Annotated in this window: 53 protein-coding genes; 34 read left to right on the forward strand and 19 right to left on the reverse strand. The window is 65.7% G+C overall.

Translation table 11 applies throughout. The annotated features are described in order from the left end of the window. Positions 1–428: 428 nt before the first annotated feature. From BT183_RS07425 to BT183_RS07450, 6 genes are all read right to left on the reverse strand, one after another. Positions 429–1,832, reverse strand: coding sequence for a DEAD/DEAH box helicase (locus BT183_RS07425; protein ID WP_425290544.1), 1,404 nt, complete (start codon positions 1,830–1,832; stop codon positions 429–431). A 313-nt stretch (positions 1,833–2,145) separates the two neighbouring features. Continuing rightward, positions 2,146–2,952 (reverse strand): molybdopterin-dependent oxidoreductase, encoded by an 807-nt coding sequence (locus tag BT183_RS07430; protein WP_072340422.1) that lies wholly within the window; start codon positions 2,950–2,952, stop codon positions 2,146–2,148. Continuing rightward, complete coding sequence (locus tag BT183_RS07435; protein ID WP_072340424.1) at positions 2,949–3,806, reverse strand: cytochrome b/b6 domain-containing protein; 858 nt, start codon at positions 3,804–3,806, stop codon at positions 2,949–2,951. Before BT183_RS07435 ends, BT183_RS07430 begins: the two co-directional genes overlap by 4 nt. A 73-nt stretch (positions 3,807–3,879) precedes the next feature. Continuing rightward, on the reverse strand, positions 3,880–4,533 hold the full coding sequence (locus BT183_RS07440; protein ID WP_072340427.1) for a ThuA domain-containing protein: 654 nt from the start codon (positions 4,531–4,533) through the stop codon (positions 3,880–3,882). 162 nt (positions 4,534–4,695) lie between these two features. Further along, complete coding sequence (locus BT183_RS07445) at positions 4,696–5,331, reverse strand: class I SAM-dependent methyltransferase (RefSeq protein WP_072340429.1); 636 nt, start codon at positions 5,329–5,331, stop codon at positions 4,696–4,698. 18 nt (positions 5,332–5,349) lie between these two features. Then, positions 5,350–5,715: a GtrA family protein gene (locus BT183_RS07450; protein ID WP_072340432.1), complete on the reverse strand. Its 366-nt coding sequence runs from the start codon at positions 5,713–5,715 to the stop codon at positions 5,350–5,352. A gap of 304 nt (positions 5,716–6,019) precedes the next feature. Between BT183_RS07450 and BT183_RS07455 the strand changes: the two genes are divergently transcribed. Beyond that, on the forward strand, positions 6,020–8,014 hold the full coding sequence (locus BT183_RS07455) for a bifunctional metallophosphatase/5'-nucleotidase (RefSeq protein ID WP_084603312.1): 1,995 nt from the start codon (positions 6,020–6,022) through the stop codon (positions 8,012–8,014). Between the two features lie 126 nt (positions 8,015–8,140). On the opposite strand, the gene BT183_RS07460 is transcribed toward BT183_RS07455, so the two are convergent. Beyond that, positions 8,141–8,392 (reverse strand): GlsB/YeaQ/YmgE family stress response membrane protein, encoded by a 252-nt coding sequence (locus BT183_RS07460; protein WP_072340438.1) that lies wholly within the window; start codon positions 8,390–8,392, stop codon positions 8,141–8,143. 243 nt (positions 8,393–8,635) lie between these two features. Here BT183_RS07460 and BT183_RS07465 point away from each other — a divergent pair, with 243 nt between their 5' ends. From BT183_RS07465 to sseA, 5 genes are all read left to right on the forward strand, one after another. Further along, complete coding sequence (locus BT183_RS07465; protein ID WP_143145698.1) at positions 8,636–9,697, forward strand: extracellular solute-binding protein; 1,062 nt, start codon at positions 8,636–8,638, stop codon at positions 9,695–9,697. 84 nt (positions 9,698–9,781) lie between these two features. Continuing rightward, positions 9,782–10,888, forward strand: coding sequence for an ABC transporter ATP-binding protein (locus tag BT183_RS07470; protein ID WP_072340441.1), 1,107 nt, complete (start codon positions 9,782–9,784; stop codon positions 10,886–10,888). Further along, positions 10,885–11,751: an ABC transporter permease gene (locus BT183_RS07475; protein ID WP_072340444.1), complete on the forward strand. Its 867-nt coding sequence runs from the start codon at positions 10,885–10,887 to the stop codon at positions 11,749–11,751. Before BT183_RS07470 ends, BT183_RS07475 begins: the two co-directional genes overlap by 4 nt. A gap of 3 nt (positions 11,752–11,754) precedes the next feature. Continuing rightward, the gene (locus tag BT183_RS07480; protein ID WP_072340447.1) at positions 11,755–12,612 is read left to right on the forward strand and encodes an ABC transporter permease; all 858 of its coding nucleotides are present in this window, start codon (positions 11,755–11,757) and stop codon (positions 12,610–12,612) included. Further along, positions 12,609–13,454 (forward strand): 3-mercaptopyruvate sulfurtransferase, encoded by an 846-nt coding sequence (gene sseA / locus BT183_RS07485; RefSeq protein WP_072340449.1) that lies wholly within the window; start codon positions 12,609–12,611, stop codon positions 13,452–13,454. Before BT183_RS07480 ends, sseA begins: the two co-directional genes overlap by 4 nt. A 66-nt stretch (positions 13,455–13,520) precedes the next feature. Here the strand turns inward: sseA and mmsB are convergent, their stop codons facing one another. The 3 genes from mmsB to chvE all read right to left on the reverse strand — a co-directional run bounded on the left by mmsB (position 13,521) and on the right by chvE (position 17,454). Further along, entirely contained in the window at positions 13,521–14,747 is a 1,227-nt protein-coding gene (gene mmsB / locus BT183_RS07490; protein ID WP_072340452.1) for a multiple monosaccharide ABC transporter permease, read from the reverse strand. After that, positions 14,744–16,276, reverse strand: coding sequence for a multiple monosaccharide ABC transporter ATP-binding protein (mmsA, locus tag BT183_RS07495; protein WP_072340455.1), 1,533 nt, complete (start codon positions 16,274–16,276; stop codon positions 14,744–14,746). The genes mmsB and mmsA overlap by 4 nt, the downstream gene beginning before the upstream one ends. A gap of 107 nt (positions 16,277–16,383) precedes the next feature. Continuing rightward, on the reverse strand, positions 16,384–17,454 hold the full coding sequence (gene chvE, locus BT183_RS07500) for a multiple monosaccharide ABC transporter substrate-binding protein (RefSeq protein WP_072340458.1): 1,071 nt from the start codon (positions 17,452–17,454) through the stop codon (positions 16,384–16,386). Positions 17,455–17,930: 476 nt separating this feature from the next. Here chvE and BT183_RS07505 point away from each other — a divergent pair, with 476 nt between their 5' ends. The 11 genes from BT183_RS07505 (at position 17,931) to BT183_RS07550 (ending at position 30,434) form a co-directional block, all read left to right on the forward strand. Continuing rightward, positions 17,931–18,728 carry a FadR/GntR family transcriptional regulator gene (locus tag BT183_RS07505; RefSeq protein WP_177282420.1) on the forward strand — a complete coding sequence of 266 codons (798 nt, stop codon included), beginning with the start codon at positions 17,931–17,933 and terminating at the stop codon, positions 18,726–18,728. A gap of 99 nt (positions 18,729–18,827) precedes the next feature. Then, positions 18,828–21,131: a pilus assembly protein TadG-related protein gene (locus tag BT183_RS07510; protein ID WP_072340463.1), complete on the forward strand. Its 2,304-nt coding sequence runs from the start codon at positions 18,828–18,830 to the stop codon at positions 21,129–21,131. Next, entirely contained in the window at positions 21,128–21,691 is a 564-nt protein-coding gene (locus BT183_RS07515) for a TadE/TadG family type IV pilus assembly protein (protein WP_072340465.1), read from the forward strand. The genes BT183_RS07510 and BT183_RS07515 overlap by 4 nt, the downstream gene beginning before the upstream one ends. After that, entirely contained in the window at positions 21,688–22,143 is a 456-nt protein-coding gene (locus tag BT183_RS07520) for a TadE/TadG family type IV pilus assembly protein (RefSeq protein WP_072340468.1), read from the forward strand. Before BT183_RS07515 ends, BT183_RS07520 begins: the two co-directional genes overlap by 4 nt. A gap of 123 nt (positions 22,144–22,266) precedes the next feature. Next, on the forward strand, positions 22,267–25,617 hold the full coding sequence (locus tag BT183_RS07525; protein WP_072340471.1) for a transglutaminase family protein: 3,351 nt from the start codon (positions 22,267–22,269) through the stop codon (positions 25,615–25,617). A gap of 3 nt (positions 25,618–25,620) precedes the next feature. Beyond that, complete coding sequence (locus BT183_RS07530) at positions 25,621–28,032, forward strand: circularly permuted type 2 ATP-grasp protein (protein ID WP_072340474.1); 2,412 nt, start codon at positions 25,621–25,623, stop codon at positions 28,030–28,032. Positions 28,033–28,043: 11 nt separating this feature from the next. Beyond that, entirely contained in the window at positions 28,044–28,922 is an 879-nt protein-coding gene (locus BT183_RS07535) for a transglutaminase family protein (protein WP_072340477.1), read from the forward strand. 147 nt (positions 28,923–29,069) lie between these two features. Then, positions 29,070–29,240: a hypothetical protein gene (locus BT183_RS20740; protein WP_177282422.1), complete on the forward strand. Its 171-nt coding sequence runs from the start codon at positions 29,070–29,072 to the stop codon at positions 29,238–29,240. A gap of 32 nt (positions 29,241–29,272) precedes the next feature. After that, entirely contained in the window at positions 29,273–29,431 is a 159-nt protein-coding gene (locus tag BT183_RS07540; RefSeq protein WP_072340479.1) for a DUF3309 family protein, read from the forward strand. A gap of 191 nt (positions 29,432–29,622) precedes the next feature. Further along, the gene (locus tag BT183_RS07545) at positions 29,623–29,985 is read left to right on the forward strand and encodes an ElaB/YgaM/YqjD family protein (protein ID WP_072340482.1); all 363 of its coding nucleotides are present in this window, start codon (positions 29,623–29,625) and stop codon (positions 29,983–29,985) included. 5 nt (positions 29,986–29,990) lie between these two features. Then, positions 29,991–30,434: a hypothetical protein gene (locus BT183_RS07550; protein WP_072340485.1), complete on the forward strand. Its 444-nt coding sequence runs from the start codon at positions 29,991–29,993 to the stop codon at positions 30,432–30,434. Between the two features lie 101 nt (positions 30,435–30,535). On the opposite strand, the gene BT183_RS07555 is transcribed toward BT183_RS07550, so the two are convergent. The 6 genes from BT183_RS07555 to BT183_RS07580 all read right to left on the reverse strand — a co-directional run bounded on the left by BT183_RS07555 (position 30,536) and on the right by BT183_RS07580 (position 36,406). Further along, positions 30,536–32,032: a sensor histidine kinase gene (locus tag BT183_RS07555; protein ID WP_072341727.1), complete on the reverse strand. Its 1,497-nt coding sequence runs from the start codon at positions 32,030–32,032 to the stop codon at positions 30,536–30,538. Between the two features lie 177 nt (positions 32,033–32,209). Continuing rightward, positions 32,210–33,130 carry a diacylglycerol/lipid kinase family protein gene (locus BT183_RS07560; protein ID WP_072340488.1) on the reverse strand — a complete coding sequence of 307 codons (921 nt, stop codon included), beginning with the start codon at positions 33,128–33,130 and terminating at the stop codon, positions 32,210–32,212. Between the two features lie 159 nt (positions 33,131–33,289). Continuing rightward, the gene (locus BT183_RS07565) at positions 33,290–34,690 is read right to left on the reverse strand and encodes a sensor histidine kinase (protein WP_072340490.1); all 1,401 of its coding nucleotides are present in this window, start codon (positions 34,688–34,690) and stop codon (positions 33,290–33,292) included. A gap of 105 nt (positions 34,691–34,795) precedes the next feature. Beyond that, complete coding sequence (locus BT183_RS07570; protein ID WP_143145699.1) at positions 34,796–35,551, reverse strand: Crp/Fnr family transcriptional regulator; 756 nt, start codon at positions 35,549–35,551, stop codon at positions 34,796–34,798. 102 nt (positions 35,552–35,653) lie between these two features. After that, on the reverse strand, positions 35,654–36,205 hold the full coding sequence (locus BT183_RS07575) for an RNA polymerase sigma factor (protein ID WP_072340496.1): 552 nt from the start codon (positions 36,203–36,205) through the stop codon (positions 35,654–35,656). A 3-nt stretch (positions 36,206–36,208) separates the two neighbouring features. Beyond that, entirely contained in the window at positions 36,209–36,406 is a 198-nt protein-coding gene (locus BT183_RS07580; protein ID WP_084603316.1) for a NepR family anti-sigma factor, read from the reverse strand. A gap of 267 nt (positions 36,407–36,673) precedes the next feature. Between BT183_RS07580 and BT183_RS07585 the strand changes: the two genes are divergently transcribed. The 8 genes from BT183_RS07585 to BT183_RS07620 all read left to right on the forward strand — a co-directional run bounded on the left by BT183_RS07585 (position 36,674) and on the right by BT183_RS07620 (position 43,694). Beyond that, positions 36,674–37,468 (forward strand): response regulator, encoded by a 795-nt coding sequence (locus BT183_RS07585; RefSeq protein ID WP_072340502.1) that lies wholly within the window; start codon positions 36,674–36,676, stop codon positions 37,466–37,468. 129 nt (positions 37,469–37,597) lie between these two features. Continuing rightward, complete coding sequence (locus tag BT183_RS07590; protein WP_072340505.1) at positions 37,598–37,762, forward strand: DUF1328 domain-containing protein; 165 nt, start codon at positions 37,598–37,600, stop codon at positions 37,760–37,762. A gap of 91 nt (positions 37,763–37,853) precedes the next feature. Continuing rightward, positions 37,854–38,852, forward strand: coding sequence for a sensor histidine kinase (locus BT183_RS07595; protein WP_072340508.1), 999 nt, complete (start codon positions 37,854–37,856; stop codon positions 38,850–38,852). 393 nt (positions 38,853–39,245) lie between these two features. Beyond that, complete coding sequence (locus tag BT183_RS07600; protein ID WP_072341730.1) at positions 39,246–40,040, forward strand: ABC transporter ATP-binding protein; 795 nt, start codon at positions 39,246–39,248, stop codon at positions 40,038–40,040. Between the two features lie 103 nt (positions 40,041–40,143). Continuing rightward, on the forward strand, positions 40,144–40,896 hold the full coding sequence (locus BT183_RS07605) for a transporter substrate-binding domain-containing protein (RefSeq protein WP_072340511.1): 753 nt from the start codon (positions 40,144–40,146) through the stop codon (positions 40,894–40,896). 54 nt (positions 40,897–40,950) lie between these two features. Then, on the forward strand, positions 40,951–41,802 hold the full coding sequence (locus tag BT183_RS07610) for an ABC transporter permease subunit (RefSeq protein ID WP_084603317.1): 852 nt from the start codon (positions 40,951–40,953) through the stop codon (positions 41,800–41,802). Further along, positions 41,799–42,545 carry an ABC transporter permease gene (locus BT183_RS07615; protein WP_072340514.1) on the forward strand — a complete coding sequence of 249 codons (747 nt, stop codon included), beginning with the start codon at positions 41,799–41,801 and terminating at the stop codon, positions 42,543–42,545. The genes BT183_RS07610 and BT183_RS07615 overlap by 4 nt, the downstream gene beginning before the upstream one ends. 6 nt (positions 42,546–42,551) lie before the next feature. Then, on the forward strand, positions 42,552–43,694 hold the full coding sequence (locus BT183_RS07620) for a succinylglutamate desuccinylase/aspartoacylase family protein (protein ID WP_072340516.1): 1,143 nt from the start codon (positions 42,552–42,554) through the stop codon (positions 43,692–43,694). Here BT183_RS07620 and BT183_RS07625 read toward each other — a convergent pair. Together BT183_RS07625 and BT183_RS07630 are read right to left on the reverse strand one after the other, a co-directional pair. Continuing rightward, positions 43,691–44,620: an electron transfer flavoprotein subunit alpha/FixB family protein gene (locus tag BT183_RS07625; RefSeq protein ID WP_072340519.1), complete on the reverse strand. Its 930-nt coding sequence runs from the start codon at positions 44,618–44,620 to the stop codon at positions 43,691–43,693. The genes BT183_RS07620 and BT183_RS07625 overlap by 4 nt on opposite strands. A gap of 2 nt (positions 44,621–44,622) precedes the next feature. Further along, positions 44,623–45,372 carry an electron transfer flavoprotein subunit beta/FixA family protein gene (locus BT183_RS07630; protein WP_072340521.1) on the reverse strand — a complete coding sequence of 250 codons (750 nt, stop codon included), beginning with the start codon at positions 45,370–45,372 and terminating at the stop codon, positions 44,623–44,625. Between the two features lie 275 nt (positions 45,373–45,647). Between BT183_RS07630 and BT183_RS07635 the strand changes: the two genes are divergently transcribed. The 6 genes from BT183_RS07635 (at position 45,648) to denD (ending at position 50,995) form a co-directional block, all read left to right on the forward strand. Continuing rightward, positions 45,648–46,052 carry an acyl-CoA thioesterase gene (locus tag BT183_RS07635; protein ID WP_072341735.1) on the forward strand — a complete coding sequence of 135 codons (405 nt, stop codon included), beginning with the start codon at positions 45,648–45,650 and terminating at the stop codon, positions 46,050–46,052. 1 nt (position 46,053) lies between these two features. Continuing rightward, a complete protein-coding gene (locus BT183_RS07640) occupies positions 46,054–46,683 on the forward strand; it encodes a trimeric intracellular cation channel family protein (protein WP_072340523.1) in 630 nt (209 codons plus the stop codon). Then, complete coding sequence (locus BT183_RS07645) at positions 46,680–47,057, forward strand: DUF4326 domain-containing protein (protein WP_072340525.1); 378 nt, start codon at positions 46,680–46,682, stop codon at positions 47,055–47,057. The genes BT183_RS07640 and BT183_RS07645 overlap by 4 nt, the downstream gene beginning before the upstream one ends. Before the next feature lie 55 nt (positions 47,058–47,112). Then, the gene (gene uxuA, locus BT183_RS07650; protein WP_072340528.1) at positions 47,113–48,327 is read left to right on the forward strand and encodes a mannonate dehydratase; all 1,215 of its coding nucleotides are present in this window, start codon (positions 47,113–47,115) and stop codon (positions 48,325–48,327) included. 217 nt (positions 48,328–48,544) lie between these two features. Then, the gene (locus tag BT183_RS07655) at positions 48,545–49,936 is read left to right on the forward strand and encodes an L-serine ammonia-lyase (protein WP_072340530.1); all 1,392 of its coding nucleotides are present in this window, start codon (positions 48,545–48,547) and stop codon (positions 49,934–49,936) included. 75 nt (positions 49,937–50,011) lie between these two features. Then, a complete protein-coding gene (denD, locus tag BT183_RS07660; protein ID WP_072340533.1) occupies positions 50,012–50,995 on the forward strand; it encodes a D-erythronate dehydrogenase in 984 nt (327 codons plus the stop codon). A gap of 51 nt (positions 50,996–51,046) precedes the next feature. On the opposite strand, the gene BT183_RS07665 is transcribed toward denD, so the two are convergent. After that, complete coding sequence (locus BT183_RS07665) at positions 51,047–52,063, reverse strand: alpha-hydroxy acid oxidase (protein WP_072340536.1); 1,017 nt, start codon at positions 52,061–52,063, stop codon at positions 51,047–51,049. 275 nt (positions 52,064–52,338) lie between these two features. On the opposite strand from BT183_RS07665, the gene BT183_RS07670 reads away from it, so the two are divergent. The 3 genes from BT183_RS07670 (at position 52,339) to BT183_RS07680 (ending at position 57,142) form a co-directional block, all read left to right on the forward strand. Continuing rightward, positions 52,339–53,385, forward strand: coding sequence for a tripartite tricarboxylate transporter substrate-binding protein (locus BT183_RS07670; protein ID WP_072340539.1), 1,047 nt, complete (start codon positions 52,339–52,341; stop codon positions 53,383–53,385). Between the two features lie 145 nt (positions 53,386–53,530). Further along, entirely contained in the window at positions 53,531–55,252 is a 1,722-nt protein-coding gene (locus BT183_RS07675; RefSeq protein ID WP_072340541.1) for a thiamine pyrophosphate-requiring protein, read from the forward strand. Positions 55,253–55,363: 111 nt separating this feature from the next. Beyond that, complete coding sequence (locus BT183_RS07680) at positions 55,364–57,142, forward strand: thiamine pyrophosphate-binding protein (protein ID WP_072340544.1); 1,779 nt, start codon at positions 55,364–55,366, stop codon at positions 57,140–57,142. Positions 57,143–57,155: the final 13 nt, after the last annotated feature.

A 57,155-nucleotide genomic window follows, 5' to 3' on the forward strand; every position in this document is an offset into this window, starting at 1 on the left:
GCACGAGCACGATGCTGGCAGCCGCAAAGGTCAGGACCGACATGGCCAAGGCGAAGAGAACGAAGAGCTGAATCTGGGTCACTGAAGACGATCCGGTCGGCGGCTCCTGGGCCGCAGGATAAGCTAAAGGCAGGGTGCGTACCGCAGCCCTGCCTTCTTGTTGCGCCTCAGACGGCGCTACTGACCATGATCGTTTCACCCACCGGCACCGGCATGTAGGACGCGGCGACGGCGAGCGTTGCGAGCGAAGCGATAAAGAGCGCGACGAGCGAGAGCTTGAGCATTTGAGCGACCCCAGAAGACACGGCCAGATGGCCATCGATTTCGTTGTCGCCTTAATGCCCTAGCCCTGTTGAACGTTCCCGGAATTCATCGTTCAGCCACCGTTCAGCCACGCAATCGGCGGAGGTTTGGCGAGGCCCCTACCCTTAAGCGTTAACCGAGCGCCTGCTGCCGGCAGTCCGGGCCCGCGGAGCATCGCCGCCCTCGCGGCGATCCGGGGTCCAGGCGCGCTTGGCCGGCTTCTGGGTCGCGCGGGCAATTTCGGCAGGACCGCGTGCATCCCCCGAAGCGGACGAAGACTTGCGCGGCGCACCGCTGCGCTGGCCCGGCCGGGCAGCGGCCGGTCCGCGATCACCGCGTCCACGATGGGCAGGCTTGGCGGCCCTTGCAGGCTCGGGCTGGCCGGCATTGCCATTGGCCAAAGCGAGATCGCCCGAAAGCGGCAGCTTCTGGCGGATGAGCTTTTCGACATCGCGCAGCTTGGAATATTCCGTTCCGCAGCAGAGCGTTATCGCGATGCCCGAGGCGCCATTGCGGCCGGTGCGGCCGATGCGGTGCACGTAGTTCTCGGCATCGTCGGGCAGCTCGTAATTGATCACATGGGTGATGCCCGGCACGTCGATGCCGCGCGCCGCGATGTCGGTGGCCACGAGGATGCGGACGCGGCCGGCGGCAAAGCCCTTGAGCGCCGCCTGCCGGGCGTTCTGGCTCTTGTTGCCGTGGATGGCTGCAGCCTCATGCCCATCGATCGCGAGGTTCTTGGCGACGCGGTCGGCCCCGTGCTTGGTGCGCGAGAACAGGATGACCCGCCCGAGTGCCGGATCGGCGAGCAGCTCGTTGAGCACCTCGCGCTTCTGCTTGGTGCCGGCCATGATCACCTTCTGCTCGATGGTGACGGCAGTGGTGGCGGGCGGCGCGGCTTCGACGCGCACCGGATCCTTGAGCAGGCTGCGGGTCAGTTCCGCGACTTCGGGCGCCATGGTTGCCGAAAACAGCGCGGTCTGGCGACGCGGCCCGATGGCCGCCGCGATCTCGCGTACCGGCTTGATGAAGCCCATGTCGAGCATGCGGTCGGCTTCGTCGAGGACCAGCCAACGCGTCTGGTCGAGGCGCAGCTTGCGGTCATCGACGAGATCCTTGAGCCGGCCCGGCGTCGCAATCACAATATCGACGCCGCGCGCCGCCTTCTGCACCTGCGAATGGCGCGAGACGCCACCGAGCACGAGGAGCGTCGTGAGCTTCATGCCGGCGCCAAGCATGCGCAGCACTTCGTCGATCTGCACGGCGAGTTCGCGGGTGGGTGCGAGGATCAGCGCGCGGGTGGTCATCGGCGCCGGGCGTCCGCCCAGCTTGCTGATACCAGCGAGGATGGGCAGGCCGAAGGCCGCCGTCTTGCCCGAGCCGGTCTGGGCGATGCCCAGAATGTCACGCCCCGCCATCTGCGGCTCGATTGCCTGCGCCTGGATCGGGGTCGGTGTGGTGAACCCGGCGGTCGCGAGGGTCGCGAGCACATGGTCGGGGAGGCCGAGTTCGGAAAAACTTTGAATCACGAGTGTCTTCTTGATCTTGAGCCCATGTCTCCAGGAACGATGGGCAAGCGCTGCACGCCAAGCGGGCTGCGCAGGGGAAAAGGACAGCGAGCAGTGCGGGGATCGCCTGCGCGGGTTGCGTTACACCCGGAGCGTAACCTGCATCCGGGCGACTTCGCCGCTCACCGCCTTGGCCGATAAGAAGAGAAGTCCGTCATCTGTTGTGGCGCCTGCGCAAACAGCGCGCGCCGATGACACGCCCCATATGGGCCCAATGGCGCGATCTGGCAAGCCCTGATCGGCAATCGGTCTGCATGGGGCCCATGCACGCGCCTCAGATGCCGCCATACCAGTCATAGCCATTGTCTTCCCAATACCCGCCCTTGCCGCCCTGGATGGCGGCAAAGCTCTCCACCAGTTCGATGGTGTGGACATATTTGGGCTGCTTGTAGCCGAGCGCCCGCTCGATGCGGACGCGCAGCGGCGCGCCGTTCGAAACCGGCAGCACCTGATCGTTGAGCCCATAGGCGAGGATCGTCTGGGGATGGCGCGCGTCGACGAGGTCGCAGCTCTCGTAATAAGGCTGCGGCTGGGCCAGGCCCGCCGGCATCCGGTCGTAGCAGTGAAAGACAACGAAGCGCGCCTCTGGCCGCACCCCTGCCGCATCGAGCACCGGCGCAAGCCTCGTGCCGGTCCATTTGGCGATGCAGCTCCAACCCTCGACGCAATCATGCCGGGTGATCTGGCTCTGCGCCGGCATGTTGCGCAACTCCGCCAGCGAATAGGCCTGCGGCCGCTCGACGAGCCCGGTGATGGAAAGGCGGTAATTGGCGAAGTCACCCGCCTTGAGCGCCAGATAATCGTCGGCCGTGGGGTCCACCGAGCCGTTCGGCCGCTGGCCCTGCCGGATTTCGCTGGGGCTGTATTCGCGCGCCAGGGCGTTCTGGCCGAGCAGCATGCGCTGCACCCGATAGGTCAGATCGTTGGCCCGTTCGAGCACATCGCGGACCGGGTGGTCGCGCTGGCCTAGAAAGTCGAACTGGTCGCAGCCGCTGAGCACCAGCGAAGCGGCCGTCGCACCACCCAGCCCGATGAGCCGCCGCCGCGTGAGGTTGAGCCCGGACTTTGGAGTATCGCTCATGGCTTGTCTCCTTCGGCGCGCTCTGTGCCGGGGCTGGTGCGATACCAGCCGGTGATCATCGAGCGCATCTCGTTGATCGGCCCGGCGAGCAGCACCATCGCCACATGCACGACAAAGAACAGGGTCAGCCCCACCATGGCGGCGAAATGGATCGTCCGCGCGGTCTGCCGGCCGCCGAAGATCTCGATCAGCCAGGGCCAGGCCGCGTTCATGCCCGGAGACATCGAGAGCCCCGTGAGGATGATGAGCGGAAACAGCACGAACAGCACGAGGCCGTAGCTCAGCTTCTGGAGCGGCGAATAAGAGCGGCCATGGTTGAACCGGAAGCGGAGATGGCTGGCGATGTCGCGCGGCAGCCCGCGCCAGTCGCGCCGCCCCATCACCAGATCGCGCAGCGCATGGCGATTGATGAGGCTCGCGACCAGCCAGATGAGGAGGGTGCCAACGAAGATCCAAGCAAAGAAGAAATGCACCACCCGGCCGGTTGCCAAATCCTGAAAGGAGGGGATCGTCGCCCACGATGGAAAGGCGCGGTATTGCGGTGCGCTTTCGGAGCCGCTGAGGCCCAGCACGCCTGTGGTTTCGAGGTTTTGCCCAAACACCACCGTGCGCCCCTGCGGACCATCAGGGGTGTTGACCGCCCCGATGCGCAGCACGGCATTGTCGTATTCGAACCCCGATTCATGCCCGATATAGAGCACCGGATGGGCATTGAAGATCTGCAGGCCGGTCAGCAGCAGGAAAAACAGGCAAATGACCCACACCCAATGGGTGAGGCGGGTCATGAGCTTTTGCCGATAGACCAGCGGGCCCCTGCCTGCCGCAGCGGTATTGAGCGGCGCCTGGATCGTCATGCCGTGCTCCTCTTCCTGCCGGTGAGGACGGCATGCCGCGGGGCGAAGTTTCAAATCAAATCGGCGACACCGATCAGCTGGCTTCCGGACGTGCCGCCCAGTTCACGCCCCGGCGCAGCAGCGTCGCCATTTCGGGCACGTCGAATTCTGAGATCGAATGGCCAAGGGTAGAATGGAAGACGCGGCCAGTGCCATAGGCCTTTTTCCAGGCCACCGGCATTACCACGCCTTCGACCCAGGGCGCGTGTTCGCCCGAAAACGTTGTGGTCGCAAGCACCTCGATCGCCGGATCGACATGCATGTAATATTGCTCGGAGACGTAGTTGAAGCTCTTGAGCCCGGCAACGATCGAGTCGTCGGACTTGACGATATCGACAGTGTAGGAAATCGAATTGCCCGGATGGGCGACATATTGCCCGCCGGTGATGAAATTATAGAGCGGCGATTCGCGGAACGCATCCGTCATGCCGCCATGATGGCCGGCAAGCCCGGTGCCGCCCTTGATCGCCTCGCTCAGGCCATTGACCTGCGCCTCGGAGATCGAGGCCATGGTGTAGATCGGCACGATGAGATCGAGGCTGCCCAGTTCGCTGTCCTCGAAGGCGGCGAGATCGGTCTCCATGCGCACCGAGAACCCGTCCTCATGCAGCCACCGACGATAGAGCGCCGCGCATTCCTCGGGGTCATGGCCGCCCCAGCCGCCCCAGATGATCATCGCCCTGCGCATCGCCGCACTCCTTGTTCGCGACCGGGGCAATATGCAAACGCCAGATGGCGCTCATCGCGCCACTGCTCCGCCCGCCCTCGGCGGCGCAGAGCTTATCGCAAACCGCCGCGTCTGCCAGCCCCGGAGGTTGAGCGGCCAAAACCTGCCCGATTGCCGGCGGATTTACGCCGCTTTCAGGCCCGCGGCGAGGGGCGTGGCCAAGGCTACGAAGTGCAGGTTCCGGTCGCAGATCCAGCGAATCGGCGGCACGTAGATGTCGAGCTTTTCCACCTGCGATTCGAGCCGGAGCCGCGCGCGGGCAAACGCCGCCTGCCATTCGCTGCGCGACAGAAAGGTGTAGGGCATCGGCACGCCATCGCCGAAATTGCCGAACCAGTCCATGGCGACGAGAACCTCGCGGGCGAGAAACCCTTCGCGCAGATGGTCCTTGATGACCACGCCCCGTCGCGCCACCCGCCCGGCCTCGGCCAGCACAAGGGCGGGATCCTTGGTGTGATGCAGCACATCGACGATGGTGACGAAATCAAAGCTCTTGTCGGGGAAAGGCAGCGTCGCCCCGTCATAAAGGGTGACGGGGATCTGCGTTGTGGGCCGCGGCACGACGTCGACACCCTCGACGGCCAGATCGGTACGCCTCTTCATCAGGGCCATTGCCATCTGGCCATCCCCTGCCCCCAGATCGAGCACGCGGCCGGGGCCGGGAATGGCGCGGGCGATATGGTCGGACAGCACGCGCACCCGGCGGTTGTGGAACGGGTCGTGCATGCGGGTCAAAATCGTGTCCGTGGCCTCGGGCATGATCGGTCTTTCTCGGGGCTATCGATGAGCGGCAAAAGCCCACAGCTTGAGCAGGATGAAACTGATGGCGGAGGTCAGCACCACCACCGCGATGGCGGCGGCAGGATTGGGCAGGGCCAGAACCTCATAGGCCAGCGCGGAGAAAAGCGCTGCGAGGGCCAGGCCGAGCGCCTGCACCGCTGCATAGCGCGGAAGCGCCCGCCCATGCGCCACATCGGAGCGGAAGGAAAAGCGCCGGTGCGCCAGATAGGTCGGGACGATGAAAAGCGCGTAGCACGCCGTGCTGACCACCGGCGCGGGCAGCCCGGAACAGAGGACAACGGCAAGGCTCGACACCAGCACATAGCCCAGCGCCGCCGCGCCGCCGACGCCTGCAAAGCGCATGAGGCTCGCAAGGGTGGCCCGGAGGCCTTTGCGGATAGGTAGCGCTGCGTTCAAGCTGTCACCGATACTCATGTCCGCTTGTCTCTTGCAGCCGAGCCGATACCACACCGCGATGCAAAAAGGGTGAACACTCTGCGGCTGCGCGGGTTCGGACTGCCCTTTTCCATCTGCGCGATCTGATGTTTACTCCATGGCACCAGCTTTGCGGCCAGAAATGGCCGGGCTCCGCGTGGGCTGTAATCTCAGCGTTGCGAAGCGGTGACAAGAGAGCCCGGTCACGGGTCTCAAATGAAAGGACAGGGACATGAAAAAACTGTTGTGGAGCGCCTCGGCACTGGCATTGTCTGCCGGCCTGGCGGGCCCCGCCTATGCCCAATTCGCCGTAACCATCCTGCACATCAACGACCTGCACTCGCGCATCGAGCCGATCACCTCTTCGGATTCCATCTGCTCTGTCGAGGATGACGCAGCCGGCAAGTGCTTCGGCGGCATCGCGCGCGTCAAGGCGGCCATCGATGCCCGCCGCGAAGCGCTGACCGCCGAAGGCAAGAATGTCCTCGTGCTCGATGCCGGTGACCAGTACCAGGGCTCCCTGTTCTACACCACCTACAAGGGCGCCGAAGTCGTCGAGTTCATGAATGCCATCGGTTTCGATGCCATGGCCGTGGGCAACCACGAATTCGATGACGGCCCCGAAGGCCTTGCCGTGCTGCTCGATGGCGCCGAATTCCCGGTGATTTCGGGCAATACCTATGTCGAGGACGAGCCGGTGCTCGCCGGCAAGCTGCCGGGCGTCGTGGTGCTCGATGTCGGTGGCGAGCAGGTCGCCATCGTCTCGGTCCTTGCCGAAGACACCGCCGAGACCGCGTCGCCGGGCGAGAACGTCACCTTCCTCGATGCCGAGGACTACCTCAAGGGCGTCGTCCAGGGCCTTGAAGAGGCCGGGATCGACAAGGTCATCGCGCTGACCCATGTGGGCTATACCCGCGACCAGGAGATCGCCGCCGAAGTCGCCGGCATCGACGTCATCGTGGGCGGGCATTCCCACACCCTGCTCTCGAGCACCGACGAGAAGGCCGCCGGTCCCTATCCGACCCTCGTCGCCAATCCCGATGGCACGGATGTTCCGATCGTCCAGGCCTATGCCTATTCGAAATATGTCGGCGAGATCGAGATCATCTTCGACGACGAAGGCAAGGTGACTTCTGCCACCGGTGCCCCGATCCTGCTCGATGCCTCCATCACCCCCGACGAAACCCTCGTGGCCCGCGTCGCCGAGATGGCCGGCCCGATGGAGGAGCTCAAGGCCCAGGTGCTCGGCACCGCCACCGCCGCCATCGATGGCAGCCGTGAAAACTGCCGCGCCCGCGAATGCGAGCTGGGCAACCTCGCCGCCGATGCGCTTCTCGACCGCGTCGATGACCAGGGCGTGCAGATCGCCTTCCAGAATGGTGGCGGTATCCGCGCCTCGTTCGACGCCGGCGAGATCACCATGGGCGATGCGCTCACCGTGTTCCCGTTCTCCAACACGCTCGCCACCTTCCAGCTCTCGGGCGCCGGCGTGCGCGCTGCCCTCGAGAACGGCCTTTCGGACATCGAGAATGGCGCGGGCCGCTTCCCGCAGGTTGCTGGCCTCAAATACACCTTCGACAAGTCGCAGCCCTCGGGCTCGCGCCTCGTGGGTGACGTCGAAGTCAATGTCGACGGGGAATGGACCGTGCTCGAAGACGATGCCGTCTATGGCGTCGTGACCAACAACTACATGCGCACCGGCGGCGACGGCTATGCCATGTTCGCGACCGACGCGATCAACCCCTACGACTTCGGGCCGCCGCTCGAGCAGGTTCTTGCCGACTACATCGCCGCCCAGGGCGGCTCGGTCAGCCCCTATCTCGACGGCCGCATCACCGATGCTTCGCCGGCCGAAGCACCGGCTGCCGAATCCGCTCCGGCCAATGCCACTGCACCCGCAGCTCCGGCCAATGCGACCGCCCCTGCGGCCCCTGCCAATGCGGTAGAAGCTCCGGCCAACACGACGGCCCCGGCTGCTCCCGCGACGCCTGCGGCTCCTGCCGCACCGATGACGCCCGCCGCCCCGGCCAACACCATGGCACCGGCTCCCGCCGCGCCGATGGCTGCGCCTGCCGCGCCCTCCAATGCCATGGCTCCGGCACCGGCAGCCCCGATGGCTCCGACCAACACCATGGCCCCGGCCACGCCGGCCGCTCCCGCGGCTCCGATGGCGCCGGCCGCTCCCATGGCGCCCGCCAACGCGATGGCTCCGGCCAACGCGCAGTAAGGGCCAGACCCTCACCCCCGAGCTGCCTTGCATCAGCAAGGCCTCAAGGGGTGAGGGTGCAGCCTCCGGACTTGAAAACAAAAAGGGCGCCTCGCGGCGCCCTTTCCTCATTTCGCCCCGCCTCGTTCAACGGCGCTTGGCCAACTGGCCCCAGATCAGCAGGATGATGATGGCGCCCACGATTGCGCCGATGAAGCCGGCCCCGTCATTGGGGCCATACCAGCCGATGGCCTGCCCGATGACGGTGGCCAGAACGGCGCCCACCACGCCCAGCACGGTGGTGAGGATGAAGCCTTGCGGCTTGTTGTCTCCCGGGGTGATCAGCTTGGCGATGACGCCCGCGATGAACCCGATGATGATGCTCCAGAGAATTCCCATGACGCTCGCACTCCTTTTGCGCAGAGCTCAAAATGAGCCAGCCGCGGAAGGGTTGCACGCGCGTGCAGGCACGGCGTTTTGCTCATCCCGCTTCCGCTCCGCAGCAGGCTGTAATATTGCTGTCATGGCAGCGTCCTAGCGGGTGGCGCCGTCGGGGAATGCATGCCCGCCTTCGGGCATCCCCGGAAGATGACGGGAGCCTTCCGGCTTCCGCACAAAACCGCGCAAACGGGAGGTTTGCCTATGAAGAGCAGGACATTCGCGCTGGCCCTGGCCACGGCGCTCGTTGCACTCGTTCCGCAGGCGCAGGCCGACACGCTGCGCCTCCTCACCTGGGGCGGCTATGCGCCCCAGAACGTCATCGACCTGTTCAAGGCCGAGACCGGCCATGACGTCGAGGTCACCCTCTCCAACAATGAAGAGATGATCTCCAAGCTGCGCGCCACCGGCGGCTCGGGCTTCGATCTCGCCCAGCCCAGCCAGGACCGCATCCTCGGGCCGCAGCTGGAATTCGGCATCTACAAGCCGCTCGATCTCGAAAAGATCGATGCCAGCCTCTTCATCCCCTCGATGCTCGAGGCGACCAAGGTCAACACCACCGTCGATGGCCAGATCTACGGCATCCCGCATATCTGGGGCACCGATGGCCTCGTGGTGAACACCGCGGCTGCGCCCGATGTCGATGACTATATCGATCTCTGCGACCCCGCCTATGCCGGCAAGGTCTCCTACCGCCTCCGCCGCCCCACGCTGATCGCCTTCGCCTTCTCCATGGGGCTCGATCCCTTCGCGGCCTATGGCGACACGGCGGCCTATGAAGGCATCCTCTCGCAGGTCGAAGCCAAGCTGCGCGAGTGCAAGGCCAATGTGAAGACCTATTGGGGCGGTGGCGACGAAATCACCGGCCTCATCCGCTCGGGCGAAGTGGTGGCGGCCATGGCCTGGGATACCGGTGGCTGGGCGCTCAATGCCGAGAACCCCGACATCCGCTTCATCGCTCCCGCCTCGGGCGCTATGGGCTGGATCGACACCTTCGTCATCCCCTCGGGCGGGGAAGCCGACGAGGCGGCCTATGCCTGGATCAACTTCGTCATGCGGCCCGAAATCGCCGCCATGATCACCGCCTCGGCCGGAAATTTCACGGCGAGCCAGGGGGCGGACGAGCTGGTCGACGAAGCGCTGAAGGCCCGCTACCAGGCCAGCTTCCCGGCCGAAGCGGTCGACAACATCAACTGGTATCCGCCCGTGCCCGCCGGCCTCGAATCGCTCGAAGGCGCGGTGCTCGATCGCGTCAACGCCAGCTGATCGGCGTCCTGCCATCATGCCCGTCCCGGATCGCCCGGGGCGGGCCACGAGACCCACTGCCCCTTTTCACGGGATGATCTCTTCGTGACAGCTGCGCCCCCCGATCTCGAATGCCGTGCCGTGACCAAGGCCTTTGCCGATTTCGTCGCGGTGCGCGGGGTGGATTTCAGCGTGCCGGCCGGCAGCTTCTTTTCCATCCTCGGACCTTCGGGCTGCGGCAAGACCACGCTTCTGCGCATGATCGCGGGCTTTGCCGATCCCAGTTCGGGCGAAATCCTCATCAAGGGCCGATCGATGCGCGAGGTGCCGCCCAACCGGCGCCCGGTCAACATGGTGTTCCAGCACCTGGCGCTCTTTCCGATGATGAGCGTGGGCGAGAACGTGGCCTTCGGGCTGCGGCGCCGCAAGGTCATGCCCGCCGAGATCACGCGGCGCGTCGAGGACGTGCTCGCGCGTGTCGGGCTTGCCGGCATGTCGGGCCGGCGTATCGAGCAGCTCTCGGGCGGGCAGAAGCAGCGCGTCGCCATCGCCCGCTGCATGGTGCTCGAGCCCGATGTGCTGCTGCTCGACGAGCCGCTGGGCGCACTTGATCTCAAGCTGCGCGAGCACATGAAGGTCGAGCTCAAGAAGCTCCAGAGCGAATTCCGCACCACCTTCGTCTACATCACCCATGACCAGTCCGAGGCGCTGGTGATGTCCGATACCGTCGCGGTGATGAACCACGGGGTGTTCGAGCAGGTCGGCAGCCCGCGCGACCTCTATTTCCAGCCCGCGACCGCCTTCGTCGCGGGATTCGTCGGGGATGCCAATCGCTGGCAGGGCCGCGTCGAAGCCCTGAGCGGCAACGCCGTCTCGATCCGCACCGAGGATGGGTTGGTACTGCGGGCCCACGCCGCCGATGGTGCGCTCGCCGCCAGCGACGCGGTGGCGGTCTTCGTGCGCCCGGAGGCCATAACGCTCTCGCGCGAACCGGCCGCCATGCTCGGGCTCGATACAGGCATCGCCGCCACCATCACCGGCATCCTCTTTAACGGCGCCAACTCGCGTGCCCTCGTCAAGGTCGCCGGACAGCGCGAGTTCGAGGTCGCCATCCCGCAGACCGGCGCCTTTGCCGGTCTGTCGGTCGGCGATGTCGTGCATCTGGGCTGGCGCGCCGATCAGGCCCGCGCCTATCGGGCGCCCCGGCCATGACGGCATCGCCCGCGATCCGTCGCATCACGCTGGCGCTGCTTTTGGCACCGTTGATGCTTTGGCTCGGGCTGCTCGTCGTCATCCCGCATATCGACATGCTGCTGCTCTCGTTCACCGAGAAGACCGGCGTGCGCCAGTACCAGCCGGGTCTTGCCAATTACCGCACCTTCTTTGTCGAGCCGGTCTATTGGACGATCTTCCTGCGCACGGCGCTGATGTCGATCCTCGCCACGCTCCTCACTCTCGTGATCGGCTTTCCGGTGGCCTATTTCATCGCCAAGCTGGCGCGGGGGCGATCCAAGGCGTTCCTCTTTCTCCTCTGCCTCGTGCCCTTCTGGGTCAGCGAACTTGTCCGCACCTTCGGCTGGATGATCCTGCTGCGCGAGACTGGCCTCGTGTCAGGGGCGCTGCAGGCGCTGGGCCTCGTCTCGGGTCCGGTCGAACTGCTTTACAACGATGCCGCCATCATGGTCGGGCTCGTCTACACCTCGATGCTTTTCATGGTGGTGCCGCTGATCACGGCGCTCGACAGCCTCGACGACAGCTTCATCGAAGCCGGCTACGACCTTGGCGGGTCGGGCTGGTCCATCCTGCGCGAGATCGTCATCCCGCATGCCATGCCCGGCATCGTCTCGGGGTCGATCGTCGTCTTCATGCTGTCACTGGGCAATTATCTCACCCCGGTGCTGCTGGGCGGCAAGGACAGCCTGTGGTTCACCGGGGCGATCTACACGCAGTTCATTACCCGCTTCAACTGGGAACAGGGCGCCGCCTTCGGCATGCTGCTGCTCGTGCTCTCCTCGCTCATCGTGTGGCTCGGCCTCAAGCTCTCGGGACAGACGCTGTCCAGAACGGTGGGCTGAGCCATGCTGCCCCATATTCCCACCAGCCCCTGGCTTCGCACCCTTTATGCGGCCTATATCGGCGCCTTCTTCCTCTATCTCGCCTTGCCGCTGGCGGTCGTCTCGGCTTTTGCGTTCAACGACAGCAACTTTCCCGCCCTGCCCTGGCAGGGCTTCACGCTCGACTGGTTCATCGGCAATGCGGCCCCGCGCATCGGAGTGTTCAACGATGGCGCCATTCTCAAGGCCATCGGCACATCGGCGCTGGTCTCGGTCTGGGTCGCGGGGCTTGCGGTGCTGGTAGCCACAACCAACGCTTTTCTCTTCGAGCGCTATGCGTTTCCGCTCAAGAGTGTGCTCTATGTGGTGATGCTGCTGCCGCTGGTGGTGCCGGGCATCATCCTGGGCATTTCGATCCTCGTCTTTTCCTCGCGCATCGCCAATTTCGCGCAAGGCGAGTTGGGCCTCAGGATCAACGCCCTGCGCCCCGGCCTGCCGCTGGTGGTGCTGGGGCAGTTCTCGTTCATCGCCACCATGGCGACGCTCGTGATTTCGGCGCGCCTGCGCAAATTCGATCGCTCGCTCGAGGAAGCCGCGCTCAATCTGGGCGCGACACCCTGGCAGGCCATCCGCCACGTCACCTTGCCCTACCTCATGCCCGCGATGGTGGCCGCCGGCCTCGTTTCGATCCTGATGAGCTTCGAGAACTTCAACACCACGCTGATGCTGGTGGGTTCGGATGCGCCGCTGACCGTCACCATGTTCGATCGCCTCAAGCAGGGTTCCACCCCGGTGCTCAACGCCGTGTCGCTGCTCTTGATGGCGGCATCCTCCTTGCTCGCCCTGCTCGTCATTTTGTTCCAGCGCGGAGCCCGCCGATGACCGACCTGCCCTTCGTTTCCACACAGTGGCTCGCCGAAAGGCTGGGCGATCCGAACCTCGTGGTCGTCGATGCGTCGTGGCACCTGCCCACCGCCCGTCGAGACCCAAGCGCGGAATATCGGGCGAACCACATCCCCGGCGCCGTGTTCTTCGATCTCGATGCCATCGCCGATAGCAGCACCGGCCTGCCCCATATGCTGCTGCGCGACGAGACCGCATTCGACGCCAGGGTGGGCAAAGGTCTCGGCATCGCGGACACCATGACCATTGTTGTTTACGACAGCGTCGGCATCTTCAGCGCCGCCCGCGCCTTATGGACCTTCGCCATCATGGGGGCGAGGGATGTGCGTGTGCTTGCCGGCGGGCTGCCGAAATGGCAGGCCGAAGGCCGGCCAACCGAAGCCGGCGAGGTCTCCCGTCCACCAGCACACTTCGCTGTCAACTTCGGGCCGGAAATGCTTGCGGGATTTGACGACGTGCTGGTCGCCAGTCGCAAGGGGTCCCGGCAGATTGTCGATGCCCGGGCCGGCGAACGCTTCCGCGGCGAGGTCGATGAACCGCGCCCGGGTCTCCGCCGTGGCCATATCCCCGGCAGCCGCAGCGTGCCGGTCGGGCTCCTGACGCGCGATGGCGAGATGAAGCCGGCCGAAGAGCTGCGCACGATCTTTGCCGAAGCCGGGCTCGATCTGTCGCGCCCCATCATCACCAGTTGCGGGTCGGGCGTTACGGCCGCCACCCTTGCCATGGCGCTGGGCCGCGCCGGCGCCACAGATGTCGCCCTTTATGACGGATCATGGGCCGAATGGGGCGCCCGCCCCGACGCGCCGGTCGAAACCGGCTGAGCGCTTGGACGGAAAAGAAAAGGGGCAGCGCAAGCGACCCCTTTGAGCTCCAGTTGAACAGGCGGCTCAGGCCGCCTTGTTCTTGTTGTAGACGTCGAACACCACGGCGGCGAGCAGAACCAGGCCCTTGATCACCTGCTGCCAATCGATATTGACGCCCATGATCGACATGCCGTTGTTCATCACGCCCATGATGAAGGCGCCGATCACTGCGCCCGCCACCTGCCCGGCGCCGCCGGCCATCGACGCGCCGCCGATGAACACGGCTGCAATCACGTCGAGCTCGAAGCCCTGCCCGGCCTTGGGCGTCGCCGTGTTGAGGCGCGCCGCAAAGATCAGCCCGGCCAGCGCCGCAAGCACGCCCATATTGGTGAAGACGTAGAAGGTCAGCCGCTCGGTCTTGATGCCCGAAAGCTTGGCCGCCTTGGCATTGCCGCCCATGGCATAGACACGCCGGCCGATGGTGGTCTTCTTGGTCACGAACACAAAGAGCGCGATCAGGATCGCCATCACCACGAGCACATTGGGCAGGCCGCGATAGGAGGCGAGCATGAAGGTGAAAAACAGCACCAGCGCCGCGATCAACCCCATCTTGGTGGCAAAGAACGCGAAGGGCTCGGCCTCGTAGCCAAAGGATTCCCGCCGCGCCCGGCCGCGCAGCGACGCATAGAGGGCGCCGACGACGATGACGATGCCGATCGCCATGGTGGTGGTGTGAAGCGTGGTGCCCGCGATGGTCAGCGGCCCGATCACGTCGGGAATGAAGCCTGCCGAGAGCAACTGGAATTCGGCCGGGAACGGCCCCACCGATCGCCCGCCAAGCACCCAGAGCGCAAGCCCCTTGAACACGAGCATGCCCGCCAGCGTCACGATGAAGGACGGGATCTTGTGATAGGCGATCCAGTAGCCCTGGGCCGCCCCGATCAGCCCGCCAAGCGCAAGGCAGGCGATGCCGGCAAGGATCGGGTTCCAGCCCATCTGCACCATCAGCACGGCGGCGACGGCGCCGACGAAGCCCGAAACCGAGCCTACCGACAGATCGATATGGCCCGCCACGATCACCAGCAGCATGCCCAAGGCCATGATGATGATGTAGCTGTTCTGCAGGATCAGGTTGGTGAGGTTGACCGGCTTGAACAGTACGCCATTGGTGGTGAACTGGAAGAACACCATGATGGCGATGAGGGCCAGCACCAGGCCATATTCCCGGAGGTTGGCCTGCCAGCTGAAGCCCGACCCTGAACTGGAGCCTTTTGCGGGACTTGAGCCTGCGGAAACGGTTTCGGTTGTCATGAGGCGAGTCCCTCCGCTCTGACGATGGCGCGCATGATCTTTTCCTGGCTGGCATCCTTGCCCGCCATCTCCCCCACGATCTGCCCCTCGTTCATCACGTAGATCCGGTCGCAGATGCCGAGCAGTTCGGGCATTTCCGAGGAGATGACGAGGATGCCCTTGCCCTGGTTCGCAAGCGCATGAATGATCGTGTAGATTTCATATTTGGCCCCCACGTCGATGCCGCGGGTCGGCTCGTCGAGGATGAGGACATCCGGGTCGGCGAAGAGCCATTTGCTCAGCACCACCTTCTGCTGGTTGCCGCCCGAAAGATTGCCCGTCACCTGGTAGACGCTCGAGGAGCGAATATTGGTCTTGCTGCGGTAATCATTGGCGACCTTCAGTTCCTTGAGGTCGTCGATTACCATGGCGCTCGACACGCCCTTGAGGTTGGCGAGCGTGGTGTTGTGCTTAATGTGGTCGATGAGGTTGAGCCCGTAGACCTTGCGGTCCTCGGTGGCATAGGCGATGCCCTGATCCACCGCACGGCCCACGGTCGAGACATCGACCGGCTTGCCATGGAGGCGCACTTCGCCCGAGATGTTCTGGCCCCAGGAGCGGCCGAAAAGGCTCATGGCGAACTCGGTGCGCCCGGCGCCCATCAGGCCGGCGATGCCGACCACCTCGCCCTTGCGCACGTTGAGGCTGATGCCCTTGATGACCTTGCGTTCGCGGTGCTGGGGGTGGAACACCGTCCAGTTCTTGACCTCGAAGATCACTTCGCCGATCTGCGGGGTCCGCTTGGGATAGCGATCCTCCATCTGCCGGCCCACCATCGAGGCGATGATGCGGTCTTCGCTGATCTGATCCTTGTCGATGGTCTCGATGGTCTGGCCGTCGCGCAGGACGGTGATCCGGTCGGCAACCTTGCCGACCTCGTTGAGCTTGTGCGAGATCAGGATCGAGGCGACGCCCTGGCGCTTGAGCTCCAGCAGCAGCTCGAGCAGATGGTCGCTGTCCTTTTCGGCAAGGCTCGCGGTCGGCTCGTCGAGGATCAGCAGCTTCACATGCTTGGCGAGCGCCTTGGCGATCTCGATCAGCTGCTGCTTGCCGACGCCCAGATTGGTGATGAGCGTGCGCGGATCTTCCTTGAGCCCGACCTTGGCGAGCAGTTCGCGTGTACGCCGCTCGTTGTCGTCCCAGTCGATGATCCCGAACCGGGCATTCTCGTTGCCGAGGAACATGTTTTCGGTGATCGAGAGGAGCGGGATCAGCGCCAGCTCCTGGTGGATGATGACGATGCCGCGCTTCTCGCTGTCATCGATGCCCTTGAAGCGGCACGGCTCGCCTTCGAAGACGATCTCGCCCTCGTAGCTGCCATGCGGATAGACGCCCGAGAGCACTTTCATCAGGGTGGATTTGCCGGCGCCGTTCTCCCCCACGATGGCGTGGATTTCGCCGGCGCGCACGTCGAGATTGACGTTCTGCAGCGCCTTGACGCCGGGGAAGGTCTTGGTGATGCCGCGCATCTCCAGGATGGTCTGGTTCATCGGCTCGATCCCCCTGCCCTCCGGTCGTCCGGACGGCAGATGCTGGTTGGGAAAGTGCGGGGGACGGGCCCCGCCATTGGCGGGACCCGCACTCCTGCTGCAGGAGCTTACTGGATTTCTTCGGGCTTGAGATAGCCGGAGTCGATCACCAGTTCCTGATAGTTGGACACGTCCACTTCATAGGGCGTGAGCAGGATCGAGGGCACGACCTTGACGCCATTGTTGTAGGTCGTGGTGTCGAGGCCTTCCGGCGTTCCGCCCGAAAGCACGGTGTTGACCAGTTCGGCGGTCACCTTGGCGAGTTCGCGGGTGTCCTTATAGACGGTCGAGTACTGTTCGCCCGCTACGATCGCCTTGACCGAGGGGGCTTCGGCGTCCTGGCCGGTGATGACGGGCCAGGCCTGGTCGGCAGCGCCGTAGCCCACACCGCGCAGCGAGGAGATGATGCCGCGCGAGAGGCCGTCATAGGGAGCCAGCACGCCATCGACGCGGCTGCCGTCCGAGTAGTTGGCCGACAGGATGTTGTCCATGCGCGACTGGGCGACGGCACCGTCCCAGCGCAGGGTGCCGACCGTGTCCATACCCATCTGGCCGGACTTGATGACGATCTCGCCGGCATCGATCATGGGCTGGAGCACAGACATGGCGCCATCATAGAAGAAGAAGGCGTTGTTATCGTCCGGCGAACCGCCAAAGAGCTCGACATTCCACGGCTTGGTATCGGGGAAGCGCTCCTTGAGGCCCTTCACCAGCGAATTGGCCTGGAGCACGCCCACCTGGAAGTTGTCGAAGGTGGTGTAGTAGTCGACATTGGCGCTGTCGCGGATCAGGCGGTCATAGGCGAACACCTTGATGCCCTGGTCGGCAGCCTGCTGCAGCACGGCGCTGAGCGTGGTGCCATCGACCGACGCGATCACGAGGGCCTTGACGCCCTTGGTGACCATGTTCTCGACCTGCGCGAGCTGGTTGGGAATATCGTCTTCGGCATATTGCAGGTCGGTGGTGTAGCCCATCCCCTGCAGAGCAGTGGTCAGCTCGTTGCCGTCCGAGATCCAGCGCAGCGAGGACTGGGTCGGCATGGCGACGCCGATCAGCCCCTTGTCCTGCGCATAGGCAGGCGCGGCGAGTGCCGCGACGCTCACCGAAGCGGCGAGCAAAAACGTTTTGAATAGGGTCATTGAAGTCCTCCCGTAAAGACCTGCTTTGCTGATGGAAGGGTGGGCCCGCCCTCTTCCGGGGCGGCCGTCTGTGCCGAAAGGATGGTTGGTTCAGGCCGTTCGCAGGCGGCCGCTCATGCTGGCTGTGCCCGACATGCGCGACTGTCCCGCGGCGCTGCCTTGCGGCGAACGATGCGTTCTGCTGGCCATGATATCCTCCCGGATCGGCTGCCTGGCGGCAGCCATGCGCCCTCCAGCGCATAAGAAGAAGGCTAGAGTAGTCAGATATATTTGTAAAGCCGGCCATTGGGCGGCATCACCAATCGTTATCGAGCCATTGCTTTTCGTCTGCTTGTCTGACGAGGACGCGCCAATTTGCGGGGCACAGCTGCCGGAACCGGGCCGTTGGCGCTATGAGTCAGGCATCGGGAGAGAGGACCGGACAGGGGCAAGCCGCACCAAAGTCGGAAAACCTGTCTGATATGTTTGAGGCGAGCGTGACCAACGATACCAGCGATGCTACGCGCCCCGGCGCGTCCGGCACGGCCGCCGCCAGTGTCGCAGACGCGCTGTCGGCGATGATTCTCGACGAGTTGCGCCCCGGCGAGCGTCTGCCGGCCGAGGCTGACCTGGCGCAGCGCTTTTCGGTCAGCCGCCTGACCGTACGCGAAGCGGTCAAGATGCTGGCCGGCCGCGGCATGCTCGATCTGGGTCGCGGCCGCCGCGCCGTCGTGCGCCAGCCGGACGGATCGGCGTTCACCGATTTTCTCACCGCCCTGCTGCGCAACGATCCGCGCGGGCTTTTCGACCTGATCGAATTGCGCATCGGGCTCGAAGTGCAGTCGGCCACCCTCGCCGCCCGCAGGTGCAGCCGCGCCGGCATCGTGGCGCTCGAAGGCGCCCTGCGCGGCATGCGCGAAATTCACGAGGCAGAACGCGACGGCCTCGATCCCGCCGAAGCCGAGCGCCGCTTCAACGCCTATGATCTGGGCTTCCACGAAGCACTGGCGGCCGCCGGCGGCAATCGCGTGCTGAGCTATCTCTTCGAGGCTATGGCCCAGCCCCTGCTCCACAGCTTCCATCTCAGCCGGCGCGGACAGGATGTGCGCGGCCATAGTCCCGCAGATGTGATCGCAGCCCATGAGGCGGTGTTGCAGGCCGTGCGCGAGGGCAATCCGCGCGCCGCAGCCGAGGCTATGCGGGCCCATCTCGAGGAAACCGAGCAGGATATCCGCACCGCGCTTGAGGCGAGGCTGCCCGTGCAGCGGCCGCGCAGCGAAGCCGGCGAGGCTTGACGCCGCAGATCGATTGGGTTGACTCGGACCGACAGACGGAATCTTAAGCGTTCCGGCTCACTGTCAGAGCTTGTTGAACACGGATGGGCCCGTCCGGTGATGCGTTTTTCTTCTGCGCGCGCAATCTGCGCCCTCGTCAGCCGTTTCGGTACCGACCGCTCCGGCAGCGTTGCGCTTGTCGCCGCCATCGTGCTGCCGGCCCTTCTCGGCGCCGCCGCGCTGGTGGGGGAATATGGCAACGCGCTTCTGCACAAGGCCGAAAACCAGCGGGTTGCCGACCTCGCATCCTATGCCGGTGCGCTGGCCTATATCGAGAACTCTTCGGAAGAAGAGATGCTTGAGGCCGCCCGGCGCATAGCGTCGCTCAACGGGGTGGATCCGGCCGCCGTTTCGGCCGTTCTCGTGGGCTCGCCGCGCACCGAGGGCGCCAATGCCGTGCGTGTCGAGATCAACACCTCCCATCCGCTGATCCTCGCGCAGGTTCTGGGCACCGGCCCCGAAGTGGGGGCAGCGGCCGGCGCCTTCACGGAACTGGGCACCGCCTCGACACCGGGCGAAGAGGAAGAAGAAGCCGGCGCCGGTGGCTGTATCGTTGCGCTCGCCGCCGGGGGCAGCGGCATCACGCTGTCGGGCGGCACCTCGATCACCGCCAATGACTGCGTCGTCTCCTCCAACAATTCCCTCGCCGTGCCCTGCGGCACCACCATCAGGGCGCTGCAGGTCACCTATAATGGCGCTTCGCCCAATGTCGGTTGCGGCGGCATCCAGAAGCCCGATGGCTCGGCCGGCGACATCAAGAAGGGCGAAACCGCGGATCCGCTGGCCGGCAACGCCACGATTGCCGCAGCGGTTGGTCGCATGTCCTCGGTTTCGGCGCTGACGGCTCCGGCCGCGCCCGCCGCACCCAGCTTCGCCACCACGCCCTCGGGCGGCAAGGCCATCGACTTCGCCTACAACGACAATTCCACCAAGGCACAGGCCATCGCGCTGGGCTGCACGGCGGCGAAATCGGGCAACACCTGGACGCTGACCTGCCCCAATGGCGGGACCTATAATTTCTCCAACGTCACGACCGGCGGCGGCATCAACCTCAATTTCGCCACCAGCGGCAGCGGCACCTCGACCTACAACATCTCCGGCGCCGTCTCGGTGGCCGGCGGCCAGACCTGGACCTTCGGGCCGGGCACCTACAATTTCGGCGGCGCCTTCACGAACAATTCCACCGTGACCTTCCAGGGCGGGACGCTGAACTTCCTCGGCAACTTCACCCATTCGGGATCATCGACCACATTGCCGGCCGGCGCGCTCAAGGTGGGCGGCAATTTCGGGCTCACAAGCTACGGGACGGCCACGATCAATTCGAGCTCGATCCATGTGGGCGGGCTCATGTCGGTGACCGGGAGTGTCAGCGCGAGCGTGGCGGCAACGTCGCTGACCCTGCGCCAGGGCCTTCTGACCGACGGCTCGGCCGCGCTGTCGGTTCCCAACGCCACGAGCGTGCAGGTGGGGGCCACATCCGCCTCTTGCAACTGGGATGCCGGCACGGTCAGCATCTGCCAGAAGGGCACGACGATCACCTTCGGCGCGTCGGCCAATTTCCAGCTGACCGCCGGCGTCTATCTGTCGGGCGGCGTCACGCTCAACATGGGGGCCGCCGATGGCAACAGCTATCGGTTCGGGGCGGCAAGCCTTGGCGCTGCCATCAAGATCGGCGGCGGCTCGAAGCTGCTGATGGGCGACGCCACCACGGGCGTCTTCCAGATGGCGGGCAATATCGATGGCGGCGGCGGCGGCTCCTGCCTCGTCATCGGCGCAGCGACCGACCACGACATCAAGGGCAATTTCACCGCCGCAGGCGCCATCTGGCTGGGCAACGGCACCTACACCGTCACCGGCTATTTCTGGATGGGCGCCAGCAATGGCGGCAGCGCCACCTGCAAGGGGCAGACCATCAGCGTGCGCGGCGATGCCGTCACCCTCGTGATCGATGGGGCGGGCGTGCCGACGACGGGCACCTGCGCCAACCAGTCCTTCTGCGTCGGCGCCGGCTACAGCAACATCATCCTCTCGGCACCCTCGACCGGCAGCTTCACCGATCTCGTCATCGTCGGGCCGCAGTCGACCAGCAACTCCTCGGGCGCCACGTTCAAGGAAGGGGCCTCCGGGGGCAAGTTCTCGGGCGCGTTCTACTACCCCAACGGGCCGATCCAGATGACCGGCGGCGCCGGCGCGTCGGGCGGAGCCACCTGCATGCAGATGATCGCCACGTGGATTTCGCTGTCGGGCGGCACGTCCGCCGCGTCCGAATGCCGGGTGGGCGGCGATCTCGGCGGTGGGGGCTCGGGCACCGGGACAGGCGGCAGCGAGCCGGTAGTCGTCCTCAGGCCGCGGCTCATCCAATGATCAGGCCAAGACTGCGCCGCGGGTTTCGTCGCGACGCATCGGGGGTCTCGGCGGTCGAGTTCGCGCTCGTGCTGCCGGTGCTTGCCCTGATCCTCGTGGGCGTGCTCGAGCTCGGCACGATCCTCTACCAGCGCTTCGAGCTCGATGGTGCCATGGCGGCCGGCGCCAACTATGCCCTGGTCAATGCCGCCGATGTCAGCTCGGAAAACGGCGCCAATCTTGCCACCCGCATCGCCGCGGTCATCAACGCGCGGGCCGGCGCGATGTGGGCGGACAGCGACGTCGACGTCAACAATGGCGCCCGCCTCGTGGTCGAGACCGGGCTGCCCGCCCCGAGCGGCACCATCGCCAATGCCGATGCCTGCTACTGCCCCACCGGCACGGCGCAGAACCTGACCTGGGGGGCGGCGCAGACCTGCGGCAGCCCCTGTGCGAGCGGGGGGATGGCAGGCAAGTTCGTGCGCATTTCGCTCAGCCGCAACTATACGCCGCTCTTTGCCGGCTACGGCATCGTCGATGACGGCACCATCTCGGTCGCGACCATGGTGCAGACCCAATGATGCGTCTGCGCCGGCTTGCAGCCGACCAGCGCGGCGCCAGCGCCGTCGAATTCGCCCTTGTGGCCGTGCCGCTGCTGATGCTGATTTTCGGCACAATCGAATATGGCCGCCTGATGTGGACGCGCCAGGCCCTGCAGGAAAGCGCCATTGCCGGGGCGCGCTGCGTGGCCCTGCGGTCGCTGAGCTGCACGCTCGACGGCGACTTCGACCTCGCCTCGGCCCGTGCCTTCATCCGCCAGACCGCGCAGGGCTGGCTCGTGGCGCTGGACGACACTGACATCACCGTCTCCGACAACGTCACCTGCGGCGGGGTCGACGGCTTCGTCAATGTCCGCATCGCCCACGAATTCCTGACCCCGGTGCCCGCCGCGCTTGTCGGGCTTGCCGAAGGCACGGCCCTCTCATCGAGCGCCTGCTTCCCCAACCAGTCCGCTCCGGCCGGCGGCGCGTGACCAGGCGATAGGGCCAGAAGCGATTGCCAGGACGGCCCGGCATTTGCTGGCTTAGGGCAAAACCGCACGCTAAGGTCAATTGCGGGAAAGCCTTTCGTGCGTCGTTGAACCTTGCGAGCGCCCATGTCGATCAAAGCCGCCGTCTACCACCTGACGCATTATCGCTATGACCGTCCGGTCATCCTGCAACCCCAGATCATCCGCCTGCGCCCTGCCCCGCATTCGCGCACGCCCGTGCTCAGCCATAGCCTGCGCGTCTCGCCCGAAAAGCACTTCGTCAATTACCAACAGGACCCTTACGGCAATTTCCTTGCCCGCTTCGTCTTCCCCGAGCCGGTGCGCGAGCTCAAGATCGAAGTCGACCTCATCGCCGACATGTCGGTCTACAACCCCTTCGACTTCTTCGTCGAAGAAAGCGCCGAGACCTGGCCCTTCGAGTATTCCGAGGATCTGCGCGAGGACCTATCGATCTATCGCCAGGCCGAGCCGGCCGGCCCGCAGCTTTCGGCTTTTCTTGCGCAAATCGACCGCAGCCCGAAAAACACCGTCACCTTCGTGACCGGCCTCAACGCGTCGCTCCAGCAGCGCATCGGTTATATCGTTCGCATGGAGCCGGGTGTGTACACGCCCGAAGAGACGCTGGGGCGCGGCCAGGGCAGTTGCCGGGATTCGAGCTGGCTGCTGGTGCAGGCGCTGCGCCATCTCGGCTTTGCCGCGCGCTTCGTTTCGGGCTATCTGATCCAGCTCAAGCCCGACCTTCAGGCGCTGGACGGCCCGGTCGGCACCGACAGGGATTTCACCGACCTGCATGCCTGGTGCGAGGTCTACCTGCCCGGCGCCGGGTGGATCGGGCTCGATCCCACCTCGGGCCTCTTGACCGGGGAAAGCCATGTGCCCTTGGCGGCAACCCCGCATTACCGCAATGCCGCGCCGATCGCCGGCTTTGCCAGCTACGCCGAAGTCGATTTCGCCTTCGACATGAAGGTCACCCGCGTCGCCGAGCATCCGCGCATCACCAAGCCCTTTTCGGACGAGAGCTGGGCCAGGCTCGATGCCTTGGGCAAGGCCGTCGATGCCGGGCTTGAAGCCGCCGACATGCGGCTCACCATGGGCGGCGAGCCGACCTTCGTGTCCATCGACGATTTCGAAAGCCCCGAATGGAACGCCGATGCGGTGGGCCCGGCCAAGCGCGCCCTCGCCGACAGCCTGATCCGCCGCCTGCGCGACCGGTTCGCCCCCGGCGGGCTCATCCATTACGGCCAGGGCAAGTGGTATCCGGGCGAGACCCTGCCGCGCTGGACCTTCTCGCTTTACTGGCGCGCCGACGGCAAGCCGCTCTGGCGCAAGGCCGACCTCATCGCCGAGGAAGATGCCGATACCGGCGCCACGCCGGCGGATGCCGAAAAGCTGCTCTTTGCCATCGCCCGCCAGCTCGGCGTGGGCGGGGACACCATCGATGCCGCCTATGAGGACCCGGCCGACTGGCTGGTCAAGGAGGCGCGGCTGCCCGACAATGTCGACCCCTCCGATCCCCGTCTTGCCGATCCCGAGGCCCGGGCCCGCATGGCGCGGGTCTTCGATCGCGGGCTCGATACGCCCACCGGCTATGTGCTGCCCATCCAGCGCTGGAATGCCGAAGCCCGGCCCGGCCATCGCTGGATGAGCGAGAAATGGAAGACCCGGCGCGGCAAGCTTTTCCTTGCCGCCGGCGATTCGCCAGCCGGCTACCGCCTGCCGCTGGCCTCGCTCAAGCACCTGCCCCCCAATGCCTATCCGCATGTGGTGCCGGTCGATCCCTTCGTGCCCACCGCGCCCCTGCCCGAGATCGAGGCGATCCTCGCCCAGCCCGTCGAGGTCCGCGTGGGCCGTGCCCAGCCGCAGGCGAGCTTTACCGCTGACGGCACCGAGGCGCAGACCATCAACGAGCAGGTGCTCGAGGAAATCGACGGATCGGTGCGCACCGCCATCACCAGTGAAGTGCGCGACGGCCATCTCTGCGTCTTCCTGCCCCCCGTCGCGGCGCTCGAGGACTATGTCGAACTCGTTGCCGCCGCTGAGGCCGCCGCCACCGAGATCGGCCTGCCCATCCAGCTCGAAGGCTATGCGCCGCCGCACGATCCGCGCCTCAATGTCATCCGCGTGGCGCCAGACCCGGGCGTGATCGAGGTCAACATTCACCCGGCCTCGCGCTGGGAGGATTGCGTGGCCACCACCACCGCGGTCTATGAGGAGGCGCGCCAGTCGCGGCTCGGGGCCGACAAGTTCATGATCGATGGCCGCCACACCGGAACGGGCGGCGGCAATCATGTGGTGGTGGGCGGGGCAAAGCCTGCCGATAGTCCGTTCCTGCGCCGGCCCGACCTGCTCAAATCCCTCGTGCTGCACTGGCAGCGCCATCCCTCGCTGTCTTACCTATTCTCGGGCCTCTTCATCGGGCCGACAAGCCAGGCGCCGCGCATCGACGAGGCCCGGCACGACAGCCTGTACGAACTCGAGATCGCGCTGGCGCAAGTGCCCCATCCCGACAAGGGCGAGGCACCCGTGCCGTGGCTGGTCGACCGGCTGTTCCGCAACCTGCTCGTCGATGTCACCGGCAACACGCACCGGTCCGAGATCTGCATCGACAAGCTCTTTTCCCCCGATGGCCCGACCGGCCGGCTTGGGCTGGTTGAATTCCGCGGCTTCGAGATGCCGCCCGATGCCCGCATGAACCTTGCCCAGCAATTGCTGGTGCGCGCGCTGCTGCTGCGCTTCTGGAATGACCCGCTCGATGGCGGCTTCACCCGCTGGGGCACCACCCTGCATGATCGCTTCATGCTGCCCCATTTCGTCTGGCGCGATTTCCTCGACGTGCTGGGCGATCTTTCCGCCCATGGCTTTGCCTTCGAGCCCGAATGGTTCGCGGCCCAGCTCGAATTCCGCTTTCCTTTTTGCGGCGAAATCGCGGGGCCCGATTTCCGGCTCGAACTGCGCCAGGCGCTCGAGCCCTGGAACGTCATGGGCGAACAGGGCGCTATCGGGGGCACGGTGCGGTTCGTCGATTCCTCGGTCGAGCGGCTGCAGGTCCGTCTCGAAGCGGCCGATCCCTCGCGCTACGCCATCGCCTGCAACCGGCGGCCCGTGCCCCTGCGGCCAACCGGCGACGCTGGCAGCGCGGTGGCGGGCGTCCGCTTCAAGGCCTGGCAACCGGCCTCGGGCATGCATCCGAAACTGCCGGTCAACGCACCGCTGGTGTTCGATGTCTATGATCGCTGGACGGGCCGGGCCGTCGGGGGCTGCACCTATCACGTCGCCCATCCGGGCGGGCGCAATTACGAAACCTTCCCCGTCAATGGCAACGAAGCCGAAGCGCGCCGCCTCGCCCGCTTCATCGCATCGGGCCATTCGCCCGGCGACTATCGCCTCATCCCCGAAATCCCGTCGGAGGAGTTTCCGCTGACGCTTGACCTGAGGCGGCCACCACGCCACGCATGAGCCATGGAAAAGCGGAATCAGCGCAGGACGCCGCGGCCCGTCGCGGGCCCGAGCCTCATCACCGGCTATCAGCTGCTCGAGGGCGTGCCCGATGAGATGATCGACCCGGCCGGCAACATAAGGCCGGGCTGGTCCACCCTCATGACGGCGTTCGACCGGTTGGGCCCGGCCGAGCTGCCGCAGCGCTTCGAGCGCGCCGAGCAGTATCTGCGCGATGCCGGCGTGTTTTATCGCAAATATGACGGCGCCGAGACCAATGAGCGGGCCTGGCCTCTCGCGCATGTGCCGCTCCTGATCGACGAGAGCGAGTGGATGCTGATCAGCCATGGGCTGACCCAGCGCGTCGAACTGCTCGAAAAGATCCTCGCCGACATCTATGGCGAGGGCAAGCTCGTCTCGCAGGGCCTGCTGCCGCCCGAGCTCATTGCGCGCAACAGCGAATTCCTGCGCCCTATGGTCGGCATCAAGCCGGTCAGCGGGCATTTCTTGCATTTCTGCGCATTCGAGCTTGGGCGCGGTCCCAATGGCGGCTGGTGGGTGCTGGGCGATCGCACCCAGGCCCCGTCCGGGGCTGGTTTCGCGCTCGAGAACCGCGTCGCCACCACCCGCGCCCTGCCCGACATCTACGGGCAGATGAATGTGCACCGACTCGCCGGCTTCTTCCGCGCCTTCCGCGACACCCTCAATGCTCAGGCGCGCGGGCGCGATGGGCGCGTCGGCATCCTCACGCCCGGCCAGCACAACGAGACCTATTTCGAGCACGCCTATATCGCGCGCTATCTGGGCTTCATGCTGCTCGAAGGCGAGGATCTGGTGGTGGAGGATGGTCAGGTGATGGTGCGCACCGTCTCCGGGCTCATGCCGCTGGGCGTGCTCTGGCGCCGGCTCGACGGTGCCTTCGCCGATCCCCTCGAGCTGCGCAGCGACAGCCGCATCGGCACGCCCGGCCTCACCGAGGCCCTGCGTCAGGGCAGCCTTTCGATGGTCAACGCGCTGGGTTCGGGAATTCTCGAAACGCGGGCGCTGGCCGCCTTTCTGCCCCGCCTCTCTCGAGCCCTTCTCGGGGAACCGCTCGAATTGCCGGCCATCGCAACCTGGTGGTGCGGGCAGGAGAAGGAGCGCGAGCACGTCATCGCCCATCTCGACCGGATGATGATCGGGCCGGCCCTGTCCTCCACCCTCGCGATCGACGATCCACAGGGTACGCGGCTGGGCTCAACCTTCGATCCGGCCCAGCGCGAGGCGGTCATCGCCGCCATCCGCGACAAGGGCGGCGATTTCGTCGGGCAGGAACCGGTGCGGCTCTCCACCGCGCCGGTCTATGTCGCGGGCAGGCTCGAACCCCGCCCCATCACCCTGCGCGTCTACGCCGCCCGCACCGAGGCGGGCTGGACCATCATGCCGGGGGGCTTCGCCCGCGTCGGCTACGGCCTCGACACCGCCGCCATCGCCATGCAGCGGGGCGGACAGGCCGCCGACGTCTGGGTGGTCTCGAGCCGGCCGGTCGAGCAGGTGACGCTCCTGCCCCAGGATGGCGAAAAGCTCGTCCGCACCCCGGCGGGCGCGCTGCCGAGCCGCGCCGCCGACAATCTCATCTGGCTCGGGCGCTATGCCGAGCGGGTCGAGGCCACCATCCGCATCCTGCGTGCCTATAACGCCCGCTACGCGGAAGTCTCCAACACGGCCCTGCCGATCCTTGCCGATACGCGCACCTATCTGCGTCCGCTCGGGGTGGATGCCAAGCAGGCGCTTCCCGTGGGGCTGCTGTCGGCTATCGACAGCGCCGTGCGTTCGGCCAGCCAGATCCGCGACCGTTTCTCGCCCGACGGCTGGCTGGCGCTCAACGATCTGCAAAAGACCGCCCATGCCTTCGCCACCCGGGTCAAATCAGGCGACGATGCCACGCGCGCCATGACGGTGCTGCTGCGCAAGCTCGCGGGCTTTTCCGGCCTCGTGCACGAAAACATGTACCGGTTTGCCGGCTGGCGCTTCCTCGAGATCGGGCGCCGCCTCGAACGCGGCGTGCAACTGGCCCGCATCACCGCATGGATGACGCGCCCCGGCGCGCCCGACGGCGCGCTCGACATGCTGCTCGAGATCGGCGACAGCGTCATGACCCATCGGCGCCGCTATTCGGTCAGCGCCGGGCGGCTGAGCTATCTCGACCTTCTGGTGCTCGACCCGCTCAATCCGCGCTCGGTGATCTTCCAGGTCGCCGACCTCAAAGCCCAACTCGAAACCCTGCCCGGCGGCATCGAGGATGGCATTCTCTCGCCGGCGACCAAGGCTGCGCTGGAGCTGCATACCGAGCTCGTCATCGCCACCGCCGAAGACATGGATGGACCGCGCCTCAAGCGCCTTTCCGGCGATTTCTCGCGGCTCGCCGGGCTCATCGCCGATGCCTATTTCGTCTGAGGTGCCTTGCGATGCTCTATGACGTGCGCCTCACCCTCCACTACAATTATGCCGCTAGCGTGCATGGCGACCGGCACCATGTGCGCGTGCTGCCCGCCTCCCTGCCCGGCATCCAGCGCGTCATCGCCGCCTCGCTCTCCTTCGATCCTGAACCGGCCGAAACCGGCGCCTTCGTCGATTTTTTCGGCAATGCCGTCTCGACCATCTGCTACCGCTCGCGCCACGGGCATCTGGACGTGCGCCTCGCGGCCCGCATCAATGTCGAGGAACGGGTGGCGGACGCCGACCTTTCCCCGCCCATCCAGGCGCTGCGGGAAGAGATCGCCCGCCTCTGGTCGCTCTCAGGCGATTCGCCGCATCATTTCCTCTCGCCATCCCCGCGCGTGGCGATCGCGCCCGATGTCACGGCCTATGCCCGCCAAAGCCTTTTGCGCACCAATTCGGTGCAGGCGGCCTGCATGGATCTTTGCCTCACCATTCATCGCGACTTCGCCTATGACAAGCACGCGACGCGGGTGGATACGCTCAGCGGCGAGGCCTTTGCGCTGAGGCGTGGCGTCTGCCAGGATTTCAGCCATGTGATGATCGCCGGCCTGCGCGGCCTCGGCATCCCGGCCGGCTATGTCAGCGGCTTCCTGCGCACCATTCCGCCTAAGGGCCGCCCGCGCCTCGAAGGCGCCGACGCCATGCATGCCTGGGTGCGCGCCTGGTGCGGCAAGGCGGTGGGCTGGGTGGAGTTCGACCCCACCAACGCGATGATGGCCGGGCCCGACCACATCGTCATCGGCTATGGCCGCGACTATGCCGACATCTCTCCCATCGTGGGCGTGCTGCGCACCAGCGGTGGGCACGACACCACGCAGTCGGTGGATGTGGTGCGCGTCGAATAATTGTAATTTCGGCTGCCGGGACGCCGGAACCAAAAAGCCGATGCCTCCGTTACTTGGCCATGCGCAATGATGCGCAGTTGATCGCAGACGACAGGGCGCATGAGGGCGTCGTCGCACACTGCGGTCCAAGGCCAGGAGTATGACGCGATGACCACCATCGATATCGCCAAGCTCGAAGCTGCCGGCCGTTCGGCCATGGCATGGACCCCGGATGAGGCTGACGCCCGCACCAATTATCGCGCCGTGCTGGGCGCCATGATCCCCGCTATGGGGATCATCGCGACCGCCGCGGCCATGCTCGCCGCCATCGCCGCGTGATCGAGAGCGTCAACCCTTAGGAGCGTCACGCCATGACCCTCGGTACCATCCTTATCATCATCCTCATTCTGCTGCTGATCGGCGCCCTGCCCTCCTGGGGCTACTCACGGTCCTGGGGCGCTGGCCCCTCGGGCATCCTGGGCGTCGTTCTCGTCGTGGTGCTGATCCTTGTCCTGATGGGACGAATCTAGCCCCGACCGCACCAGCCCCCGCGGGCTGAGGTCGCCCCCCTCGGTCCGCCCCCGCGCTCCGGCCCGCTCCCCCAGCGGCCGGAGCGCTCTTTTTTGCGCAAGTCCATCGGCGCTGGCAGATCCGCGCCGCTGAGCTGGGGAACTTTTCGCGCCGCCATACGTTGAAGGCGCAAATTACCAGGAGCGTCAAAATGGCTGATACAGAAGATGTCGTGGCGGATGCCGCGAGCAAGGCCCGCAACGCCGCGCGTCGCACCGTCGACCGTGCGCGCGAGGAAAAGCTCGAGGAGCAGGTTTCCCGCCTGCAGGATGACCTGAAGCGCATTGCCGATACGCTCACCCGCATGGGCGAAAGCAAGGTCGAGCAGGCTCATGGCGCTGCCCGTCGCGAGGTGCGTCACCTCGTGGCCAATGGCCAGCAGGCTCTCGACAGCGTGCAGGACGAATTCAGCCAGGTCGAGCGCCAACTCAAGGACACCATCCGCCAGAAGCCGCTGACGGCCGTCGCCGGGGCGTTGGCTGTGGGCTTCGTGCTCGCTCTGCTCACCCGGTAAGGGCGATGAAGCTTCTCCTGCCACTCGCCTCGCTGCTCGGGCTCGAGGTCGAACATCTGGCGGAGCGATGGAAAGCGCAGGCGATCGTGCTCGGCACGATCGCCTTCTTTGCGTTGATCGCTTTCGTGTTCATTCTCGTCGCGCTTCACGCGGCGCTTCTGCGCGAGATCGGCCCGGAGTTCGCGCCGCTCGCGATAGCCGGCGGTGCGCTGCTCATCGCCTTCATCGTCTGGGCTATCGCCGCGTTGCGACAGCGCAAGGTTGTGCGCTCCGAAGCCAGCAAGCGCCAGGCCTCCGAGACCCGCGCGCTCGTTACCACCGCGGCCTTGACCGCGGCTCCCATGCTGCTGAAAAACCCGCTGGTGCGCCGGTTTGGCCTGCCTCTGGCGGGGGCGGCCACGGTCGCCTTCCTTCTCCTGCGATCGCGAAACGACGGCGAACTCGATTAGGCTGCGATATCTGCAACCGCCCTCGTTTCGGCGGCAAAAGCCCGGGCGGGTTCGTCTTCCCCAAGACAACGAACCCGCTCGGGCCGTCTTGCTGATGCAGGTCAGACGGGGTCAAGCGGCAGCGCTATCCTTGCCTCGACGCCGTCGCTGGGAAAGCCGAGCGTCACGGCGCTCCCGATGACCTTGTCGAGGCTACGCTCGATAAGCCGCGTGCCCAATCCGCGGTGATCGGGATCGCCGACCATCGGGCCACCCCTCTCCTTCCAGTCGAGCACCAGCAACCCTTGCGCGTCGCGGGCCCAGCGCAGCGTCACCCTGCCGGACGCAACCGAGAGGGCTCCGAAGCGGCGTGCGTTGGAGGTCAGCTCGTTGAGGATCAATCCGAGACCCAGTGCATGGTCCGGCGGAAGGTGGACATCCTCGCCCTCGATGCTGACCTGGCGTCCGTCGCGGTCATGCGCGAGGACCTGCGAGGTCACGACTTCGAGCAGGCGCAGCCCCGACCAATCACGGTCAGCCAGAAGCGCATGAGCATCCGACAGCGCTCTCAAGCGGCCGGAAAACGCTTCGATGAAGCGCTGCGGATCGCTGTTCTGCCGCAATGTCTGGCGCGCCAGCGACTGGATCATCGCCAGCGTGTTCTTGACCCGGTGATTGAGCTCGCGCAGCAGCACGCGCGTACGATCGGCACCATCATGGGCCTCGGTGATATCGACGTTGACGCCCATCATGATTTCGGGCGCGCCCGCCGCATCGCGCTGGTAGACCCGGCCCCTGCCCATCAGCCAGCGCCCGGACTGAAGGCGGAACTCGCTGTGGTAGTCGACCCCGTCGCGGAAGGAGGCCTCGACCGCCGCCTCGACCTGCCCTCGGGTAACGTCCTCGATGGCGGCGAAGATTTGCTCGATCCTGATCTCGGCGTGCGGATCAAGACCGAACAGCCGTCTCAGGATGTCGTTGGCCGTGACGACGCCGGTGCGGACATCCCAGATCCAGCTGCCGACCTTCCCCGCTTCGAGAGTTAGCGCGTGGCGCCACTCCTCGCGAATGAGTTCGGCCGCCGTCTGGGCGCGCACACGCGATTCGTCTTTGAGTGCGAAAAGTGCTGCCACTGTGTCGGCAAGACTTCTGAGCTGCTCGATCTGGCCCGGCTGAATATCGTTTCGCGGCACGCGATCGAGTACGCAGAGCGTTCCCAGCTTCTCGCCTCTAACGATAATCGGCGCGCCGACGTAAAACCGGATGCGATGCTCGCCGGTGACCAGCGGATTGTCGACAAAGCGCGGATCGGCCAGCATATCCGGGACGATCATGTGCGTCGCTTCGCTCGCAATGGTATGGGCGCAAAACGATATGCCGGTCGGCGTCTCCCGCACGTCGGTGCCGTAGCAGGATTTGAACCACTGCCGCTCGGTGTCGATCAGTGTGACAAGCCCCACCGGCGCCGCGAAGACCGAGGCGGCAAGCCGGCTCAGCCGGTCGAAATCGGGATCATCGGGTGAATCGAGAATGGACAGCGCGCTCAAGGCGGCGAGGCGGTCCGGGCTGATGACGCTGTTCCACACATCCGGGGAAAGCGCTGCTGGTCTTTCGGGCACCTGCAGTCCTGCGTCCTGTGTCATACGGCCCGGGCGCCGATATGCCCGTGTGCCATGCAACGGGCCGCTGGCCTCGAGGTTCCACGCCGCCCGATCGATTGCGCGCATAGCTACAGGGACTTAGTTGGGGGCGCCACCCTAATGTTGGCCCAAGCCGTCACATTGACGCTGGATTGATCAGGCGGCTTCTTCTGCCTGCGTCAGATGGGGCAGGATGACGTTGAGGGCACCGGGATGGATCTCGAGATGCACCGTGCGCTCGAGGCGCATCAGCTCGCCATCCATCAGGGCCTGGTCCGATGGTCTGATGCGTGGGAAATCGAGCGTCAGGCTTCGCACCGACTGCTCGGAAATCAGGGCATTGGCCTTCCACCGCCCGATCATCACCCCGGCGGCGAGCCGCAGCATCTGCGATCCGCCCATCGGGCGCGCGATATAGACGCCCAGCACGCCATGATCGAGACCCTCGGCATAGGGCGCGTGCCCCTCGGCCAGCGGATTGTTGGTGACCGAGATGCCCGAGCTCCGTCGCACCTGCAGCCCGCGATCGGTGCGGACCTGGACCGAAAAATTCGGAGGTCGCCCGACCGCCTGGATCATCGCCTTGATGCTGGCGACCATTTTGCCCACGCGGCTGCGATAGGTGATGCCCTCGCGGATGGCCACGAGCCGGGTATGAATGCCCACGGAGAACTGGTGCACGAAGGGGCGGCCATTGGCTGTCGCGATGTCGGCCGTGCCCACGACGCCGGAGGCCAGCGCCGCGACGGCAGCGTCGAGTTCGAGAGGCACGCCGAGCGAGCGGGCAAAAAGGTTCATCGTGCCTGCTGGCAGAACGCCCAGCGGTTTGCCGGTGCGGAAGGCTTCGGCGGCGGCCGACGAGATGGTCCCATCTCCGCCACCCACGATCATCGCATCGATCGTGTCATCGTCGGCCGCGTCGGCGATCGCCGCCTGCAGGTCATCGCCCGACACGACGCGACAGCTGATCTCATGACCATTAGCGCGAAAGGCCTCCCCGATGCGTTCGCAGAAGGCATCGAGATCGGTGGTCTTGAACGTGCCGCCATCCCGATTGCAGATCGCCTGGAAGCGCATCGACGGCTCCGTTCAACGGGGGTGTCGGTGGCGCAAGACGCGCAGGAACGCGCGCCCCCAGCGCGTCGCAGCAGCCTTAACAGTCAAGGGTCGGCAATGGTTCCGGCCGGCACGTAAGGGCCGGGATGGGGGCGCGCCCGGAGCCCGCTGAGCGCGGTTTTACGCGTCGGCTTCCGCCACGTGAAGCTCCGGCAGGGTGACCCGTACTTGCGCCCCGCCCGCGGTCGAGGCGGAAAGATGGGGTTCGCCGCCGAACTGTCGCGCCAACTGCTTGACGATCAGCGACCCCAGCCCGTTTTCGTGATGCGGCTCGGCAGAGAGGCCCACCCCGTCATCGGCAACCGACAGCACGACGACGCCGTCGGCCTCGCGCTTCATCCCGATGCGGATCGTGCCCTTGCGATCGCCGGGAAAGGCATGCTTGAGCGCATTGGTGATGAGCTCGCCCACCATGATGCCAAGCGTGGTCGCATCGCGGGCGTTGATCGTCAGCGGATCGAAATCGCGCTCGAACGACACCTGCCCGGCCTTGGCCTGGTTGCCCTTGATGTCCTCGATCACGGCCTCGAGGAATTCGTCGAGACGCGCCGTCTCCATGTCCGAGCCCAGGCGCAGCCGGCGATGGCCTGAGGCAATAGCGTGGACGCGCTGCTGGGCCGATTCGAGCGCCCGTTTCACTTCCGCCGATTTGCTGCGCTGCATCTGCAGGGCCAGGAGCGATGAGACGGTGGCGAGCGAATTGCCGATGCGGTGGTTGGTATCCTGCAACAGGGCCTCGACACGGGCCCGCTCGCGCTCGGCATGCTCGCGCGCTTCCACCGCGTCAGCGGTGCGTGCCCGAACATGGGCTTCGAGCTCCTCATTCTGCTCGATCAGTTCCTGGCTCGTGCGGCTGAGTACGGTCACCTGCTTCTGCGTGCGCCAGAACAGCACATAGGCAAGCGCTGCGGCGCCGGCCAGCGCCGCGAGAATGGCAACGACCAGCCACTGCCGATAGGCCTGCACAGCGGCGTTGCGCTCGAGCAGCCGCGCATCCTCTTCCACGATGAACGAGCGGAGCGTTCGCCTCATGTCCTCCATCAGCGTACGGCCGGCATCGGAGCGGATGATGTCGAGCGCCTCGTTGAGCCGCCCGGTCCCGGCAAGGCTGATAGTGCGCGCCATTTCCTCGCGCTTGGCGCTGATTGAGCCTTCGAGCCCGGAAATCCGGGCGCGCTGCTCGGTCTCGGCCGGCAACAGCGACAGAAGCGTCTGGTAGGTGTTGTCTATCGAGGCAACGGCGGCGCCATAAGGCTCGAGATACTGACGATCCTGGGTGAGGAGATAGCCGCGCTGCCCGGTTTCGGCATCCACGAGGGCGATGATCAGCTCGTGGGCGTAGCGCCGCACATCGCTGGCCACGGCAATATCGTCGATCTGCGTCTCAACCCCGCGCACGAGGAACAAAGATGCGCCGGCCGCCAGCAAAACGAAAGTGAGCGCCAGCGCTATTGCGATACGACGGCGCCTGCCGCGGCGCGGCGGCGCTGACAGGGTCGAATCGGCGGTCGCATCAGTCATTGCCTGGTCCGATCTCGGAGGTCCCGGTTCACCGCTCGCGCAGCTCAACCGAGACGCCCTGCACCCCCGAATTAGATCGTCTCGATGGCCGTATTGAGACAGCGGTCAGATCAGAGGCCGCCGCCCCTCAACCAGCCCATCCCAGCCGGCCACGGCCAAAAGCTCTTTTTCATCCACGACTTCGCAGGAACGACCCTGCCAGCGTATGAGATCACGGCTGGCCAGCTTGCGCAATGTCTTGTTGGTATGGACGATGGAGAGACCGAGCGTGTCGGCGACATGCTGCTGGGTGATCGGCAAGGACACGCGCTTGCCGTTGCCCATGCCCACCGTGATGGCGCGCTGATAAAGGAAGGCAATGAGATAGGCCGCCCGCTCGAGCGCGCTTCTCCGCCCGATGCTGAGCAGGTTTTCGTCGAGCATGCGCTCCTCGCGCGATGCCAGCCAGGTGACGTCGAACGCAAGGCCCGGCTGCTCGCGATAGAGCACCGGCAAATCTTCGCGCTGGAAGACGCAGAAGGTCGCAGGCGTCAGCGCTTCGACCGAATGCTCCATTTCCCCGATGATCGAGCCCTGAAGGCCAACGAGATCACCGGGCAGTAAATAGTTGAGGATCTGCCGCCGACCGTCTTCGAGGCTCTTGTAGCGGAAGGCCCAGCCCGACAGCAGCGTGAAAAGCTGCGCGCTATGCGCCCCTTCGGAGAGCACCATGGCGCCCTGGTCGACGACCAGTTCGCCGCGCTTGAAGCCGGAGACGAACTTCAGTTCCTCGGGCGTGAAGTCGCGGAAGTAGTCCAGCCGTCGCAGCGGGCAGAGCTCGCACGGAATGCGTCTGTTGATCTGCGGCTGCGTGGCGGTCACCGGCGTCCCCAATAGATGGGGCGAGCCTTGCCCGAAAGCGGGACGCCATGCAAGCGCCCCGCTCGGGATCCGGAACGTCAAACTGAAATGACGCGGGCGGAATCAGATATGCGGCGTGCTCGTCACCTGGGCCGAAACGGCGTCGGGACCGTAATCGCCCTCACCGGTGACCTTGAGCTCGGTCTGCAGCCGGCTGCGGGCGCGGCTGACGCGGCTCTTCATGGTGCCCACGGCGCAATCGCAGATCTCGGCGGCTTCCTCGTAGGAAAAGCCCGATGCGCCGATCAGGATGATGGCTTCGCGCTGATCATCGGGCAGCCGGTCGAGCGCCTTCTTGAAATCGCCAAGGTCCATGATGCCATACTGGGACGGGTGCACGGCCATCCGTTCGGTGAACGTGCCTTCGCTGTCCTGCACCTCGCGGCCACGCTTGCGCATCTGCGAGTAGAATTCATTGCGCAGGATGGTGAAGAGCCAGGCCTTGATATTGGTGCCCATCTCGAAGCTGGACTGCTTGGCCCAGGCTTTCATCACCGTATCCTGCACGAGGTCGTCGGCCTTGTCGTGCTTGCCGCAGAGCGAGACCGCGAAAGCCCGCAGGCTGGGCAGGGTCGCCAGAAGCTCTCGCTTGAACGACGGGGTTTCCTCACGCATGGGCTACTCGCTCTTGGCACTGGAGGCCGAGCGGGCGCTCTGCTCGGCCTGGTCGAGCTTCTCGAGCAGGTCGAGCAGTTGCTCGGGAATGCCCTCATCCTGCACGGCGCCATAAAGGGCGCGCAGTTTTGCTCCAATGTCCGAATTGGCGCCGAGCCCGTCCTCGGCCTCGCCGCGACGCGACCTAGAATTTGAAGTCATTGCTGATCCGTCTTTCATCAACCTGCCCTGAAGCCGCCCTTTGGCGCTTCCGCCCCCTGATAAGGCTCTTGCGAGCCCAAATGCCACACTGCGATGCGCATCGCGGCCTGCGGCACTGCCGCATCCCTGCCGACACCTGCCCGCTTGCCATGGTCTGGAAATCATTAATGCGGGGCCACAAAAAAAGTTCCGAGGCCAAGGAACGAATTTTATCGCAGCCCGTTTCCCGCTGAGGTCAATCCTACCAAGGCGTCAAGGAGTCACTCGATGACTTTATCTTCGCGGATCGCTCCGCACCTTCCCTATCTGCGGCGTTTTTCGCGCGCGACCACCGGCTCGCAGACTTCCGGCGATGCCTATGTGGCCGCGACCCTTGAGGCCCTGATCGCTGACGTATCGATCTTCCCCGAAGCGTCCAACGATCGCATCGCGCTCTACAAGCTATTCTCGAAGCTGTTTACGTCCTCGGCCGTCGAAATCCCCGAGCCGATGACGACTTTTGCGTGGGAAAAGCGGGCCCAGGCCAATCTTGCCAATCTCGCCCCGCGCGCCCGGCAGGCCTTCCTGCTCGTGGCCGTCGAAGGCTTCAATCCGGCGCAGGCCGCTGAAATCCTCGATGTGTCGTCCGACGAGTTCTCCGGGCTGCTCGACGAGGCCTCCAACGACATCTCGCGTCAGGTTGCCACCGAGATCATGATCATCGAGGACGAGCCTCTGATCGCCATGGATATCGAGCAACTCGTCGAGAGCCTGGGCCATACCGTGGTCGGCGTGGCACGCACCCACAAGGAAGCGCTGGCGCTCTACGGCAAGACCCAGCCGCGCATGATCCTCGCGGATATCCAGCTTGCCGATGGCTCGTCGGGCATCGATGCGGTCAACGACATTCTGTCGGATCATCCGCTGCCGGTGATCTTCATCACCGCCTTCCCCGAGCGCCTCCTCACCGGCGAGCGCCCGGAGCCGACCTTCCTCGTTACCAAGCCTTTCAATCCCGACATGGTGAAGGCGCTGATCAGCCAGGCGCTGTTCTTTGACGAAGGTTCGCGCGCCGCAGCCTAACGGCAGTAGTGGCGCAGTGGTTGATGGCCGGGACCGAAAGTCCCGGCCTTTTTCTTTCCGCATTTGGAACCGCCCAGATACTGAGCTCGTTGTCAAGACAGAAATCATCACTGTCTGGGAGCAAAACAGATGCTGTACTACGCCCTCGTCTTTCTCGTGATCGCGCTCATCGCCGGCGTTCTTGGCTTTGGCGGCATTGCCGGCGCTTCGGCCGGTATCGCGCAGATCCTGTTTTTTCTTTTTCTCGGCTTCCTGGTCATTTCGCTTATCGTCGGACTTGTCCGCCGCGCGTAAGGTCTGACGCCGGTTGAAAGCAGTTCGGGCGGCCCGCCACTGGCAGGGCCGCCCTTTTCGTCCCCGCGTGTCGCGTACTGATGAGGATGAAATGCGCAACGGTGCGATCGATCTCGGCCAGGCGGCGCGCATGCGCGCCCTTACCACGGCCCTCCAGGTCCGCCATGTTGGGGTCCAGCATCACAGGCTCGATGTCATCTGCGATTTTTCCGAGAACCTGCCGCCGCACTGGCCGGCCACAGAGCCGCTTGGGCGCACGGATGCCGAGCTTTACAATGCCGATCTGGCGGAGCGGCTGACGGCGCTGCGCGTCGACGTGCTCAGTGACCAGCTCGCCCGCACCACAGAGGTCCACTGCCAGAATTCGGGCCGCGCCCGCACCTTCGAGGTGGCGATGTCGCCCGATATCGACGGCGAGGGCGCGCTTGTGGGGCTCATCAGCACCATCACCGATATCACGGTCGAGCGTGAGCGCGAGCATGCGATCGCCAATCTCTTGCGCGAAGTCAGCCACCGCTCGCGCAACCTGCTCGCCATCGTCCAGTCCATCGCCATGCAGACCGGGACGCATTCGGGCAGCATGCAGGACTTTCTCGACAAGTTCCGCGGCCGCCTGCAAGCCCTTGCAGGCACGCAGGATCTGGTCACCGACACCAACTGGCGCGGTGCGCTTCTGCGCGACCTGGTAATCGGGCAGATCAGTCGGCTGGGCAGCGGATCGAATTCCATTTCGCTCAAGGGCGATGATGTGATGCTGGGGCCCAATGCCGCACTGCATGTGGGGCTGGCGCTGCACGAGCTTGCGACCAACGCCGTTTTGCACGGCGCGCTTTCGACCGATCCGGTCGGCACCGTCGCGATAACAGCAAGGCTCCTGCCGCGACCCTCCGCCTTCGAGACCCTCGAACTGGTCTGGACAGAGCGCAACCCCGGACCGCGGCCATCGGCGGGGCACAGGCCGCGTCGCTTCGGCATGCTGATCCTTGATCGCATCGTGCCCGATGCCGTGGGCGGATCGGCCGAATTCAGCATCGACAAGGATCAGGTGCGCTACCGGCTCAGCATTCCCGCCGACCAGATTGCCAGCTGACCTGCCGCGTCCAGGCCAGCTGGTCATCGGTTCAACATCCGGACAAAAGACCAATCGAAACTTGGCGCTTGGGCGACACACCGCCCCAAAAAGAAAAGCCCCGCCGTAGCGGGGCATTCTGGTCGATACCGATCTCGCTGCCGGAGCAATCCGGATGCCGGTCTTTCGTAACCCGGATCCTGCCGGGTTCATCTGCGTCGACGACGCCGTTCAGCCTCTTGGCGGGCCTTGATGCGGAGACCGCAGATCTTTTGCCTGCTTGTCTCCGTATGAGCCACCGGTTGGTGCGCTGGCGGCGTCCCTCCTGAAACGGGGCGGATGGCGTGTGGTTCCATCGCCGCTCCCGCATGAAAATGCTGGACAAGCCGGTATGTGGCAGATTTGCATGCGCTCATGATCAGCGCCGCCAATTCATCCGCACAGCCGCCCCTGCTCCAGCTCGAGGACATCCACAAATCCTTCGGGACGCTGGAGGTGCTGCGCGGCATCTCGCTCACCGCCGGCGAGGGCGAGGTCGTCGCGCTCATCGGCTCGTCCGGCTCGGGCAAATCGACGCTCCTGCGCTGCATCAACCTGCTCGAGGTGCCCGATCGCGGACGCGTCGTGATCGGCGGAGAGGCTGTCGCCATGACGAGCGAGGGCCCGCATCGCCGTGCTGCCGATGAAAAGCAGCTGCGGCGCATCCGCTCGGGCATCGGCATGGTCTTCCAGTCGTTCAATCTCTGGAGCCATATGAGCGTGCTCGACAATGTCATGGCCGCGCCCTTGCAGGTGCAGGGCCGCGAGAAAGCCGAAGTGCGCGAGGAGGCCCTCGCCATGCTCGAGAAAGTCGGCATTGCGCAAAAGGCCGACGCCTTCCCGGCCCAGCTCTCTGGGGGCCAGCAGCAGCGCGCCGCCATCGCCCGGGCGCTTTGCATCAATCCGCGCCTCATGCTGTTCGATGAGCCGACCTCGGCGCTCGACCCCGAACTCGAGGGTGAGGTGCTGCGCGTCATCCGCCTGCTCGCCGAGGAAGGTCGCACCATGGTGCTCGTCACCCACGACATGGAGTTCGCCCGGTCGGTGGCGCGTCGAGCGGTCTTCCTCCACGAAGGCCTGATCGAGGAGGAAGGCCCGGTTCGAGAGGTCTTCGGCGCGCCGCGTTCGGAGCGTCTCCAACGCTTTCTTGCGGCCGGACAGCATGCCTGATTTGACCAAACGGTAAAATGCGTTAGCCTTGCGTCAAGCCGGCACAAAGCCGGCGACAACCACAAGCCCGGCGACAGGCCGGCGCACGAACAGGGAAGCACTGATGAAGACACTCCTCCTTTCCGGCCTCGCGCTCGCGATGCTCACCGTCGGGGCCTCGGCCCAGACCGTCCGGCTCGGAACCGAAGGGGCCTATGAGCCCTGGAATTTCATGGATGCCAACGGCCAGGTCGCCGGCCTCGATATCGACGTGGGCAACGAACTCTGCCAGCGCGCCGGGCTCACCTGCGAGTGGGTGATCAATGACTGGGATACCATCATCCCGAACCTTCTGGCCGGCAATTACGATGCCATCCTCGCCGGCATGTCGATCACCGAAGAGCGCCAGCAGAGCATTGATTTTACCGCAGATTACTCCCCGCCGGACGTGTCGCGCTACATGGTGCTGACCGGTACGACGATCGATTTCGACTCCCTGCAGAACGTCCGCATCGGCGTTCAGTCCAACACCATCCAGGCCGGCTATGCTGGCGACAACCTGGCTCAGGGGAACACCATCGTCTCGTTCGAGCAGGCGCCGCAGGCCCTGGCCGATCTCTCGGCCGGATCGATCGACGTGATCCTTGCCGACGAATCCTATGTGACCGAGATCGTTGCCAACTCCTCGGGCGGCTTTGAACTGGTCGGGCCCGAAGTCGAGGTCGGCGGCGGTGTCGGGGCCGGGCTGCGCAAGTCCGACACCGAGCTCAAGGCCAAGCTCGACGAGGCGCTGGCCGCCGCAAAGGCCGATGGCACCATCGATTCCCTCATCGCCAAGTGGTTCCCGCAGCGCGAAGGTCCGTTCTACCTCAACTAAGCGGGTTTACGCGCTCAGGGGCCGGCACGCCGGCCTCTTTTCTGCGGGGGCAAGATGGTCGATCTGCTGCCGGCCTGGCTGGCCGATGGTCTGGGCGATGAGGCGCTGTTCTGGTTCGGCTATCTCACCGATGGCCGGCACCTCGCCTGGTATTCGAGTGTGCAGTTCACGCTGATCGCCGCTCTGCTGGGCGGGCTCTGCGCGCTCGGCTTCGGGCTTCTCGGCGCCGGAATGGTCGGCAGCCGCGCCCTTCCTGTGCGGCTTTTCGGCAAGGCCTATGTCAATATGGTGCGCGGCGTGCCCGACGTGCTGTTCTTCCTCTTTTTCCCCCTCGCTTTCGAGCAGGGGGTGGAATGGATGGCGAGCAGCGTCATCTGCTCGCCCGAAGATATAGCCGCCAACCCGGGCCGCTGGCCGCCCTGCCCTGCGGCGAACTGGATCCTGGGCACGTGGGAATATCTCCTGCTCGCCAGCGTCTCGCTCGGCATCGTCTATGGCGCCTTTACCGCCAATGTCATCCACGGCGCCCTCAACGCGGTGCCGCGCGGCCAGATCGAGGCGGCGCGCGCCTATGGGTTTTCCGCTTCGCAGGTGTTCTGGCGGATCCGTGTCCGGCAGATGTGGATCTACGCGCTGCCCGGGCTTTCCAATGTCTGGCTGCTGCTGATCAAGGCGACCGCGCTTTTGTCGCTCCTGCAGATCGTCGACATCGTCTCATGGGCCGGCCGGCTGGGCGCGCCCAACTTTACCCCCAGCGCCGGGCTCGTCCACCCCGACTGGCGCTGGTACTACTACCTCGTCCTCCTGCTGTTTTACGTGCTGCTGACCTTCCTCTCCGAGAAGGGCTTTGCCGCCCTCACCCGCTGGGCCGGGCGCGGCATGGCAGTGGCGGAGGCGCGGGCATGAACCTTCTCGATGCCATCTTCGCCGATATCGCGCTCATGGCGCGGCCGGCGCTGTTCAACATCTATTTCGCCTTTGCCGCCATTCCGCTGGGCTTCCTGTTCGCGGTGCTGCTGGCTTTGGGCAAGGCCTCGCACAACCGGCTGACCTCGGCCTTCAGCCGGGGCTATATCTACGCCTTTCGCGGCTCGCCGTTCTTCATCCAGCTCTTCATGATCTATTCGCTGGTGCTCTCGCTCAACATTCCGCTCTGGCGGCCCTGGGGCATTAGCTGGCTGATGCTGTCGCCGCTGTTCCTTGGCCCGGCCATCCTGATGCTGAACACGGCGGCCTATACCGCTGAAATCCTCTACGGGGCGCTGCGCACCATTCCCAAGGGCGAGGTCGAGGCGGGTCGCGCCTTCGGCATGAGTCGGCTCCAGCAGTTCCGCTTCGTGACCTGGCCGCACATGATCCGCATCGCCTGGCCGGCCTATACGAACGAAGTGGTCTTCCTCTTCCATGCCACGGCGCTCGTCTATTTCACCCTGCCCGTCATCGACAACCAGCAGGATCTGATGAACAAGGCGCGCGAACTCTTCGAGCGCGACTACAACGTCTTCCTGCATTTCTCCGTGGCAGCGGGTTATTTTCTCGCCATCTCGCTGGTGATCTTCTTCATCTTCAGGCGCATCTATCGCCGGCTGATGGCTCACCTGCCCGCCGAGCCCGACCGCCGCATCCGCTACGCCCCCCGCTGGCTCTGAGGCTTCATGACGCTCTCTCCCATCTCCCTCGCCATTTCAGGCGATGCCCCCGGCAGCTGGACCGAGCTGACCCTCTTCCGCTTCGGACCGCCGGATGCGCGACGGAAGGTCTATCTGCAGGCCGGCATGCATGCCGACGAGCAGCCCGGCATGCTCATCCTCCACCACCTTCTGCCTCTGCTCGCACAGGCGGAAGCCGAAGGCCGCCTCTCCGCCCGCTTTTCGGTGGTGCCCATGGCCAATCCGCTCGGCATGGCCCATGTGCTCCACCGCACCCATATGGGCCGCTACGACCTCGGCACCGGGGTCAATCACAACCGGCGCTGGCCCGATCTCTTCGCGATGATCGGGGAAACGGTCGCGCCGCTGCTGGGCGCTGATCCCAAGGCCAACATCGCAGCGATCCGCAATGCAATTGCCGAATGGCTCGACACCCAGTCGCCTGCCTCAGCCGGCCAGCAGATGCGCCTTGCGCTCCTGCGCGAAGCCCATGACGCCGATTATGTGCTCGACCTTCACTGCGACGATGAGGCCCTGCCCCATATCTTCACCGCCCCCGAATGCGCCGCGCCGATGCACAAGCTGGCCGGCTGGATGGGCGGCGCCTATACCCTGACCGCCGCCGACAGCGGCGGCTTCTCCTTCGATGAAATGCTGCCGCAGCTCTTTCGCCTGCTGGCAAAGGCGCATCCGGACAAGCCGATCCCCATCCAGCCCGTCGCGGCGACGCTCGAATATCGCGGCCGCGCCGACACCTTCGATGCGTTGGCGCAAAAGGATGCCGAGGGTCTTATCGGCTTTTTCGTCGGAGAGGGGCTGATCGCCGCCGATCCTGTGACCCTGCCCGAGCCTGCACCTGCCCCGCTGCCGCTCGACGCGACCGAGATCGTGCGGGTCGATGCACCCGGTCTCGTCGCTTATCGCGTCGGCCTGGGTGATCGGGTTAAAAAGGGCGATATCATCGCCGACCTGGTCGCGCTCTCGGGCCCTGAGGCCTTCATCGCCCGTACGCCCATCCGCGCCGGCACTGACGGCATCATCATTTCCCGGCTTACCCAGAAATACGCCCGACGCGGAACGAGCATCGCCAAGATCGTCGGCGAAACCCCTCTTCCCGGCCGCGTCGGCGGATATCTGCTCGAAGATTAGAGCGCTTCGGTCAATTCCGGCACCAGCGTGAAGATATCGCCCACAAGGCCGTAATCGGCGAGGGCGAAGATCGGCGCATTGGGGTCGGAGTTGATGGCGACGATGACCTTGGCATCCTTCATGCCGGCCAGGTGCTGGATGGCGCCAGAGATGCCGCAGGCGATGTAGAGATCGGGGGCGACGACCTTGCCGGTCTGGCCCACCTGCCAGTCATTGGGCGCGTAGCCGGCATCGACGGCGGCGCGGCTCGCGCCGATGGCCGCGCCGAGCTTGTCGGCCAGCGGCAGCATCAGGGCATCGAACTTCTCCTTGCTTCCGAGCGCGCGGCCGCCGGAGACAACGATGCGCGCGGCAGCGAGTTCGGGGCGTTCGGAGCGGGCGACCTCGTCGCTGACATGGCGGCTGAGCCCGGGATCGGCGGCGGCCGGAACCGTGTCGATGGGCGCCGCCTCACCTGCGCCGGCCGCATCGAAGGCGGTGGTGCGCACGGTGAGCACGCGGATGGTATCGGAGGTCTCGACCGTCTCGATGGCGTTGCCGGCATAGACCGGCCGCTTGAAGGTGCTGGGCGAAACCACCGTCACGATATCGGAAACCTGCATGACGTCGAGCAATGCGGCGACGCGCGGCAGGAGGTTCTTGCCGGTAGTAGTGGCCGCCGCGACCACCGCGTCATAACGCTCGGCGAGCCCGACGATAAGGGCGGACACCGGCTCGGCCAGCTGGGCGGCAAGGCTGGCATCGTCGGCCAGCAGCACGCGCTCGACACCCTCGAGACGGGCGGCGGCATCGGCGACGGCGGCGCAGCCGGCGCCTGCGACGAGGATGTGGACCGGCTGGCCGAGGGCGCGCGCGGCCGTCAGGGCATGGGCGGTCTGGGCGTTGAGCACTTCATTGTCGTGCTCGGCGATGAGAAGTGTCGTCATGATCAGATCACCCGCGCTTCGGTCTTGAGCTTTTCGACGAGTTCGGCGACCGAACCCACCATGGCGCCGCCCTTGCGGCCGGCCGGCTCCTCGACCTTGAGCACTGTCTGGCGCGGGGCGACATCGACGCCGTAATCAGCCGCCTGGGTCTTGGCGAGGGGCTTGGAGCGCGCCTTCATGATGTTGGGCAGCGAGGCAAAGCGCGGCTCGTTCATGCGCAGATCGCTGGTCACCACGGCGGGCAGGGGCAGGGCGATGGTCTGCAGCCCGCCATCGACCTCGCGGGTGACGGTGGCAACGCCATCGGCGATGTCGAGCTTGCTGGCGAAGGTGGCCTGCCCACGTCCGAGCAGGGCGGCGAGCATCTGGCCGGTCTGGTTGGAATCATCGTCGATGGCCTGCTTGCCGAGCAGCACGAGATCGACGCCTTCCTTCTCGGTCACGGCCTTGAGGAGCTTGGCGACAGCCAGCGGCTCGACCCGGCCATCGGCCTGGATCAGGATGGCGCGGTCGGCGCCCATGGCCAGCGCGGTGCGGAGCGTATCCTCGGCCTTGGCCGGCCCGATGGAGACGGCGATGACCTCGGTGGCCTTGCCGGCCTCCTTGAGGCGGACCGCCTCTTCGAGCGCGATCTCGCAGAACGGGTTCATCGACATCTTGACGTTGTCGAGTTCGACGCCCGTGCCATCGGCCTTGACCCGCACGCGGACATTGGCATCCGCAACGCGCTTGACCGCAACCAGAACTTTCATGCCGGGCCCTTTCACTCAGAGGCTTGTGGAGGCGGTGGTGCCACCGCAGGGCGCCTCGCGCAAGCGGCGCGAGCCAAAAACCTCTCTTTGCCGGCACGCTTTTGATCGCGACAGCAAGGGCAGGCTCGGCGGCTCATTGGCATGGGGGCCGGACAACCGCGAGGCGACTTTGGTAGCATAACATGCCCGGTGCGGCCTGGGCAGGGCTTGCGGGCCAAGGGCTTATGAGAGAGGCTCATGAGGGTATTCGGAGGGCGGCTTTGAGCGGCAAGGGCATGCAGACTTTCCTGGGCGTGGCGCATCCGTGGATGTGCGACGTCATGGGCCACATGAGCGCGCGCCATTACATGGCGATGTTCGACGATGCGAGTTTCTACCTGCTCGGCATCATCGCCAATCTCGAGATCAGGCCGGGCGCGCCGACCGGCTGGGCCGATGTGCGCTACGAGATCGATTATCGCGCCGAGGTGCAGCCTGGCACGCTGATCGCCATCACCTCGCGCATCGAGCGCATCGGCCGCTCGTCGGTGACCATCGTGCACAACATGGATGGTGCGCTCGACAGGCTGCCGCGGGCTCAGGCCATGGCGGTGACGGTGCATTTCGACATGACCAAGCGCGAGGCCGCGCCGCTGCCGCCCGACATCCGCCAGCGTGCCGAAGCGCTGATGCAGCGCTGACATGGCCTCGCCCACGCTTCTCTGGATCATCTTCCATATCGCGGTGGCCGCGGAGGCGATGACGGCGGCGCTCGCTGCCGGGCGGCGGCGGATGGACTGGTTCGGGGTGTGCGTCCTCGCCTGCGTCACGGCGCTGGGCGGCGGCACAATGCGCGACACGCTTCTGGGCCATTATCCGCTGACCTGGGTGGCCAACCCCTATCTGCTGCTGATGTGCTGCGGGGCGGCGCTGCTGACCATCGCGCTCGCGCGGTTCATGGACAAACTGCGCTGGCCGTTCCTGTTGCTCGATGCGCTGGGGCTCGTGGTCTTCACCATCATCGGGTGTAATATCGGGCTCGAAATGGGGCTCTCGCCCATCATCGTCATCGTTTCGGGGATGATAACCGGGGTGGTGGGCGGCATCATGCGCGACATATTGTGCAACGACGTTCCGCTGATCTTTTCGGGCGAGCTCTATGCCAGCGTCTCGATCGTCACCGGCGTGCTTTATCTTGGCGGGCTGGGCCTGGGGCTGCCGGCCGATCTCGTGATCCTGGGCGCCATCGCCATCGGCTTTGCGCTGCGCGTGCTCGCGATCGTGCTCAAGCTCGAAATGCCGCGCTTCGTCTACGACAAGGATCTGCGGTGACCCCGGCACAGCCGCAGCGGCTGGTGCTATCGCGCCGCAGGGGCTTTGACCTGCAGGCAATCTCGCAGGCGCTCAACGGGCTGCCAGCGAAGCGCGTGTCGCGGCCGGGGCCGTGGGGCAATCCGTTTACGATCGAAGCCGTGATGGCGGAGATGGGGCTGTCCCGCGAGGCGGCTCAGGCGCGGGCAGTCGAGGCGTTCGGGCGCTGGATCGCGGGGCTGCCGACGGAATTGGCCGCGCATGGGCAGCCGCCCTCTCGCGAAACAATACGGGCGGCGCTTGCCGGGCATAATCTTGCCTGCTGGTGCGCGGCGGGAACGCCCTGCCATGCCGATATCCTTATCGCCATCGCCAACTCCGTGGCGCCAGATTGACAGGGGCTCGGGCTGCCCTTAGGCCAGACCCGCCTGTGACCTGAGGAGGGCCCCCGTGAAACAGACCTGGCGTTGGTTTGGACCCCATGACATCGCGTCGGTGGACGACATGCTGCAATCGGGCGTCGAAGGGGTGGTGAGCGCCCTGCACCACGTGCCCAATGGCATGGTGTGGAGCCCCGAGGAGATCGCCAGGCGCCAGCAGCAGATCGCCACCCGCAAGGACGGCTCGCCCTCGGGCATCGCCTGGGATGTGATCGAGAGCCTGCCGGTTTCCGAGGACATCAAGAAGCAAAAGAACAACTGGCGCGATCACATCACCAACTACAAGACCAGCCTCGAGAATGTCGCGGCGGCCGGGCTCGAGGTGCTGTGCTACAATTTCATGCCGGTGCTGGACTGGACGCGCACCGATCTGCGTTGGCAGGTGGCCCATGGCGGCACCTGCATGCGGTTCGACATCGTCGATTTCGCACTGTTCGACATCCATATTCTCGAACGGCCGGGCGCGGCCGAGGATTTCTCCGCCGATGTGGTCGAGGAAGCGGCGCGCCGCTATCGCGACTATGACGAGGCGAAAAAGAAGGCGCTGGCCCGCAACGTCACCATGGGGCTACCCGGTTCGACGGAATCGATGACGCTCGACGATGTGCGGGCCCATCTTGCCGAATATGGCGAGATCTCGCCCGAGCAATTGCGCCAGCACTTCATAGACTTTCTGTCCGAAGTGGTGCCGGTGGCCGAAAAGCTCGGCGTGCGCATGTGCTGCCACCCGGACGATCCCCCGTTCGCGCTGCTCGGCCTGCCGCGCGTGATGTCAACGGAAGCCGACTACAGGACGATCCTCGATGCGGTGGCCAGCCCCTCGAACGGCATGACCCTGTGCTCGGGCTCGCTCGGCGCGCGGCCCGATAACGACCTGCCGGGGATGATGGAGCGGCTGGGCGACAAGGTGCATTTCCTGCACCTGCGCAACGTCAAGCGCGACAGCGACGTCATCGCCGGCTCGTTCTACGAGGCCGAGCACCTGGGCGGGGACACCGATATGGTGGCGCTGATCGCCGCGATCCTCAAGGAAGAGGCAAAGCGCAAGGCAGCGGGCCGTGCCGACCACCAGATCCCGATGCGGCCCGACCATGGGCAGGATATTCTCGATGACCTCGGGCGCCGCAGCCAGCCGGGCTACCCCACCATCGGGCGCATGAAGGGCCTTGCCGAGCTGCGCGGCGTGATGACGGCGCTGGGCCATCGGCAGTACGGCGTGGCCTGAAGGTCGAGGCCGTGCGGAGCGAGGGCGGCGCAAGCGGCCCTCGCAGTTCGGGCGCTCGCATAACGGAATCCCGGTAGCGCAAGGCTGCAGGCGAGCGCGTTAGCGGCGGTCATGCGAGCGCGAATGGCGCTCGGTCTGACCGCTTGGCGGACTGCCCAAGGGTCCCTATCCCGCCAGCCCCATTGCCCCCGTCCGTGTCGACCGGTTAGGCTCGGCCATGTTCCTTTCCGTCTTTGAAATCTTCAAGATCGGCATCGGCCCGTCGAGTTCCCACACCATGGGGCCGATGACGGCGGCGAACCGCTTTCTCGATGAAATCCGCACCGGCGACTGGCCGCGCCCGCCCGGCGCCACGGTCGCCGCCCTCACGGCCAGCCTTCACGGATCACTGGCTTTCACCGGGGTCGGCCATGGCACCGGCCGCGCCATCATCCTCGGGCTCTGCGGGGAAGCCCCCGACAGTGTCGATCCCGACAGGATGGATGCGATCATCGCCGAGGTCGAGGCCACGGGCACCGTCACCCCGCCCGGACATCCCGCCTATCGCTTCGCGCCACAGCGGGATCTCGTCTACGACAAGGCCAATGCCCTGCCCGGCCACCCCAACGGCATGCGGTTTTCCGCCTTCGATGCCGATGGCGGGCTGCTGCTGCGGCGCGTCTATTATTCCGTCGGCGGCGGGTTCGTCGTGAGCGAAGCCGAGCTTGCGCGTGGATCGGTCGCCGACCCGGGCCCGGAAATCCCCTACCCCTTCACCAGCGCGGCAGAAATGCTGGAGATGGCGGCGCGATCGGGCCTCTCCATCGCCCAGATGAAGCGCGCGAACGAACTGACCCGGCGCTCGCCGCGCGACCTCGATGCGGGCCTCGACGCCATCTGGGCAGCCATGGAAGGCTGCATCGAACGCGGCCTGCGCTCGGAGGGCATCCTGCCTGGCGGGCTCAAGGTGCGCCGCCGCGCCCCCGCCATCCATGCCGGGCTGGCGGCCGACTGGCAGCGCAATATCCTCAATCCCATGACGGCCAATGACTGGCTCTCGGTCTATGCCATGGCCGTCAACGAGGAGAATGCCGCCGGCGGACGGGTGGTCACCGCCCCTACCAATGGCGCGGCCGGCGTCATGCCGGCGGTGCTCACCTACATCATGAAGTTCGAGGCGCGCGCCACCCGTCAGACCATCCGCGACATGCTGCTCACCGCTGCCGCGATCGGCGGCATCATCAAGCACAATGCCTCGATCTCCGGCGCCGAAGTGGGCTGTCAGGGCGAGGTGGGTTCGGCCGCCGCCATGGCCGCTGCCGCCGCCTGCGCCGCCATGGGCGGCACTCCGGCCCAGATCGAGAACGCCGCGGAAATCGCGCTCGAGCACCATCTGGGCATGACCTGCGATCCCGTGCGCGGCCTCGTGCAGATCCCCTGTATCGAGCGCAACGCCTTCGGCGCGGTCAAGGCCGTCACCGCCGCCTCGCTCGCCATGAAGGGCGATGGCGTCCACGCCGTGCCGCTCGACGCCTGCATCGAGACCATGCGCCAGACCGGTCGCGACATGAGCGATAAATACAAGGAAACCAGCCTGGGCGGGCTGGCGGTCAACGTGCCGGACTGCTGATATGGCGCCCTGACGCGCAACAGGGTTCCGGGCTGGAGGGAGCTCTCCCGGGGTTCACTGGACAAGGAAGAGATCGTGCACATTCTCATCATCGGGGCGGGCGGCATGGTCGGCCGCAAGCTCACCGAGGCGCTGGTCCGGCAGGGCCATGTGGGGGGCAACGAGATTTCGGCCCTGACGCTGGCCGACATCGTCGCCCCCACCGCCCCGGCAACCGGCATCGCCACCACGAGGCTCGCCTCCGACATGTCGCTGCCGGGCGAGGCTGAAAAGCTCGTCGCGTCGCGGCCCGATCTCATCTTCCACCTGGCAGCGATCGTCTCGGGCGAGGCCGAGGCCGATTTCGACAAGGGCTACCGCATCAACATGGATGGCACGCGCGCCCTGCTCGAAGCCATAAGGGCGGAGGGCCGCAAGGGGCCCTACAAGCCCAAGCTCGTCTTCACCTCCTCCATCGCGGTCTTTGGCGCACCCTTCCCGGACGCCATCGGCGATGAGTTCTTCAACACCCCGCTCACCTCGTATGGTACGCAGAAGACCATCTGCGAGCTGCTGATCACCGACTATTCCCGCAAGGGCTTCGTCGATGGCATCTCGGTGCGCTTCCCCACCATCACCGTGCGTCCGGGCAAGCCCAATGCGGCGGCGTCGGGCTTCTTTTCCAACATCCTGCGCGAGCCGCTGGTGGGCATCGAGGCGGTGCTGCCCGTCTCGCGCGATGTGCGCCACTGGTTCGCGTCACCGCGCGCCGGCGTCGGGTTCCTGCTCCACGCGGCCGAGCTCGATCTCACCCGTATGGGCTGGCGCCGCGCCCTCACCCTGCCCGGCCTTTCCGCCACCGTCGGCGAAGAGATCGAAGCCCTGCGCCGCGTGGCCGGCGACAAGGCGGTGGCATTGATCCGCGAGGAGCACGATCCGAAAATCGTCGCCATGGTCGATGGCTGGCCCAAGAATTTCGATGCCCGCCGCGCCGAATCCCTTGGCTTTACGGCTGAAAAGACCTTCGACGAGATCATTCGCGCCCACATCGAAGACGAACTCGGCGGCCGCATCGGCTGAACGGCCGGCCATCGACACGAGCGGCGAGTGGCGCCGAGCCCGAGACAGGGTCTAAGCAGGCCTTGCCGCGGTTACGCTCTGTGGGCCGAGCGCGGCGAGACTGGTAACCCCCATAAGGCCCATGACATTGCTGAGCTCCCCTTCGAGCAGCTCGAGTGCCCGCACTACGCCCGCCTCGCCGGCACAGGCGAGCGCCGAGGCATAGAGCCGCCCCACCGCCACGGCCTGCGCCCCGAGCGCAATGGCCTTGACGATGTCGGCGCCACGCAGGAAGCCGCCATCGACGACGATCGGCAGCCGACCGCCGACCGCCGACACCACCTCGGGCAGGATGTCGATGGTTGCCTGGCACTGGTCGAGCTGCCGCCCGCCATGGTTGGAGATGTAGATCGCCGCGACCCCCGCCTCCACCGCCAGCGCCGCATCCTCGCCGGTCTGGATGCCCTTGAGCATCACCGGCAGCGGTGCCGCCCGCTCCATGATCGCGGCAACAGTGTCCCACGTCACGCGGGCCTGATGCTCCTTGCCGGGTCGGGCATGGGCGGGCGGCTTCCATTTCTGCAGAAGCTGGCGGTCGCGGACGCCGTAATAGGCCGAATCCACCGTCACCGCGATGCCGTCATAACCGGCCGCCTTGACCGCATCGATGCTGTTGCCCACATCCGCGCTGTCGCCACGGATATAGAGCTGGAAGAATTTCGGCCCCGGTGCAGCCGCTGCGATCGCCGCGAAGCCGGGCGTGGCGACGCTCGAAACAAAACCCATCGTGCCGAAGGCCTGCGCCGCGCGGATCGCCTGGGCCGAAGCATCCTCGTGGATGAGGGCCAGCGAGCCGATCGGCGCCAGCATCACGGGGATGCGCAGGGGATGCCCCAGAAATCGCGTGGTCATGTCGATCGAAGAGACATCGCGCAACACGCGGGGTCGCAGCGCCAGACTGTCGAGTCCGAGCCGGTTGCGTCGCACCGTCATCTCGGTACCGGCGCCCCCCGTGATGTGGCCCCAGATTTCAGCCGGCGCCCGGCGCTCCGCCTCGATCATGATTTCGGGTAGTGATTGCAGGTCCATGAACGTCCTCCCTCGCCCGGATTTGTCGGCCGCAGCGCTCCCCGTGCCTGTCGGCTTCTGAGCCGATACTTGATCATACAGTCATATTGACAGCCAGTCATATACCGCCTCGTGAGTACGGCACACGCTTTTGGCGCCTGAGCGCGCACCCGAGCCGCCAAAAACCCCGGAAAACGGCATTGCAGCCGTCGTATCTATGTCATACAATCGTACCAACATCCGGTCACATGGCGCACCGATTGTGCCCGTTGCGGATGGTTCAAGGAGGAGTTCACATGGCTTTTGAAATGAAGGGCTGGCTCAAGGCCGCCGCGATGGTCGGGCTTGCCGGTGCCGCCTTTGCGCCGCACGCTGCCGTGGCGCAGAGCCCCGAGGAATTCTTTGCGGGTCAGCTCGTTACCATCCTGATCGGCCATCCGCCGGGCGGGTCGTTCGATGCCTATGCCCAGCTGGCCGCCCAGCATTACGGCAAGTACATCCCCGGCAACCCCACGGTCGTGGTGCAGTCCATGCCCGGCGGTGGTGGTAACGTTGCAGCCGCCTATTTTGCCAACCGCGCCCCGCGCGATGGCACGATGATCGCGCTCCTGCCGGAATCGCTCGCCACCCTTCAGCTGCTCGACCCGGAAGTCAGCCGCTGGGACATGAACGAGATGCGCTACATCGGCTCGTTCGCAGACGTGACCTCCGTGATGGCCGCGCGCGCCGAAGCTCCGGCCAAGACGCTCGACGAGATGAAGGCGACCGTCTCGAACGTCTCCTGCTCGGGCCGCACCACCACCTCCGCCCAGGCCGGCGCGATCTTCGCTCACTTCACCGGCGCCCAGTACAACATGGTGTGCGGCTATGACAGCGCCACCGCCTCGGTGCTGGCCGTGTTCCGTGGCGAAGCCGACATGACCACCACCGTCTGGACCTCGTGGAACTCCAACTACAAAGCCGAACTCGATTCGGGCGCCGTCGTGCCGATCCTGCAGTTCGGCCTCGAGCGCCTGCCGGACCTGCCCGATGTGCCCACCGCCATCGAGCTGGTCGAAGACCAGGCCCAGAAGGACGCCCTGGCCTTCTTTGCCGCCGGTGGCGATCTCGGCCGTGCCCTGCTCGCGCCTCCGGGCATCCCGGATGACCGCTTCGAGGCCCTTGCCACCGCCTTCGACGAACTGGTCAAGGACGAGCAGCTGCTCGCCGACGCCCAGACCCGCGGCCTGCCGATCGCGCCCAAGAATGCCGCGCAGATGGCCGATGTGCTGAGCAAGATCCTCGGCGCCTCGCCCGACGTGGTGGCGCTGCTCAACGAAGCCCGCGAAGCCGGCTTCGAATAACATCCGGATGGGCCGCCTCGCTCGCGGGGCGGCCTTTCCTCTTGATGCCGGGTCCTGCCGCTCGCGGCGGGGCCTGCGATACGCCGTTGCGGCCTCGGAGGGAGGGTGCGCGGCTGGCTGATCCATCCATCGAGAGAGCGCAGCGATGCCGACAAAGACGATGACCGGCGCGACGGTCGCGGATGCCTATCTGCAACTGCTCGCCGACCGCGGGGTCGACTATTTCTTCGCCAATGCCGGCACGGATTTCGCGCCCATCATCGAATCCTTCGCCAAGGCGCAGGCGCTCGATACCCCGGTGCCCGAGCCCGTCACCGTGCCGCACGAGAACACCGCCGTGCATATGGCGATGGGCTATTATTTCATGACTGGACGGCCCCAGGCCGTGATGGTGCATGTCAATGTCGGCACCGCCAACGGCCTCAACGGGCTGCTCAATGCCAAGCGCGGCCAGATCCCGGTGTTCTTCACCGCCGGCCGCACCCCCACCAACGAAGAAGCCTCGCTGCCTGGCCATCGCAGCCTCGACATCCACTGGACCCAGGAGATGTTCGACCAGGGCGGCATGGTGCGCGAGGCGGTCAAATGGGATTATGAGCTGCGCAATGGCGAGCAGGTGGAGACCGTCGTTGATCGCGGCCTGACCATCGCCATGAGCGAGCCGCGCGGTCCGGTCTATCTGTCGCTGCCGCGCGAGGTGCTCTCGCATCCCATGGCGAGCTATTCGTACACCTCGCCCACCCGTCAGAAGCCAGCCACCGCCGCGCGCCCCGATGCCGATGCGGTCGACGAGATCGCCTCGCTTCTGGCCAAGGCCCGCAATCCGCTGATCCTCACGGGGTCGGGCGGGCGCACGGCCGCCGCCTGGCACGCGCTGTCCGATCTTGCCGAGCGCTATGCGCTTCCTGTCATCCAGCACCGTTTCCGCATCCTGTCACTTGCTACCCATCACCCCATGAACATGGGCTATGGGCAGGATGGCTGGGTATCGGATGCCGATGTCATCCTCGTGGTCGACACGGCGGCCCCCTACGTGCCGGCCCAGCACAGGCTGCGCGATGACTGCAAGGTCATCCATATCGGGCCCGATCCGCTGCATTCCTACGTGCCCATCCGCGGCATTCCGGCCGATATCGCCCTGACCTGCGGCACGGCCGAAGGGCTCGAAGCCATCGGCGATGCGCTCGAAAGCCATGCGGTCGCCGCCCGCGACCAGATCGAGGCCCGACGCAAGGCCCTGGCCGAACGCCAGCGCAAGCTGCATGCCGGCTGGGATGCGCGGCTCGAGGATGCGCGCAACCAGCCCGTCATCCATCCAGCATGGCTCTCGCATTGCATCAGCGAGGCCAAGAACGAGGATGCGGTCGTCATCCAGGAGGCCAAGCTCCTGACCTCGCATATGCGCTTCGACCATCCGCAGACCCTGTGGAACCCCGGGGCGGCCTCGGGGCTCGGCCATGGACTGGGGGCGGCGCTGGGCGTCAAGCTCGCGGCGCCCGACCGGCAGGTGATCGGCGTGCATGGCGATGGCGCCTATATGTTCGGAAACCCGGTTTCGGCCCATTACGTCGCCGCCGAGCAGAACCTGCCGCATCTCTCGATCATCCTCAACAATGGCCGCTGGCAGGCGGTGCGCGGGGCAACCGTCGGGCAGAACCGCGACGGCTATGCCGCCCGCTCCAACCGCCAGCCGCTTACTTTCCTCGATGCCATCGACGGCTATGAAAAGGTGGTGGAAGCCGCCGGCGGCTATGGCGAAAAGGTCACCGACCCGACCGACCTGCCGCGCGCCATCGATCGTGCGCTCAAGGTGGTCGAGATCGAAAAGCGCCAGGCCGTTCTCAACGTGATCTGCTCGACCGGCTGATCCCTTCGTTTCGCCCGCGCGCCTTTCGGCACGGCCGCCCGTGAGCGGACCGCCGGGGTGGCGCGAACCCAGAAGTGGGGCCCAGGAGGCCCATCATCCAAGGACAAACCCATGGCAGAGCATTCGCGAGAAAAGAGCTTCACACCCGTCGTCACGGGCGAACCGGAATATGGCAGCGACGTCATCGCCGCCGCCATCCGCGAACAGGGGTTTCCCTATATCTGCCTCAACCCCGGCGCCAGCTATCGGCACCTGCACGACAGCCTCGTGAACTATCTGGGCAACGAGAACCCCAAAATCCTGCTCTGCATGCATGAGGAGCACGCGGTTTCGATCTGCCAGGGCTGGGCAAAGATCATGGATCGCCCGCTGGCCGCCGCCGTCCACTCCAATGTCGGGCTGATGCACGCCTCCATGGCGATCTTCGATGCGTGGTGCGATCGCACCCCCGTAGTGATCTTCGGAGCGACCGGTCCCATCGATGCCACCCAGCGCCGTCCGTGGATCGAGTGGATCCACTGCACGCTCGACCAAGGCGGGCTCGTGCGCAACTTCACCAAATGGGACGACATGCCGGCCTCGCCCGAGGCTGCGGTGGAATCGATCCGCCGCGCCACTATGCTGGCCTCGGCACGCCCCTCCGGCCCGACCTATGTCAATTTCGACATCGGCCTCCAGGAAAAGAAGCTCGACAGCGTGCCCAAGCTGCACGACATCCGCCGCTTTGCCGCCCCCGCCGATCCCGAGCCGCCCCGTGCCGAGCTGGAAAAGGCCATCGCGCTGCTTGCCAATGCCAAGAAGCCGTTCATTTTCTCGGGCCGCGTCTCGCGGTCCGAGGAAGGCTGGGCCGATCGCGTCAAGCTGGCCGAAATGCTGGGCGCAGTGGTGCTGGCGCATGTGAAGTCGCCCTGCTCCTTCCCCACAACCCATCCGCTGTTCATCGGGGAAACCGGCTGGAAGCTCTCCAAGCCCGTGCTCAAGCACCTCAAGGACGCCGATGTCGTCATCAATCTCGATTGGCTCGATATCGGCGGCACGCTCAACCAGGCCTTCCCGCCGGGCACCGAAAGCCCGCCGATCATCAGCGTCTCGAACGATTTCCAGACCCATCGCGGCTGGAACATGGACTACATGGCCCTGCCGGCGGTGGATGTGAACATCCCCACCGTGCCCGAGACGGCGGTGGCCCGCCTGATCGAAGGCCTTGCCGGCAAGCGGGCGCCCGCCAGGACCTATGAGCGCCGCCGGCTGATCCCCGATGCGCCCAAATCCGCCACCGGCCCGATCAGCCTCATGGATCTCGCCCGCGTCTTCGCCATCGAGACGCAGGAGATGAAGGTCTCGCTCGCCTCGCGCCCGCTCGGCTGGCCCAACAATGCCAACGAGCTCGAGCATCCTCATGATTATCTGGGGCACAATGGCGGGGGCGGCGTCGGCTCGGGTCCCTCCATCGCCATCGGCGTGGCGCTGGCGCTGCGCGATCTCCAGAGCGAGCGGCTGCCCGTCGCCATCCTCGGCGATGGCGATTTCACCATGGGCATGAACTGCCTGTGGACGGCGGCGCATGAAAAGATCCCGCTGCTCATGATCATCGCCAACAACCACTCCTACTTCAACGACGAGCACCACCAGGGCGACGTCGCCCGCTCGCGCGGCCGCCCGGCCAGCAATGCCTGGGTGGGCCAGCGCCTCGAGGACCCCGTGCCGGACCTGCTCTCTATCGCGCGCGGCCAGGGCATCGAAGGCGAGGGCCCGATCAAGGACATGGCCGATCTCCCGGCCGCCCTGCGTCGCGGCTTCGAGAAGGTGCGCGCCGGCCAGCCCTGGGTCATCGACGTGCACGTGCCGCCCGAATATGCGCGCGATCCGCTGTTCGAATTGGCGGAATGAGAAGAGAGGGCGG

The organism is Devosia enhydra (genome assembly GCF_900119845.1).
Lineage (GTDB): Bacteria > Pseudomonadota > Alphaproteobacteria > Rhizobiales > Devosiaceae > FPKU01.

Bases quoted from the DNA above. Each gene is read 5' to 3' on its own strand.
- BT183_RS07605 (WP_072340511.1), top strand. From the start codon at position 40,144: ATGAAGACACTCCTCCTTTCCGGCCTCGCGCTCGCGATGCTCACCGTC.
- BT183_RS20740 (WP_177282422.1), top strand. From the start codon at position 29,070: ATGACCACCATCGATATCGCCAAGCTCGAAGCTGCCGGCCGTTCGGCC.
- BT183_RS07430 (WP_072340422.1), bottom strand. From the start codon at position 2,952: ATGAGCGATACTCCAAAGTCCGGGCTCAACCTCACGCGGCGGCGGCTC.
- BT183_RS07465 (WP_143145698.1), top strand. From the start codon at position 8,636: ATGAAGAGCAGGACATTCGCGCTGGCCCTGGCCACGGCGCTCGTTGCA.
- BT183_RS07565 (WP_072340490.1), bottom strand. From the start codon at position 34,690: ATGACTGATGCGACCGCCGATTCGACCCTGTCAGCGCCGCCGCGCCGC.
- sseA (WP_072340449.1), top strand. From the start codon at position 12,609: ATGACCGACCTGCCCTTCGTTTCCACACAGTGGCTCGCCGAAAGGCTG.
- BT183_RS07455 (WP_084603312.1), top strand. From the start codon at position 6,020: ATGAAAAAACTGTTGTGGAGCGCCTCGGCACTGGCATTGTCTGCCGGC.
- BT183_RS07635 (WP_072341735.1), top strand. From the start codon at position 45,648: ATGCAGACTTTCCTGGGCGTGGCGCATCCGTGGATGTGCGACGTCATG.
- BT183_RS07575 (WP_072340496.1), bottom strand. From the start codon at position 36,205: ATGCGTGAGGAAACCCCGTCGTTCAAGCGAGAGCTTCTGGCGACCCTG.
- BT183_RS07450 (WP_072340432.1), bottom strand. From the start codon at position 5,715: ATGCGCTTTGCAGGCGTCGGCGGCGCGGCGGCGCTGGGCTATGTGCTG.
- BT183_RS07680 (WP_072340544.1), top strand. From the start codon at position 55,364: ATGGCAGAGCATTCGCGAGAAAAGAGCTTCACACCCGTCGTCACGGGC.
- BT183_RS07615 (WP_072340514.1), top strand. From the start codon at position 41,799: ATGAACCTTCTCGATGCCATCTTCGCCGATATCGCGCTCATGGCGCGG.
- BT183_RS07585 (WP_072340502.1), top strand. From the start codon at position 36,674: ATGACTTTATCTTCGCGGATCGCTCCGCACCTTCCCTATCTGCGGCGT.
- BT183_RS07560 (WP_072340488.1), bottom strand. From the start codon at position 33,130: ATGCGCTTCCAGGCGATCTGCAATCGGGATGGCGGCACGTTCAAGACC.
- BT183_RS07670 (WP_072340539.1), top strand. From the start codon at position 52,339: ATGGCTTTTGAAATGAAGGGCTGGCTCAAGGCCGCCGCGATGGTCGGG.
- BT183_RS07580 (WP_084603316.1), bottom strand. From the start codon at position 36,406: ATGACTTCAAATTCTAGGTCGCGTCGCGGCGAGGCCGAGGACGGGCTC.
- BT183_RS07475 (WP_072340444.1), top strand. From the start codon at position 10,885: ATGACGGCATCGCCCGCGATCCGTCGCATCACGCTGGCGCTGCTTTTG.
- BT183_RS07435 (WP_072340424.1), bottom strand. From the start codon at position 3,806: ATGACGATCCAGGCGCCGCTCAATACCGCTGCGGCAGGCAGGGGCCCG.
- BT183_RS07515 (WP_072340465.1), top strand. From the start codon at position 21,128: ATGATCAGGCCAAGACTGCGCCGCGGGTTTCGTCGCGACGCATCGGGG.
- mmsA (WP_072340455.1), bottom strand. From the start codon at position 16,276: ATGAACCAGACCATCCTGGAGATGCGCGGCATCACCAAGACCTTCCCC.
- BT183_RS07530 (WP_072340474.1), top strand. From the start codon at position 25,621: ATGGAAAAGCGGAATCAGCGCAGGACGCCGCGGCCCGTCGCGGGCCCG.
- BT183_RS07460 (WP_072340438.1), bottom strand. From the start codon at position 8,392: ATGGGAATTCTCTGGAGCATCATCATCGGGTTCATCGCGGGCGTCATC.
- BT183_RS07630 (WP_072340521.1), bottom strand. From the start codon at position 45,372: ATGAAAGTTCTGGTTGCGGTCAAGCGCGTTGCGGATGCCAATGTCCGC.
- BT183_RS07620 (WP_072340516.1), top strand. From the start codon at position 42,552: ATGACGCTCTCTCCCATCTCCCTCGCCATTTCAGGCGATGCCCCCGGC.
- chvE (WP_072340458.1), bottom strand. From the start codon at position 17,454: ATGACCCTATTCAAAACGTTTTTGCTCGCCGCTTCGGTGAGCGTCGCG.
- BT183_RS07540 (WP_072340479.1), top strand. From the start codon at position 29,273: ATGACCCTCGGTACCATCCTTATCATCATCCTCATTCTGCTGCTGATC.
- BT183_RS07640 (WP_072340523.1), top strand. From the start codon at position 46,054: ATGGCCTCGCCCACGCTTCTCTGGATCATCTTCCATATCGCGGTGGCC.
- BT183_RS07625 (WP_072340519.1), bottom strand. From the start codon at position 44,620: ATGACGACACTTCTCATCGCCGAGCACGACAATGAAGTGCTCAACGCC.
- BT183_RS07525 (WP_072340471.1), top strand. From the start codon at position 22,267: ATGTCGATCAAAGCCGCCGTCTACCACCTGACGCATTATCGCTATGAC.
- BT183_RS07590 (WP_072340505.1), top strand. From the start codon at position 37,598: ATGCTGTACTACGCCCTCGTCTTTCTCGTGATCGCGCTCATCGCCGGC.
- BT183_RS07545 (WP_072340482.1), top strand. From the start codon at position 29,623: ATGGCTGATACAGAAGATGTCGTGGCGGATGCCGCGAGCAAGGCCCGC.
- BT183_RS07445 (WP_072340429.1), bottom strand. From the start codon at position 5,331: ATGCCCGAGGCCACGGACACGATTTTGACCCGCATGCACGACCCGTTC.
- BT183_RS07535 (WP_072340477.1), top strand. From the start codon at position 28,044: ATGCTCTATGACGTGCGCCTCACCCTCCACTACAATTATGCCGCTAGC.
- BT183_RS07675 (WP_072340541.1), top strand. From the start codon at position 53,531: ATGCCGACAAAGACGATGACCGGCGCGACGGTCGCGGATGCCTATCTG.
- BT183_RS07665 (WP_072340536.1), bottom strand. From the start codon at position 52,063: ATGGACCTGCAATCACTACCCGAAATCATGATCGAGGCGGAGCGCCGG.
- BT183_RS07520 (WP_072340468.1), top strand. From the start codon at position 21,688: ATGATGCGTCTGCGCCGGCTTGCAGCCGACCAGCGCGGCGCCAGCGCC.
- BT183_RS07440 (WP_072340427.1), bottom strand. From the start codon at position 4,533: ATGCGCAGGGCGATGATCATCTGGGGCGGCTGGGGCGGCCATGACCCC.
- BT183_RS07595 (WP_072340508.1), top strand. From the start codon at position 37,854: ATGCGCAACGGTGCGATCGATCTCGGCCAGGCGGCGCGCATGCGCGCC.
- BT183_RS07600 (WP_072341730.1), top strand. From the start codon at position 39,246: ATGATCAGCGCCGCCAATTCATCCGCACAGCCGCCCCTGCTCCAGCTC.
- BT183_RS07550 (WP_072340485.1), top strand. From the start codon at position 29,991: ATGAAGCTTCTCCTGCCACTCGCCTCGCTGCTCGGGCTCGAGGTCGAA.
- BT183_RS07655 (WP_072340530.1), top strand. From the start codon at position 48,545: ATGTTCCTTTCCGTCTTTGAAATCTTCAAGATCGGCATCGGCCCGTCG.
- mmsB (WP_072340452.1), bottom strand. From the start codon at position 14,747: ATGACAACCGAAACCGTTTCCGCAGGCTCAAGTCCCGCAAAAGGCTCC.
- BT183_RS07480 (WP_072340447.1), top strand. From the start codon at position 11,755: ATGCTGCCCCATATTCCCACCAGCCCCTGGCTTCGCACCCTTTATGCG.
- BT183_RS07610 (WP_084603317.1), top strand. From the start codon at position 40,951: ATGGTCGATCTGCTGCCGGCCTGGCTGGCCGATGGTCTGGGCGATGAG.
- BT183_RS07510 (WP_072340463.1), top strand. From the start codon at position 18,828: ATGCGTTTTTCTTCTGCGCGCGCAATCTGCGCCCTCGTCAGCCGTTTC.